This is a genomic window from Paenibacillus sp. sgz302164, assembly GCF_056120505.1.
This window is the reverse complement of sequence record NZ_JBVYOL010000042.1, coordinates 1-45,132: the sequence shown is the minus strand read 5'-3', so window position 1 is coordinate 45,132 and position 45,132 is coordinate 1. Positions and strand designations below refer to the sequence as shown.

Genomic DNA, 45,132 nt, shown 5'->3' with positions numbered 1-45,132 from the left:
TCCGCGCTGAGCGGCGTCTTGCTCGCGCGCGCCTCCGGCGTCAGCCGGCCGACCTCGGCGGCGGCTTCGGCCAGCTCCGGCTGCGCCGCGGGCTCGCTTCCGCCGGCGGCGTCAGCCTTGCGCTCCTCCGCCGCTTCCGGCGCGGGAGCCTGCTCTTCCGGCTTCTTCTCGTCGCTCATCGATGGATCACCTGCTTCCCGGTCTTCGCTTCATAGCGAATCTTCTCCTGAAGCTTGTTGATCCCGTAGATGAGCGCCGCCGGATTAGGCGGGCAGCCGGGAATATAGACATCGACGGGGACGACCTGGTCGACGCCTTTGACAACGGCATACGACTTTACGTAAGGTCCGCCCGCCGTAGCGCAGGAGCCCATGGCGATGACCCATTTCGGCTCCGGCATCTGCTCATAAAGACGGCGCAGCAAAGGAGCCATTTTCTTCGTAACGGTCCCTGCGACAATCATCACATCGGATTGTCGGGGCGACGTACGGAAGATGACTCCGAAACGGTCCAAATCATAGTGCGACCCGCCAGTTCCCATCATTTCAATGGCACAACAGGCGAGGCCAAACGTGAGCGGCCAAAGCGAATTGCTCCGGGCCCAGGCTTTTACTTGCTCCAGCGTGGTCATAAATACGTTGCGGTTTAGCTCTTCCCGTTCCTCGGGCGAGATCGATTCTAGACTGAAGTCCATTGCAGCACCTTCTTTTTCCAAGCGTATAATAATCCTATGGCAAGCAAGGCTACAAAAATGCACATTTCCACCAAAGCAAACAATCCAAGCTGCTTGTAAGCGACAGCCCATGGGTACAAGAACACGGTTTCCACATCAAAAATGACAAACATTAACGCGAACAGATAATAACGAATGTTAAAACGGATTTGCCCTTCTCCGACCGGCTCGTTGCCGCTCTCATACGTCGTGTACTTCTCCTCGACAGGCTTGCTCGGTCTCAGCAGTTTGCCAATCGTTAACGCGGCAATAGGAAGAAAAATCGAAAGTCCCAGGAAAATCGCCACAATCACGTAATTATTTGTGTACATCATCCGTATGTAACCGCCTCCATTCCTATTTGCTTTTCTCATTCAACTTATCAAAAATGGTAATAATCACCTTAACAATTATAACAAAAAGGAATTTGGGCGTCGATGACTATTTCCGCACATTCATAACGTGTACTTTTTCCAATTCACACCTTATTTATTCCTGAGCCATCTTCGCGTCCAATAGGCGGTATGATTTATGCTACAAAATGAACATTCAGACTTATTGATACTTGGTTGAATAAATTCTATAATTAAATAGAATTTTTTAGTATATTCCTTACATTTTCCGAAAAATTTTCAAAGGAGCAGAGACATGCTGAACAAAAAATTAGTAGCTTCCGTAGCCGGAATTTCCTTGCTGGTCGGGGTTAGCTCCGGTGTTTACGCCGGCGCCAACTTGCAAGAAATCCAAGCTTATCTAAATGGAGATTTGAAAGTTCGCGTCAACGGCAAAGTCGCTCAGCTGAACGATGCGCAGGGACTGGCCGTACTGCCCATTACATACAATGGGAACACCTATTTGCCGGTAAGAGGAGTTGCCAACGCTTTAAATGTAGCCGTAGATTACGACGCTGCGAACCAGGAAGTTATTCTGGGGGAAAAAGTGAATGGAACGCCTTTGAATGCGGAGAAGTTTAACGACTACACCTACACAAAAGACCCGGCGCAAACGACATACAAGAATAAAGACTATAAAGAAGCTTACTATTACCATGAAGGGTCCGGCGGACCAACACTCATTATCACCCCGGACAAAAAGTACCAAACCTTGCACCTGAAAATTGCAGCCATCGATAAAGATTTAACCGATTTCGAGATCAAAGACCTTGATGGCAATGCGCTCCTCAAAAAAGTAGAAACCATTTCGCCGAATGACGGACTGAAAGACATCGAAGTCAATATCGGCAACGTGAAAACCGTGACCATCTCCATGCAAGTCAAAGATGGCGGCGGCTACTTCGTCCCATTGATCGATTCTTACTATAAGTAAGAACAAATTCACCATGTAGGGCGGCAAACGGAAAGTCAGGGCTGTTGAGAAACCCACACTCTGGAGCCGGACCGCCCGACTGCCCAGCTATCTTGCCGCATGCAGAAAGCCTGCAAAAGGCTGGAGCTCGCACGCTTGAGGCAGTAACTGCTTGGCATTGCGCAGAAAGCCTGCGAAAAGCAAGAGTTCATATGCTTGAGCCAGCTACGCTCTCGGCATTCGCAGAAAGCCTGCAAAAGGCAGGAACTCGCACGCTTGAGGCAGCAACTGCTTGGCATTGCGCAGAAAGCCTGCAAAAGTGCAGTTTTTTACGCGTTGAGAGGTTGGGAGCGGAAAATTCCTGCATTTGTGCAGGCTTTTCCACCGAGCACGTGGGATCAGGCTCATTTCGTCGGAAATTCCTGCACTTTTGCAGGCTTTTCGCCAAAATGAGCCATTTTCGTAGAGAAAACCTGCACTTTTGCAGGTTTTTCTCCCCGGGCTTGGCAGGCAAAGCCGACTTATGCCCTCCGCCGAGCAGCGCCGCAACCCGTGCAGGGGGATTTCGCACCACGCGCAGCTCCCATCCCAGCCGGTGTAAGCGTCGCATAACGGTGGTCAACCAAGGCGCCCATTAGGAAAACCATTGCGCCCATCTCGGCACCACCGTCTTTGAACGGCCAAAGAACGAGCCGTACAAAACATCCTTGACGGCTGCAGAAGATTTCTCATGACATCGGGACGCCGATGTTCATCACCTATTTATACAAAAAGGCTGTTCCGCAAGCAGATTGCTCTGCACCTGGGACAGCCTTTCCTTCATCAATTACTAAGCCGGGCTACAGGCAAAGCCGGCTGGCATTGCTCAAGAACAAACTGTTGCCATAATTCTATCGTTCGCCCAAAATAAAAATCGCCCTTCACTCTGCCGTTTTGGCCGTGTGGAGGGCGATTTTGCGAATCCAATCTATTTTTTTCCGGATACGTCGATCCGATTCAATGCACGCTGTAAAGCCGCTTCCGCTCTTTTGAAATCAACGTGCGCCTGTTTCGTGTCGGCAAGACGTTGCTGCGCGCGCTCTTTGGCAGCTTTCGCACGATCTACATCGATTTGCTCCGGCAGCTCGGCGCTTTCCGCCAAAATAACCACCTTATCCTTGCGCACTTCCATGAAACCGCCGTTTACTGCGATAAACTGGTCTTTTGCTCCTTGTTTTTTCACAGTAACGTAGGCGATCTTCAACGGAGTTACAAGTGGAATGTGATTAGGCAGAATTCCAAGCTCCCCTTGAACGCCTTTTGCGACAATCATGTTCACTTGTTCAGCATACACTTTGCGCTCGGGCGTTACGATTTCCAGCAGGAATGTGCTCACTTGGACTCCCCCTTCTTCGAGTTTTGCTTCGAAAGCATAAAGCTAGGCGTTACAGCGTTTTCGCTTTCTCGATAGCGTCCTCGATTGTGCCAACGTTGTGGAACGCCGGTTCAGGAAGGTCATCGTGCTTGCCTTCAAGAATTTCTTTGAAGCTGCGGATTGTCTCTTTAAGCGGCACGTAAATGCCCGGGAATCCGTTGAACGGCTCTGCCACGTGAAGCGGTTGGGACAAGAACAGACGGAGACGGCGGGCGCGGAGTACGATCAGCTTGTCTTCGTCGGACAGCTCATCCATACCCAGGATCGCGATGATATCCAAAAGCTCTTTGTAGCGCTGCAAAATTTGCTTAACGCCTTGAGCTACTTTGTAATGTTCTTCGCCGAGAGTTTCCGGCGTCAAAATACGGGAAGAAGAAGCAAGCGGATCCACCGCAGGGAAAATACCCGCTGCCGCGATGCTGCGCTCCAGGTTCGTCGTTGCGTCCAAGTGGGCGAACGCAGTTGCCGGCGCCGGGTCCGTATAGTCATCCGCAGGAACGTAAATCGCTTGAATCGAAGTTACGGAACCTTTTTTCGTGGATGTAATACGCTCTTGCAATTGACCCATCTCAGTTGCCAGCGTAGGCTGGTAACCTACCGCGGACGGCATACGTCCGAGCAAGGCGGAAACCTCGGAACCTGCTTGGGTAAAGCGGAAAATGTTGTCGATGAACAGAAGAACGTCTCTTCCTTCTTCGTCACGGAAATATTCGGCCATGGTCAGACCGGACAATGCTACGCGAAGACGCGCGCCTGGCGGCTCGTTCATTTGACCAAAAACCATCGCCGTTTTGGCGATAACGCCGGAATCGCTCATCTCGTGATACAAGTCGTTACCTTCACGCGTTCTTTCGCCTACACCGGCGAATACGGAAATACCGCCGTGTTCTTGCGCGATATTGTGAATCAGCTCTTGCATCGTTACGGTTTTACCTACGCCCGCACCGCCGAAGAGACCGATTTTACCACCTTTTGCGTAAGGAGCCATCAAGTCGATTACTTTGATCCCTGTTTCCAGGATCTCAGCTTTGGTCGACAAGTTTTCAAATGAAGGTGCTGCTTTATGAATCGGGCTTGTCAATGTACGGTCTACAGTTTCATTACCGTCAATCGGATCGCCCAATACGTTGAATACACGGCCAAGTGTAGCTGCGCCTACCGGTACAGTAATAGCTGCACCTGTATCTGTAGCTTCAGCTCCACGAACAAGACCGTCCGTCGAGGACATCGCTACGCAGCGAACCAGGTTGTCACCAAGGTGAACAGCCGCTTCAACCGTCATGGTCTTTTGTTGTCCGCCTTCGGTTTTACTAATTTTGATAGCATTTAGAATTTCAGGGAGTTGCCCGCGCTCGAACTCGATATCGACGACAGGCCCTGTAATATTCACAACGCGCCCTTTGCTCATGGTTTCCCTCCTAAGAGTCTTCCGTTAGGAAAACTGACTTCGTAAGCATAATCTGAGCTTTGCTTTAGCAAAGCTAACTTCGTAAGCATTTTATCCGAACTCTGCTTGCGCAGAGCTTTATGAACTTTTACGCGTTCGCATTGGCCCCGGCGACAATCTCCGAAATTTCTTGCGTAATCGAAGCTTGACGCGCACGGTTGTAAGCGAGCGTATAGGAACTGATCATTTTCGTTGCATTTTTCGTCGCGCTGTTCATGGCTGTCATTCTCGACCCGAACTCACTCGCTTTTCCTTCCAGGACCGCGCTGTAGATGAGCGTTTCCGCGTATTTGGGAAGCAGAACTTCCAGTACGCCTTCCGGTGATGGCTCATACTCGTAGCTTGCTGCGGACACTCCGGACACATCCTCCATCGGAAGAAGGCGGACCATGGTCGGAATTTGAGTAATCGCGTTTTTAAACTGGTTATACACCAGGAACAGTTGATCGTAAGAGCCGTTCTCAAAGTTGGCTACCGCCGCAGCGGCTACCGATTTGATATCCGAAAAAGTCGGGGAATCGGGAAGACCCGTCACTTCTTGTACAATCGGAATCTGCCGTTTGGAGAAGAAGTTACTGCCTTTACGGCCGATTACAAAAACCGAATATTCGGACGTGGACTTGTGCCGCTCACGAATCTCCGACATAACCTTCCGCAGCACGTTAGCGTTGTAACCGCCTGCCAGACCGCGGTCGGAGGTGATTACCAAATAGCCGGTTTTCTTCACTTCACGCGCTTGAAGCATCGGGTGCTTAACGCCTTTGGTCCCTGCGGCGATGCTCCCGACCACTTCCTTCAGCTTGTCGGAGTAAGGGCGAGCCGCTTCCGCCGCTTGCTGAGCTCTTCTCAAATTCGCTGCAGCCACCATCTCCATCGCTCTGGTGATCTGCTTCGTGTTTTGAGTGGATTTGATCTGGCGCTTAATCTCGCGCATTCCTTTTGCCATACCTGCTCACCTCTCTTTTGAGGCTTTGAAAAGCCTTCATTCGAAAACCCGACTCAGGCGACAAGGCCCGATTTCAGGCTTAACATGGAGTACCTGGGCTTCCCGCGAAAGAAAAGCTCAGGTACGCATGATTTATTCAGAAACCGCGAAGCTCTTTTTGAATTGCTGAATCGCATCTGCCAAAGCTTTGTCGTTATCCGCAGTTAAATCTTTCGTATCGCGGATGCTTTGCAGAATTTCCGGACGGTTGGAATCCAGGTAAGCCAGGAATTGCGCTTCAAAACGGGTCACGTCTTGTACCGGAAGGTCGTCCAGGTGCCCTTTAACGACCGAGTACAGGGAAGCAACTTGCTTCTCGAGCGAAAGCGGCTGGTGCACGCCTTGCTTCAAGATTTCAAGTGTCCGAACACCGCGGTCCAAACGAGCTTTAGTCGCTCTATCCAAATCGGAGCCGAACGCTGCGAATGCAGCAAGCTCGCGATATTGAGCCAAGTCCACACGCAGTGTACCGGCAACTTTTTTCATCGCTTTCGTTTGAGCGGAGCCCCCTACCCGGGATACGGAGTTACCAACGTTAACCGCTGGACGCTGACCGGAGTAGAACAGGTCTGACTCAAGGAAGATTTGTCCGTCCGTAATCGAAATTACGTTCGTAGGAATATAAGCGGAGATATCGCCCGCTTGCGTCTCGATGAATGGCAATGCGGTAATCGAACCGCCGCCCAGTTCATCGTTCAGCTTCGCAGCGCGCTCAAGCAGACGGGAATGCAGGTAGAATACGTCACCTGGGTAAGCTTCCCGGCCCGGAGGACGGCGGAGCAAGAGGGACAACTCGCGGTATGCAGCCGCTTGTTTGGAAAGGTCATCATAAACGATCAGTACGTGATCGCCTTTGTACATGAAGTACTCGCCCATTGCGCAGCCAGAATAAGGTGCCAGCCACAGCATCGGGGACGGCTCGGAAGCCGAAGCGGTAACAACGATCGTATAATCTAATGCGCCGGCAGCGCGAAGGGTTTCAACAACGCCTACGACTGTCGATTGTTTTTGCCCGATTGCAACGTAGATACATTTCACTCCGTTGCCTTTTTGGTTGATGATCGCGTCGATCGCGATTGCCGTTTTACCGGTTTGGCGGTCGCCGATGATCAATTCGCGCTGTCCGCGTCCGACTGGAACCATCGCGTCGATCGCTTTGATACCCGTTTGCATCGGCTCATGAACGGATTTACGCGCCATTACGCCTGGAGCCATATTCTCTACAGGACGGAATTCCGTGGTGTTGACCGGACCTTTGCCGTCCACCGGTTGACCCAACGAGTTCACGACACGGCCAAGAAGCTCTTCGCCTACAGGCACTTCCATGATGCGGCCCGTGCGTTTCACTTGGTCGCCTTCGCGGATGTCCGTGTAAGGTCCGAGAATAACGATACCTACGTTGCTTTCCTCAAGGTTGAACGCGTAGCCCAGAACGCCGTTTGGAAACTCAAGCAGCTCGCCTGCCATTACGTTTTCCAATCCGTGAGCACGAGCGATACCGTCACCTACTTGAATGACTGTACCTACATCAACCACTTGCATATCGGATTTATAATTCTCGATCTGTTGTTTAATCAATGTGCTGATTTCTTCAGGTTTGATACTCAACGAACTTCACCCCTATTCTTACAGTGCTTGTGCTTTAAAGACCTTTATTAAACTAACGATTTGGCCAGACGATCAAGCTTTCCTGCGATGCTTCCATCATATAAACGGTCGCCGATTCTCACTTGGATGCCGCCGACGAGCTTAGGCTCCACGACATTCGCAACGCGAATCGTTTTACCGGTAATCTTGCTGAATTGAGCCGCAATTTCCACTTGTTGGGCGTCCGTCAAGCTTGCTGCCGAGTACACGGTTGCGTTCGCTTGCCCGAGAGCTTCATTAGCAATCTTCACATATTCGACCGCCAAAGCAGACAAAATCGCCGCCCGGCCTTTATCGATCAAGACTTGCAGCGTGTTCCACACCGGTTCGGAAACTTTGCCTTCGAAAATCTGTTTCAGCAAATCCGTTTTCACGGAAGCTCCGATATTCGGATGGCCGAGGAACTTCTGCAGATCCGCATTGTCCTTAACCGCATTGACTACAGATTTCAGCTCTTCTTCCACTTGGGAGATCAGGTTCTTCTCCTTCGCCACTTCGAACAGAGCTTTGGCATAACGCTTCGCTACGACGATGTCACTCATACGTTGCCTCCTACCTCTTTGAGGTAATGCTCAACCAATTCTTCCTGTGACTTTTCGTCGATTTGCTTTTCGATAATTTTGGAAGCGATCAGAACGGACATCGCACCCACTTGGCTGCGAAGAGCCGCAACCGCTTTGTTTTTCTCGTTCTCGATATCTTTCAGCGCTTCGTCTTTCAGACGGCTCGCTTCGGCTTGTGCAGCGTGGATAATCTCATCCGCTTGTTTGGAGCCTGTTTGTTTCGCTTGCTCGATAATGTCGTAGGCTTCCTTGCGGGTTTGCTGAAGGGCTTGTTTTTGCTCCTCTAGCAGTTGCTCGGCTTGCTTGCGGCTGTTTTCGGCCGTTTGAATTTGATCTTTCACCAGTTGTCTGCGTTTTTCCATCATCCCAAACAGAGGACCGAACGCAAATTTGGAGAGCAGCAAATACAAAATCAAAAACGCGATGATCTGTATAAAAAATGTGGACCATTCAATATGCAAGTAACGTCACTCCCTTCTGATAACGTGGGCAAAACGAAGGCGTGGAGGCTAAATGGCCATCCCCGCCAAACGAATTCTTAAGCACGGCCCATGAAGATAAATGCAAGAACCAGCGCAACGACCGGCATTGCCTCTACCAGACCGACCCCGATGAACATTGTAGTTTGAAGCGTACCGCGAAGTTCCGGTTGACGGGAAATACCTTCCAGTGCACGACCTACGATCAAACCGTTACCAATACCTGCACCAAGTGCCCCTAAACCAAATACAATACCTGCTGCGACTAATGCTAAAGCTCCCATTGAGAAAATCCTCCCTTAAATTGAGTAGTTTTTTATATAAAATGACTCGAGACTTCCCGAGGTAAGTCTTGCTGTTAATGCTCTTCTTCGTGAACGAGCGTTTGCGAGATGTAAACCATCGTCAGCATCGTAAATACGAATGCTTGAATCGCGCCTACGAACACACTGAAGCCCTGCCATACAAAGAGCGGCGCAATTCCAAACCAGCCTGCCCCGATGATGACAGATATCATAATTTCACCTGCATAAATGTTACCGTATAGCCGAAATGCAAGCGTAAGCGGCTTGGATACGACTTCAATCAAATGAAGGATCAGCATAGCCCCTTTGTACTCAAAGTAATGCGCGAAATAATGCTTCGTGTTGCGGGTTATCCCTAAGTAATGGCTCAAGAAGATAACGATAACGGTAAGCGCTCCGGTAACCGCGATGTCCGCTGTCGGAGACTTCCACCAGGAGACGTGATCCTCGGTAACAATCGAGAACGGAAGCCCCAGCATGTTGCCGATAAAGATATACATGATCAGCGACAGCCCCAGCGCAATAAACGGCTTGCCGTGCTTGGAACCGATCGTGCTTCCGATGATGCCTTCCACAAACTCGATGGCCCATTCCAAAAAGTTTTGCAATTTCGATGGATTCTGAACCGATGCTTTGCTGGCTCCGGCAATCGCAAGAATTAAGACAATAATGCTCGTAACTCCGATCATCAACAGCGCAGACGCATCGAAATGAATGCCCAACCATTCAAACCCCGGTGCATGATGTTCCATGTTTTCCATTTTCACCCCTTTCAACGATTGAAATTACTTCCCTGACCTCTTAATAGAAATAATACCCAATACGATTGTTGCCAATTGTGCGAAAAAGTATCCGACCACCGTCGTGGGTAATGCGACATGTTCCGGATATCGAATTGCGATAACTCCAGCCAAAGCTGCTATTGCCGCCCTTGTCAAAAAGCCGATAGGCCCTTTGCGCCCCTTCTTTTCAACTACAGTTTCCGTCAGCTTGCGGATTTTCCAGGCCAAGTATCTTGCATTGATCATGCTGGCCAAGGAGCCGAGCATCAATCCCGCAATGTAGGCTCTGTAATCCACGAGAAGGGCCCAAGCAGCCAAGCAAAAGGATAAGAAGAAGAGAAACACATTTTGAACCGTTTTCAGATGGGCTGAAAATTCATCCATCATAGCCCTCCGTACTGCTTTATCATGAAGTAAATGCTGACGACGCCAGCCGCTAGTCCAAGCAAAAATCCGGCAAGCAACCAGAGCTGTCCCCCAAACATGTGACTCAGCCATTCGCCAAACCAATACCCGGCCAATAAACATACGACAAGATCGACACCGATTGCAGTAGTTAAGGCGGCTGCCCGCCACGGATTATCTTTGGGATCTGGCTTATTCATCGCATCCTCCTGGGAGCTTTCCGTTCGGAAAGCTTGCCTCGTAAGCCTAGGCTGAATCCTCATATATTGTATCGAAGCCATGCAAGGTTTGTCAATTGAAGTAACTTCTTGTGTTTCTTTCGCCAGAACGACCCAGAGCCTTGCGGCTCTAGGGTTTGCCGATTTTCAAACCGAACAGTTCAACTGTACGCTGTAACGTTTGTCATCATTTTGTCACGGTTGAAAAGGCGCCGGACGGTCGGAAGCTAGGCCAAAATGGTGCAGAATGGCCTGAACGATGCGCTGGGACGCTTTTCCATCCCCGTAAGGATTGGCCGCCTGGCTCATTTTATTGTACAAAGCGGCGTCTGTGAGCAGGGCTCTGGCACGCTCGTAAACCTGCTCCTCGTCCGTGCCGACAAGCTCCAAAGTGCCTGCGTCAATGCCTTCCGGACGCTCCGTCGTTTCGCGCAGCACCAGGGCCGGCACCCCGAATGACGGCGCTTCTTCCTGAATCCCTCCCGAGTCGGTAAGGATCATGTGCGTATGCGGATAAAAATTGTGCAATTCAAACACGTCAAGAGGCTCGATCAGCTTGATTCTCGGATGGTCGCCCAAAATTTCGTGGGCGGGCTCCTTCACGGCCGGACTCGGATGCACCGGATACACGATGGCGATGTCCGTGAACTCGTCGGCAATCCGCCGCACGGCGCGGAAAATTTGACGATGCGGTTCCCCCTGGGACTCCCTGCGGTGCGCCGTCATCAGAATCAGCTTGCGGCCGGCCGCCCATTCCAGAATCGGATGCTGAAAATCTTTTTGCACCGTGTATTGGAACACATCCGTTACGGTATTCCCCGTTATGTAGATGCGCTCTTCGGGCTTGTTCTCTTTGCGCAGGCTGCTCGCCGACAAATCCGTCGGGGCAAAATGAAGATCGGAGAGAACGCCGGTCAACTGCCGGTTCATTTCTTCCGGATACGGCGACATTTTGTTCCACGTCCGCAGTCCCGCTTCCACATGGCCCACCTGAATTTGTTGGAGGAACGCGGCGTAGCTGCCGAGGAACGTAGTCAGAGTGTCGCCATGGACAAGGATCAGATCCGGCTTCGCCTCCCGGAAAACAGGCTCCAGCCCTTGCAGAACGCGGATCGTAATCTCGTTCAACGTTTGCCGGTCTTTCATTACGTTCAAATCGTAGTCGGGCTTGATTTTGAAAAGATCCAGCACTTGATCCAGAATCTCGCGGTGCTGCGCCGTTACGCACACGAGCGATTCGATATGTTCCGGATGCTTCTGCAGCTCCAGAACGAGCGGAGCCATTTTGATAGCCTCAGGTCTGGTGCCAAAAATCGTAATGACTTTCAAGCGTTTCATCGGTCTCTGTCTCCCTTTTGCTTATTTAGTCCCGAACAACCGGTCGCCTGCGTCTCCCAAGCCAGGCACGATGTAGCCGTGATCGTTCAAATAATCATCGACGGCGGCCACATAAATATCGACGTTCGGATGTTCGTTTTGCACGGCTTTAATCCCTTCCGGCGCCGCAATCAGGCACATCAGCTTGATTTGGGTGCAGCCTCTGCGCTTCAACACGTCGATAGCCGCATTGGCCGACCCGCCAGTAGCCAGCATCGGATCGATCACGATCAGCTCCCGCTCCTGAACGTCCGTCGGAAGCTTCACATAGTATTCGACAGGTTGAAGCGTATCCGGATCACGATAAAGTCCGATATGTCCGACTTTCGCCGCAGGAATCAGCTTGAGAATGCCGTCCACCATCCCGAGACCCGCCCGCAAAATCGGAATAAGACCGAGCATCCTCCCGGAAATGATGCGGCAATCGGCAGTCGTAACAGGCGTCTTCACTTGAATATGTTCAAGCGGAATATCTCTAGTAATCTCATAAGCCATTAAAGTGGCCACTTCATCAACGAGTTCGCGAAAATCTTTTGTTTTCGTATTTTCATCACGAATGTAGGTAAGTTTGTGTTGAATAAGCGGATGATCGCAGATGAATACTTTTCCCATGGGTTTCCTCCTAAGCGTTTTGCACGGCAAAACCTGCTTTGTAAGCGCGTATATCGACAATTACGCAAATCTTGTCTATTATATCATATGTTATCCAACTTATCTTCTGAAAAACCATTGGAACATTTCACAAATTTAATAAAAGAAAACAGGCAATTCGTCCCCCGCCGAGCTTCCGGTTCGGGTTGCGGTGCTGGAGTGGAGGCCGCGTTACTCCTTCCACCGGTTGCGGCACTGGCGTCGAGGCCACAAGGCGGTTTGGCAGAGAAAATGCCTGCAAAAATGCAGGTTTTTTCCGCATAAATGGTTCGTTTTGGCGAAAAGCCTGCGAAAGTGCAGGAATTTTCGATAAAAATGAACCAGAGCCCCTGTTCGCGGCGAAAAGCCTGCACAATTGCAGGAATTTTTCGTCACCGGCGTTTCAACCGGGAAAAAACTGTACTTTTGCAGGTTTTCCTCATACTAACAAGCAGATTGTGCGACCGGCTCTGGCGTGCAGGTTTCCGGGCATCATCAAAGAGCAAGTAGACCCGATTATTTTCATTCTTTAGGGTGACTTCTACGGCGTCCTGAGGGTTTGGGCAGGTTTTGCGGAGCACTCCGCCCCCGTAAACTTAAAAAAACCGACCCCGGCATCATCCGGAGTCGGTCGTTGCAGATCAAAATCAATTAATAGCTCAAACCTGGATAAAGCGGATATTGCGCCGTCAAATCCTTCACGATGCCGCGAGCTTGTTCGAGCGTCGCTTCGTCTTTAGGATTTTTAAGCGTAAGCGCGATGACTTTCGCGATCGTTTTCATCGCTTCTTCGCCCATGCCGCGGGAAGTCGCCGCAGGCGTGCCAACGCGGATGCCGCTTGTGATGAACGGGCTTGTCGGATCGAAAGGAATGGCATTTTTGTTCGCCGTAATGCCGATTTCGTCCAAAACATGCTCCGCGTCTTTACCGGTAATGTTCAGGCTGCGCAGATCGATCAGCATCAAATGGTTGTCGGTGCCGCCGGAAACGAGCTCGATGCCTTCCGCTTGCAGAGCTTCGGCCAGCGTTTTCGCGTTGTTGATGACGTTTTGCGCGTAAGTTTTGAATTCAGGCTGCAGCGCTTCGCCGAAAGATACGGCTTTTGCCGCGATCGTGTGCATCAAAGGTCCGCCCTGGGTGCCCGGGAATACGGCTTTGTCAATGGCGGCCGCCCACGACTTGCGGGTCAATATCATGCCGCCGCGGGGACCGCGAAGCGTTTTGTGCGTCGTAGTCGTTACGAAATGGGCGTGCGGCACCGGATTCGGATGCAAGCCTGCGGCAATCAGACCGGCGATGTGCGCCATGTCTACGAAGAACAATGCGCCTACGTCGTTCGCGATGGAAGCCAGCGCTTCAAAATCGATAATGCGCGAATATGCGCTCGCGCCGGCAACGAGCATGCGTGGCTTATGCTTGAATGCCGCTTTGCGGACTTCGTCGTAATCGATGCGGCCGTCTTTTTCGCTGACGCCGTAAGCGACGAAATTGTACAAAATGCCGGAAGCGTTCACCGGGCTGCCGTGCGTCAAATGACCGCCATGTGCCAGGTTCATGCCGAGAACAGTGTCTCCATGACTCAATGCGGCCAAATAAACGGCCATGTTCGCTTGCGCGCCTGAATGAGGCTGTACGTTCGCATGCTCAGCGCCAAACAGCTCTTTGGCGCGGTCGCGCGCGATATCTTCCACGATATCGACGTATTCACAGCCGCCGTAGTATCTTTTGCCCGGATAGCCTTCCGCGTATTTGTTCGTCAGAACCGTACCCATAGCTTCCATAACGGCTTCGCTGACGATGTTTTCGGATGCGATAAGCTCGATTTTGTCGCGTTGACGGCCCAGTTCCAAGTTCATCGCTTCTGCGATTTTCGGATCTTGCTTGCTTAAAAAGTTAGTAGACATGTTCAGTTCCTCCCTGGTCTTCTTTGTATTTAAACGTACAAACGCAGCGAAACTAACAATCCGCTTTCGGAGACGCGGCAGCGTACTGTTGTTCGGCTGTCTCCTCCGAGTACACAGCCCGCATGCCGCCGATCAACTTCGGCCGCGTGTAAGCCATAGTCACATAGGCGTGGCCGATATTCCGCACCGGCGGACGAACCGGCACCGCGACACGGCGAAGGTGCATGCCGATGAGCGTGCTGCCGATATCGATCCCGGCGTGAGCCTCAATCGTCTCGACGACTACGGGCCGGGCAAAATGGCGGTACGCATAGGACGCCATCGCGCCCCCGGCTTTCGGCACCGGAATGACGGACACCGGCTCCAGACGGGGATACAGCGCGAGCACGTCTTCCTCCAGCACGAGCGCGCGGTTCAGATGCTCGCAGCATTGAAATGCCGCGTGCAGCCCGAATTCCCGGCACACGCGCCCGGCCGCTTGAAAGATCGGCTCCGCCGCGTCCAGCGTCCCGGATGTGCCGATGCGATGCCCGAGTATTTCGCTCGTGCTGGTGCCGATGACAAGCAGCTGTCCGGGCTTCAACCCCCCCGCCTGAACCAGCTCACGCAGATTGGCTTCAACGGCTTCAGCAATCGTAGGCAGAATGGAATCAGTCATCGGATTCCCTCCCGCGGCTTACGGATGAAGCGCGAAGCGCTCTTCGATCTTTTGAACTTTACCGATGCGGTTCTGGTGGCGAACGCCTTGCGAAAATTCCGTTTCCAGCCAAATTTTCACGATTTCTTCGGCAACGCCAGGCCCGATGACGCGCTCGCCCATAGCCAATACGTTCGTATCGTTATGCTCGCGAGTCGCTTTGGCGGAGAACAGATCGTGAACGAGGGCGCAGCGGATTCCGGGAACTTTGTTGGCGGCAATCGACATGCCGATGCCTGTCCCGCAAATCAGGATGCCTTTATCCGCTTCCCCGGCAACTACTTTCTCGCATACTTCCAGCGCATAATCCGGGTAATCGACGGAATCCGCGCAGCTGCAGCCGAGATCCAAAACCTGGTGGCCTAATGATTCGATAAAAGGAATGATGACATCTTTCAAACGATACCCTGCATGATCCGCACCCAATGCAATTTTCATCGGTAAACGCTCCTTTAAAATTCATTTGTCCTTCCTATTATAGCCCATTACCCACCGGAAAACGAAAAAAAGAGCAGGACACGCGAAAGTACGCGCGTTGCTCTTTTGCCCAGGCGACCGGCCGTATAACCCGATGCTCCATTGTGGTTAACCCCACTCGTCGCCAGTTACATCGAGTCTCAATCAATACGTCTATTTTATCGCATTCCGGCGTGCCTGTAAAGGTGATATCCGCGGGGCGGGTTCGCGCAGGCAAGGCAAGCCGATTCCGCCGGATCCGCTCCAAACCCGCTTTTCTAGGAATCAGTCCTAAGGGCCCAGCAAATTCGATCCGTTCTGCCGCTCGCGCAGCTTTTGCACCAGCTTATCCAGACATTGTCCGATTTCAACGGCTGTTGCCCGGTAAATGTCTATGGAACCGCCGAACGGGTCGGAAATATCGTAATCGGGAATGCTTCTTTCCAGCTGCAAATACCGGCTTCTTTCCTCGGAGGAAACCGTCTGAGCCAGCGCTTGTTTGAGCTGAATCTCGGCTGCAAGCCGTTCCCGCTCCTCCATCGCGCGCAGCACGTCCGGATTATCCTCCACGTACTCCTTGAGCGTATAAATTTTATCTACGGCATCCGGAAAACGCTGAACAACCGAACGCTTATGGCCGACCGTCATCGTCAAAATCAAATCCGCCCACTGCACCTCGGCCTGCCCAATAAAAAGAGAGCTGATCTTGTCCCGGAAACCCGCTTCTTTCAAAATCGCGTCGCTGTTGTGAGAAATGGCCCCTCCCGTAACAGCGGATACGCCGGCGGAACGGACCTCGGCCGCTAGCCCTTCTTTTTGCACCTTGACCCGCAGCAAGCCCTCGGCTAGTGGACTGCGGCACGTATTTCCCGTACAGACAAAAAGTATTCGCAACATGATCCCCTCCTCCTCCCCTTTATTGTATCACAGCAAAAATTTGATCCCAAATGCGAGCAAAATCAACCCGCCAAACGCCTCGCCGTACTCGCCGACCCAGTGTCCGACGCGTCTGCCTACGAGCAGGCCGCCAATCGACATCAGCGCTCCGAAGGCGCCGAATACAAGCACCGTCAGCACGATATCCGTAGCGAACATTCCCAGCGATACCCCCACCGAGAAAGAGTCTATACTTACGCTGAGCGCGAAAATAATAAGCCCCCACAAAGTACGGTGGTCGAAAGAGACGGCTTCCCCGCCGCGAAGCGAGCTGTATATCATATGGCACCCCAGCAAAGCCAGCAGGCAGCCTCCCGCAGCAGTAGCGACATGTCCCAGAAGAGAGCTGACGTAGTGCCCCATGAACATCCCCATTAAAGGCATAATAATATGAAAAATGCCGATAACGACGCTGATTTTGAGAATGTCGAGCAAGCGGACGCCCCTCATACCGATCCCTATCCCCAGGGAAAAAGCATCTAGTCCTAATGCAATCGCCATAATGATGATGGTAAGTAGCTGCCCAAGTGCAAAGGATGATGCGAGCATGCTGCAGTCCCCCTGTCCACGGTTTCTTTCCCAAGATATGCGGACAAACCGGGAATCATGCCAGCTATACTCGAACAAGCCGATGACCGGCCGCTTTGCGCAGACGATTCATAATCGCCTGGCCGATGCCGTCCTCCGGACAAGCCTCGGCATTAATATAACCAATGCCCTCTTCGTCAAAACGCCGCAAAGCGGCGTAAAGCTCCCGGGCGACCGTCTCAGGACGGGACAAGCTGCCGCAGGCAATCACGAGATCGGCGCGATACTTTCCCGCATTTTCCTCATAGGTGAGGACGCCTGTCGACTCTCCCCGCTCCCGGGCAGCATCGATATCGCGCTGAATCCAGGCCGCCACATCATCGGGTGCGGCCCCTTGAACAATTTGCATACGGCCCTTCGGGGCGTAATGCGTGTATTTCATCCCCGGCGAACGCGGCGCTTCCGCTTCTTCGCTCCATGCTTCCTTCGCCGGTTCGTGCACTTGCACATCCGGCAGAACCGCCCGCAGCTGTTCCGCCGTCACGCCCCCCGGACGAAGAATGTACAGTTCGTTATCGACGATCTCGATAACCGTCGATTCCACCCCGACTCCCGTAGGCCCGCCATCCAGCAAGCCGCCGATCCGGCCGTCCAGATCCTCCTTGACGTGGGATGCGGCGGTAGGGCTCGGTCTGCCCGAGCTGTTTGCGCTAGGAGCCGCAACAGGGCACCCGGCTTCCCGGAGCAGACGCAGCGCGACGGGATGGTCGGGAATCCGCACGCCCACCGTAGCAAGTCCCGCCGTCACAAGCGGCGAAATGCCGCCCGCTTCCACAGACAGCACGATCGTTAGCGGTCCCGGCCAAAATGCCTCCATCAACAACCGGTGCTCGTAGGTGACGGCTGAATCCGCTACGAGGTTATCCAACTGCCGGATATCTGCGATATGAACGATCAACGGATTATCCGACGGACGGCCTTTGGCTTGAAAAATACGCGCCACCGCTTCCGAGCTCGTAGCATCCGCGCCAAGCCCGTACACCGTTTCCGTCGGAAAAGCTACGGTGTCGCCGTCTCTAAGCAGCCGTGCGGCTTCGGCAATCGCGGCCTGTTCCTCCCGCGGCCCACCGTCCGCATCCAATTTCCAGTATATAGTCACATTAAGTTCCATCCTTACTGCATGTTGTTCCGCCCATTTTCCGGCATCGGCATAAGATTTCGCCGCAACTTCCGATCAGCCGGGATCAGCTTGATCACTTGATCAGCCAAACCAGGATGCCGCTTTTTTGAGCATTTCCCATAAGAAAAATTTAACTTCCGGTTTCTGTTCTCCGGCCGAAGCCGACTTACCGTCAGGTGTATCGCCCGCACCGGCCTTTACCGCCGGTTTGCCGGCGGCCTGGCTTTTATCGGCAGCTTTGGCGGACGGCGCCTCTTTGCCGGAAGCGGCCTTCGCATCCGCGGGCTCCGTCTTGGCCACAACCTCGGCCGTAGTCGCCACCGCTTCTCCCGACACCGAGTCGACGAAGCACAGCGGAGGAAACAGCACGCACCACCAATTCTGCCCCTGTCCGCTGCCGATCGTCACGCGCAGCGCTTCGTAATCGCCGGCCGGATAAACCGTATTGCCGTACAATTTCGTAGGAAAAGGGACGACACCCAGCTCTACCGTATGCGAATAATCGTAGCCGCGCTCCCGGATCATCCGGCCGATCAATGCGTCGAATTCCGGCAAATGCGCCCTCACGACGGCTCTGGCCTCGTCCAGCGTATGCGGACCGACGACCCACTCCTGCATGCGGGCGATGATCGCATCGCGAATCTCGCGTTTGAGCGCCTGATCCGGCGCAGAGTCGGAATTGGCAAGAATGCGCAGCCGGATCGACTCTTTCGGGATTTCCGACGCCACGACCGCGGCATTCGTGCGATTGCCATCCCAGCTTGCAAGCAAAACGATAAGTGCAAAAGCCGTATACCATAAAAATTTATAAGAACGATTCACTCTCTTTACCATCTGGAAAAGCCCCTTTCCCTTCGCTTCTACCAGACAGTATGGGCAAAAATAAAAGGGGCTAAACCTAGCAATCTATTTAAAATTCGATAGAAAAATAGGATGAAAGAGAGAGGAACGGGATAGTCCCTCAATCCCGCTCCGGCGCACGGATCGCCAGAACGTGGCGATCGATGCCCGCGAGATCCGGCACTATGCGGATCTCGTCCCAATCGGCGGCTTCCCGCAGCATAGCCACCACGTCCTGCGCCTGCCGGATGCCGACCTCGAACCCGACCACGGCCGGGATTCGCGGCAGCAGCGGCAGCTGCCCGATCATGCGGCGGTACAGGTCCAGCCCGTCCGGACCGCCGAACAAAGCCGTGTGCGGCTCATACAGCCGCACCTCGGNTGCCGGATGCCGACCTCGAACCCGACCACGGCCGGGATTCGCGGCAGCAGCGGCAGCTGCCCGATCATGCGGCGGTACAGGTCCAGCCCGTCCGGACCGCCGAACAAAGCCGTGTGCGGCTCATACAGCCGCACCTCGGGCATCAGCGCCGGAAGGTCGCTGTCCGGGATATACGGTGGGTTCGACACCAGTATATCCGGCGCCAGACGGCGCTCGATATAAGGCTCGAGGAGATCGCCCTCGAGCCACTCCACACGCGCGGCCACGCCGTGCCGCCGCGCGTTCGCGCGGGCCATCTCCAGCGCCGCCGCGGAGATGTCGCTGGCCGCCACGCACCACGCAGGGCGCGCGTGTGCGACCGTCACCGGGATCGCGCCGCTCCCGGTGCCTACGTCCGCAAGGAGCGGCGCGCCTTGCGGGAACAGCCGCGAGCCCTCGTGCAGCACGGCTTCCACGAGGAGCTCGGTCTCCGGCCGCGGAATCAGCACCGCGCCGCTAACGGCAAAAGGAAGGCCGAAAAACTCCTGCTCGCCGGTGATATACTGCACCGGCTCGCCCGTGGCCTTCCTGGCAACGAGCTGGCTCCAGCGGTCCGCCAGCTCCGGCGGCAGCTGCTCCTGCCAGCCCAGGAGCAGTTCGGTCCGGCTCCAGCCCAGCAGGTGCTGGAGCAGCAGCTCGGCGCAGGCGGCGGCTTCCGCCACGCCCTGCGCCGCCAAAAAAGAAGAAGCCTCTGCATAGGCTTCTCTAATCGTCTTCGCAGTCGGCATCACATCGCCTGCTCCCCTTTTTCCAGCAGCTCGGACTGGGATGCGATCGTGAGCGCCGACACGATTTCGTCCATGTCGCCGCCGAGCACGGAATCCAGCCGGTGCAGCGTCAAGCCGATCCGGTGATCCGTAATCCGGCTTTGCGGGAAGTTGTAAGTCCGGATGCGCTCGCTGCGGTCCCCGGTGCCGACTTTGCTTTTTCGCTCGCCGGCGTATTTTGCTTCCTCTTCCTCGCGCATCTTGTCGTAAATCCGGGTGCGCAGCACTTGCAGCGCCTTTTCCTTGTTCGAGTTCTGCGATTTGCCGTCCTGGCAAGTCGCCACAATCCCCGTCGGGATGTGCGTCACGCGCACCGCCGACTTGGTCGTGTTGACCGACTGCCCGCCCGCTCCGCTGGAGCAGAACGTATCGACGCGGATATCGTTGTCGCTGATGTCGATCTCCACTTCTTCCGCCTCCGGCATCACGACCACCGTCGAAGTCGACGTGTGAATCCGCCCGCCGGACTCCGTTGTAGGAATGCGCTGCACACGGTGCGCGCCGCTCTCGAACTTCAGCTTGCTGTAGGCGCCTTTGCCGGTGATCATGAAGATGATCTCCTTAAAGCCGCCCAAATCGTTCAAGCTGGCGTCGAGCACTTCGGTCTTCCATCCTTGCCCATCGGCGTAGCGCGTGTACATGCGGTACAAATCCGAAGCGAACAAAGCCGCTTCGTCGCCGCCTGCGGCGCCGCGGATTTCCACGATCACGTTCTTATCGTCGTTGGGGTCCTTCGGCATCATGAGAATTTTGAGCTGTTCCTCCAACTGCGCGGATTGCTCCGTAAGTTCATCGATCTCCATTTTGACCATTTCACGCATCTCGTCGTCCAGTTTCTCGTTCTGCATGATTTTGGCTTCTTCGAGCTGTTCCGTCACACTTTTGTATTGAATATAAGCGTCGTACGCTTCCTGCAGATCGGATTGCTCCTTGGAGTACTCTCTGAGCTTCTTCGTATCGCTGGTAACATCAGGATCGCACAGCAGCTCGCTTAATTTCTCATAGCGATCCGCCAGTGCCTGAAGTCGATCTAACATTTCGGATCACTCCTTTTTATCGATTTTCTTTTATTTTAAACGTTAAAGCGGAAATGCATAACATCTCCATCCTGCACGACGTACTCTTTGCCTTCCAGACGAAGCTGGCCTTTTTCCTTCGCTCCGTTCATCGAACCCGCCGCGGTAAGATCATCGTAGGAGACTACTTCCGCGCGGATAAAGCCGCGTTCGAAATCCGAGTGAATCACGCCGGCCGCCTGCGGGGCTTTCATCCCCTTGCGGATCGTCCATGCCCGTACTTCCTGCACGCCGGCCGTAAAATACGTATATAAACCGAGCAGCTTGTAAGCCGCTTTAATCAATCTATTCAAGCCGGACTCCTTAAGTCCCAGCTCTTCGAGGAACATCGCCTTCTCCTCGTCCTCCAGCTCGGCGATTTCCGATTCCACCTTCGCGCTGATCGGCACAACCTCGGCATTTTCCTGAGCGGCAAATTCCTTCACCTTTTGCACGTACGGGTTGTCGTCGGCGGAAGCCACATCTTCCTCGCTCACGTTAGCCGCGTACAGAACCGGCTTCATCGTCAGCAAATGAAGATCGCGCACAATCAGCTTCTCCTCATCGCTCAGATCCAGGCTGCGCGCCGGCTTATCGACATACAGCGCTTCTTTGATGCGCTCCAGGCATTCCACTTCCGCGACATATTTCTTGTCGCCGCCCTTCAGGTTTTTGCGGGAGCGCTCGATGCGTTTTTCCACCGAATCCAGATCGGCCAAAATCAGTTCGAGGTTAATCGTCTCGATATCGCCGATAGGATCGACTTTTCCGGATACGTGCGTAATATTTTCGTCCACAAAGCAGCGCACGACATGCACGATCGCGTCGACTTCGCGGATATGCGCCAAAAATTTATTTCCCAGACCCTCGCCTTTGCTCGCGCCCTTGACCAGACCCGCAATGTCGACGAATTCGAAGGCGGTCGGGACGATGTTCTTCGGCTCTACGATCTCGACCAGCCGCTGCATTCTTTCGTCCGGCACTTCCACGACTCCGACATTCGGATCGATCGTGCAGAACGGATAATTCGCAGATTCCGCACCCGCCTGTGTAATTGCGTTAAACAAAGTCGATTTGCCCACGTTCGGCAGACCGACCACTCCGCAAGAGAGACCCATTTATATTCACTACTCCTTGATAGTCATTTTGTCAAATTCTTAAATCATTATATATTAGTCCACGCCTAATGTCACTTATCTGAAGAGACTTCCGCAAGCGAGAAAACCGCTTAATTACTCTCAAACTGCCCAAAAACCCCCGCGTCAGAGGCGATAGCCACAATCTGCCTGTCTGTACGATAAAAAAACTGCAAAAATACATGAATTTGCGTCCTTGATAGCTGGCTATGAAGAATTCCTGCAAAAGTGCAGGCTTTTCACCTAACATATGGACTCAGATTTACTTTCAGCGGAAATTCCTGCGCTTTTGCAGGTTTTTCGCCAAAATAGGCCAATTTCTCAAAAAAACCTGCACTTTCGCAGGTTTTCTCCCAGCCAAACTGTCTCCTGTCCAGTTGTATAGTTCCACGACCGACACTGGGAGAGACGGCGCCCATGCCAATTATTTGTCCGATTCTTGCGGTCCAAGAGCTCCGGCCGGATCGCCGCCGCGGTGCAAACGGTCGTAGAACCAAAGGTAACCAAGCAGGCAAACAGGCAGCGCATATTCGACGCCAAGTATAGCCCAAGTGAGAAATTGATCCATCTTGTGGCTCTGATTGAAGGTCGGCATAAAAAAACACGTCCCGACGGCAACAAGCAGCCAGAGCAGGCGAAAATGACTGCGGTGATCCTGCTTCCCAAACAGCCAGCTTGTACAAAATACGCTTAAGTAAAAAGTAGGTATCCATGATAATGAAAACATGAATAAATAAAACGAGATAAACAACACTTCGATTCGTTCGATAAACTTAAACTCGATGGCTTTCAGGATGTTGACCACCGGTTCATTGTACTCTTTCATTTCGTAAGGACTGTAGTACACGAAACAGATGATCGTGACGGACAAAAATATGAGCATCGTCAATGTGTTGGATGCAAGAACACCGACATAAGCCCTTTGCTTGTTCGTCAAAAACGGGTACATCATCATCGTTATGCCAAATCCCCCGAAGGAAATGAATGTTGCTCGAAACGCCGAGAAAACGGGTTTCCAGCCTTCCTTAAGAACCGGCAGAAGATAGATCCAGTGGGCGTCCTTGAGCGGAGGCAGGTAGGCAAACGGAATCCACAAGGAAATAAAAAAAACAAGCTCCGCATATCTCCCCGTAATCCGCAGTCCGCTGCGCGCAACAACATAAGTGGGGATGAGCAGCAAAAGCATGACGAGAAAGGGCGGAGTTTGCGGCAAAAGCCACTGGTTCGTATAAAGAACGAGCCTTGTAATCCCTACATATCCATAAAAAAAGAAATAGAAGGCAAACAAGATGCTCCCCGCGTTGCCCGCCCATTTGCCCATGTATCGCGTCAACAGATCGAGCAAGGTCCCGTCAGGGTATTTCTTCATGATCCGGACCATAACCAGGCTCGCCGACGTCGAGAATATCCAGCCGATAATAAGGCCGATCCAGCCGTCCGTACCTGCCCGCTGAGCCAGCAATTGCGGCAAATTCAACAAACCCACGCCCACTTGAACGCCGGAACTGATGCAAATAAACTGCATGAGCGTGATTTCATTAAACGCATATTTTTTCAATGTCCATCACCCTCCGGACGGTTTTGAGCGCTGATTGGGGTTCGCCAAACGTTTATTTCACAGGTCCCATAGCTCTTAACGTTACTTTTACCGAAACATGAATGTCCGCCTGGGCCAGCGCTTCGCCCCAATGATCCTGAACCTTCTTATACTGCTGATACTCATACGCACGGGCATAGAGTCCAAGTCCGATCGGATCGATTGCATACTTTTGGAATTTCTTTACAACGGTTTCAAGCTGCTTTTGTATCTGTTTGGAAACAATTTGTTCCAGCTCTTTTCCTTTCTCCTGAATATCGTAAGGAAATAATTTCTCCGTTACTCCGATTAACATGTTGACGTTCAAATTGAATTGAAATTTGTCCTGACGGTAGGCAACCTTTGTTTTCGTCTTTACTTTATCGGCGGAAAAACTTAACTTGTCGGTCGCGAACGCATCCGTTGACGTTTCTCCGGGAATCGCCAGCGTCAAGCTGACGGCCTTTTTCGCCCGGTTTTGCAATATTCGCAGCAAGACGGTTTCCGAAGCGTCCAGTGAAGCGACATATTTGCCCTTATGATTCAGAAGCGCCGTTCCGCGAAGCGCAACTTCATTCTTATTCAATTCGATTTTGGCAATGCTAGGAGTTATCCCTTTTTCAAACATTTGCCGGTGCAGCTCTTGCACTGTCGTCTTCACTGTTTCCGAACGGGCGTCCTTCGTGTCGACCATCCCCCGCAGCAGTAAAGGCAGCATCGGCTGATCCTTCGGATTCAAATAAATGATCTCGGAAAGAGGTCCGTCGAAATAAAGGACCCTGTCGGCTACCGTATTTTTCGAATCGCGAAAAAGGACGTCCGTCATCGTGAACCAGTCCTCATGCTTCAGAAGGCGTTTGCCGACAACGAACACCTGGTAGTTCTTGCCTGTGAAAACGCCTGACGAATGGGCGTCCTGCCCGGCTCTCGACTCGCGAAACGTTGGCGCTTTAGCTTTGGTTTCCCGGCTCTTCTTCTTGACATTTTTGCTGAACACCGGAAAAGTCGAGTACATGACAGGATTATTGTCCGGATCGAGGTCCAAGCCGAGCGCAAGGGGGAGATTGGCGTCTTCCATATCCAGACGGTCGGAGCATCCCGGCATCATGACGAAGGCTATGGCAATAGCGATAAGCCTGATATACAGTGAACGCTTGATCATAAGCATCTCCTCCACTCAATCGTTCTTGCGCCCTGTCAATCTCCCTATGCCGTCGCAAACTTCACTTCACGGGCCCCATACTTTCCAAAGTGACTTTCACGGATACATGTACGTCCGCTTGGGCGAACGTTTCTCCCCAATAATCTTCCACTTTCTTGTACTGCTTATATTCAAAAGCTTGTGCGTAGACCCCGAGGCCGAACGGATCGATTTTATACTTTTGTATTTTCCTGATGAGGTTCTCGAATTTCTTTTGCAATTGTTCGGCGATCAACTGCTCCAGTTCGGTTCCCTTTCCTCGCATATCGTAAGGAAATAACCGTTCCGTCAGCGCAATAGGCATTTTAATGCTCAAATCGAAACGAAATTTGTCGTCGCGATAGGAGGTCTTGACCTTCGTTTTTATTCTTTCGGAGCTAAAGCTTAACTTGTCCGAATTAAGCGGACCACGCTTCGGATAGCCGGGAATGGAAAGCGTCAAGCTGACCGTTTTTTTCGCTTCACTTTGTAATATTTGCATGTAAATGGTTTCTTCCGCATCCAGAGAAGCGACATATTTGCCCGTATGATCAAGGAGGGCCGTTCCGCTCAACTTAATCTCATTATCCATCTGAACTTCAGCAATATAGGGAGTCATCCCCTTCTCATATATTTGCCGGTGCAGCCCCTGCATCGTTGTTTTCACCGTCTCCGATCTCGAACTCTTCGTATCGACCATCCCTTTCACTAATACGGGGAGGAACGGCTGGTCTTTCGGACTCATGAAGATGACTTCAGAGAGAGGACCGTCGTACATAACGACTCTGGAGGTTAACGTATTTTTTGCATCGCGAAAGAAGACATCCATAATCTTGAACCAGCCGGGATGCTGCAAGAGGCGTTTGCCGACAAGGATGACAATAAGCTTTCTGCCCTGAAAAATGCCCGGCGTATAGGCATCCAATTCTCCCCTCCCCTGTCTGACCGTCTGCACAGGTACGCCGAGTTCCTTGCTTTTCTTCTTGGCGCTTCTGCTGAACACAGGCATAACCACAAAGTTAACCTCTTTATTATTCTCATCGAGATCATAGCCCCCCAAAAGCGGGATTGCGGCGTCTTCAAGATCCAGTCGGTCGCTACAGCCCGAGACGATGATAGCCATGACGATAGCCAGCATAAAAATCCGCCGTTTGTTCATAAGTTCTTCCTCCACCGGAACCGGTCATGCATCCACATCAAAATGATTAAACAAACGGGAAATATGTATTCCACGACGATCCCGATGTAAAGGAGAAATTGTCCCATCCGGTCGTTTTGATTGAATGTGGGCATGTAGAAAAATGTGCCGACAGCAAGCAGCAAACAAATCACACGCAACTGTCCCCGATGATCCTGCTTGCCGAGCAGCCAGCTCGTGCACACTACGCCCAAGTAAATGGTCGGAATCCATGCCAAGGAAAACACTAACAAATAAAACGCTATAAACAGCACTTCGATCCGTTCTACAAACTTGAATTCAATTATTTTCAATACATTGACCCCAGGCTCGTTGTATCCGGAAATTTCGTCCGGGCTGAAATAAACAAAACAAATGATTGTGACGAACAAATGTATGAACATTGTCATCGTATTTGAGACGACAATGCTCGCGGAAGCCTTTTGCTTATTTTGCAAAAACGGATACAACATAAACGTCGTTGAAAATCCTATGTAAAAATAGAGCGCTTCCGGCACGCCCTTCATAATAGGCATCCACCCTTCCTTCAGCACGGGAAGCAAATGAAGCCAGTGAGCTTCTTTTAGCGGAAACAAATAAATAACCGGTATCCATAGTGAAAGGAGAAATACAATTTCCGCATATCTTCCCACAACCCGAAGTCCCCCACGAACAATCACATACGTAGGGATAACCAGCAGCAGCATAAGGAGAAAGGGCGAAGTTTGCTGCAGCAGCCAGGCCTTCGTCATCAATATCGTGTATATGAGCCCTGTGTATCCGTAGAAAAAGAGATAGATAGCAAACAGGATGGCTCCCGCTCTGCCCGCCCATTTGCCCCAGTATCTGGTCAGCAAATCCAGCAAGGTATCATCGGGATTTTTTTGCATGATCCGGATCATGATCAGACTTGCCGCTATCGTTAAAACCCAACCGAGAATGAGCGAGATCCAGCCGTCCGTACCCGCCTGTTCGGCCATTATTCTGGGCAGCGCTACAAAAAAAACGCTCACTTGCAAACCCGAATTGATAAAAATATACTGCAGGGAGGTAATCGTATGACCCGCATTTTTGTTCATTTATCGTCACCCTTGGGACGGCTGGGGCCTTGCCGCATCGGTTGAACCGGTCTCGCGCTGACAGGACGCCTGTCCATTTTCCATAACGGCAGGCGAACGAACGCGTCCTTCCAATCGACCAGCCGGATTGGCGCGAGCGGAGTGCTGTAAGGAGTTCCGAGCGATTCCAGGGAAATGAGATGCCCTATCATCGTCATCATTCCGATAATTATTCCGACAAAGCCGAACATCGAAGCGGCCACCATCATCGCGAAGCGAATCAGCCGAATGGCGGCGACCATATCGTAGTTGGGCAGGATGAAAGAAGCGATGGCGGTAAAAGAGACGACAATAACCATAATATTGTTGATGAGCCCCGCCTGTACGATTGCCTGGCCGATGACGATGCCTCCGACAATGCCGACCGTTTGCCCGACCGGAGCGGGCAGCCGAATTCCCGCTTCCCGCATCATTTCAAGCGTGAGCTCCATAATGACCGCTTCCACAAAAGGAGGGAACGGTACGCGCCCTCTGAATTCCCCGATCGTGAGCAGCAATTTGATGGGAATGATCTCAAAGTGGTAAGAAATTACAGCTATGTAGAACGCCGGCAAAAAGACGGCGACAAAGAACGCAAAAAGTCTCAGCAGCCGGATAAAAGTAGCGATCGACCATCGTGTGCTGTAATCGTCGACGCTCTGAAAAAACGATGTGAACGAGGCCGGACCGACGAGCACGCTCGGAGAACGGTCTACGACAACGACGAATCTTCCCTGCAAAACTTGCGATGCCGCAGCATCCGGCCGTTCCGTCAAAATAAATTGCGGAAACGGAGAATACGGATTATCCTCGATCAGCTCCGCCAACTCGCCGGTATTGATGATCGTGTCGATATTCAGCATCTGAATCCGGTCTTCCAGCTCCTGCAGCACCTCGGGATGCGCGACATCCTCCAGGTATAGAACGGATACGATAGTATGCCCGCGTTGCCCTACTCTTAATTCCTTTATTTTCAATTCGCGGTTGGGAATGTAGCGCCGGATAAGCGCAACGTTCTGAGTGCTCGTTTCAACAAAGCCTTGATGCGCTCCTTTCAGGGACGCCTCAAGCTGCGGATCTGCAATCGCCCGCTGCGGCCAGCCCTGCGTATCGAGAGAATACGACTCCGCCCGTCCGTCGACAAAAAGTATGCTGCGGCCATGCAGAACTGCGACCTCGATTTGCGCCCACGCCTGCAGCGTAATAACCTGACCGATTGTCAAAATAAAATCGCCGTCCGCATCGTCGCTCCCATCCTCGAATTGAAGCGGGCGGAGCACGTTGTTGTTGATCGAGTTTTTATCCACGAGCCCGCTCAAATAAACAAGCGCGGCTTGCTCTCCCGTGCGCTTGATTGTAAATTGCCGTACGATCAGATCGGGAGTTTGCGTAAACAGGTTATGTAAATCGGCGATATTTTGCGATAGGGACGTACCGATGGAGTCGTTATTTTGCTGACGATTGGACCTCTGCGGGGCTGAATGATACTTTCTCCTGCCGAACAAGTTCGAAAAGCGCATCGCTCATCACCTCATTTTTGATGTCTGCTTCTGCTGTTCCATTGAACGATGGTATCAATTATAACCTTGCGAATTGTCCCTAATCTTATGCATAGCTTGCGCAAATAGATTGACACTAACTTGCTGCGACGAATCGCCAGCGCCGTGTTTGAATAAAAAAAGCCCGCGGTTATTGATGCACCGCAGACCGGATATCCATGACTTTTTTCAATTTGATGTCTTGTTTTTGTACGAAGTAGGCCTCGACCTGATTTTTCAAAATAAAGGCCCGCAGCGCATTCGTTTTATTTTCCGGAATTTCAACGTATCGGACTCCGTAATAAAAAAAGCCTGCACCCAAAGCCTCTCTTCGGACGATTTCGGTTACGCAAGATATGGAAAAACCGAGCAGAAGTTCGATTTCGAGCTGCGCGTTATTTTCCAGACTCATATTTTTATCCGCGTTCATATTGTTTTCAATCACAAATCCTACGCCGCTCAAGCTGATATTTTTGACGCTAAGGCTGATCGGATGCTCGAAACTTTGCTTGTTTCTCTTATTCTTGTCATGCAAACTGTGCAGCAAACCGCCCTGAACGACATCGATTCGCGGGTGCTCCCTCTTCTCCGTAAACTTCTTCCGGTTATCGGGCGGATTAATCACGATGATCGAACCCTCGTCTTTGGCCACGACCGACGTCTCAAAAACGAATAGCCCCGATTTGGAATAAACCGTAATCTTGACCTTGTCCCCAAGTCGGAAAACATCATATTGAGGTAGCTCGATTTCAATAATGTCGCCAAGCACGTACGTTACTATTCCCGTCGCTACAAAATCGCTTTTATCCAGCACCGCTTTGCTGTCAATCAAAATTTCCGCGTCGTTGCCTTCCTTGCTTCCGTAGATTTTGACCAAATCCATCTTTCTCTCCCTATCCGACAGCTTCATGGCATATCCTCCTGTTCTCTACAAACAGATTAGGCTATAAATAAAAAAATAGACTGTCCCTTCCTGTCGGGGCAACCTATTTACCTAAATCAAACAAGCTTGATTTCCGGTAACCAGGCTGTCATGGTTCTTGTAGAACTTTAGACCCTCGGCTTTGCGTCCTTGTCTTTCGGCAAGTTTGCCCTTATCAAATCTGATCTCGTTATGTATGCGATTATACCTATCAGTAGGTTAAAAGACCTAAAATTTTAATTCTAGTATACCTAGTTTAGCCGTCGGATTCAACCGTTTTCGCAGGCAGCTTGATTTCAGAGCGGCGAGTCCCTACAATGAAACTCATATATCCACAAATTTTCAACTTATCCACACACTTGTCCACAGAATGTTAACAACGAATGCTTGTTCGACTTCTATTCACATGTGGATAACATTTTTTAAGCGAGGTGTCCCCTGTGGATGAACATATATATTGGATGCGGGAAGCGATCCATGAAGCTTTGAAAGCCGAAACGATCCGTGAAGTTCCAATCGGCGCTATTGTCGTGCGTGACGGTGAAATTATAGGCCGCGGCTACAACCTGCGCGAAACGTCCCTGGATCCGACCGCTCATGCCGAGATGATCGCGATCCGCCAGGCCAGCGAGCATTTGCAGGCGTGGCGTCTGCTGGACTGCAAGCTCTACGTCACGCTGGAGCCGTGTCCGATGTGCGCGGGAGCCATCGTTCAATCGCGCATTCCGCAAGTGATCTATGGTACCGCAGATCCCAAAGCAGGGTGCGCCGGCACGCTGATGAACCTGCTGCAGGAAGAACGTTTCAATCACCGCGTCGACGTAATCAGCGGCGTGCTGCAGGAAGAATGCGCAGCGCTGCTGACCCAGTTCTTCCGCAAGCTTCGGAACAAGGTTTAGAAGTCTGTTCGATCCGAACCTAGATTCCTAGACCGGCAAGCTGGCAAGGCAAGAGCACGGTTGCATGACGAAAAACTCCGTGTTAAAATAGTCTTTGCTATGCGCCCGTAGCTCAGCAGGATAGAGCGACAGTTTCCTAAACTGTGCGTCGCGGGTTCGAATCCCGCCGTGGCGCGTATAACCCTGCTTTAATCGGGTAGAATCAAACGCAATTTATGCGAACTTCTTACGGTAATAAACGTAGGAAGTTTTTTTATTTATGGACTTATGAGCTGGCTTATTTCGAAGCACAGGTTAACAACGCGCTGGCGCGCATACTCCTCAGTCAGAAAACAGCCACCTTCATACGGCAAAAGCCGCGATTAGTGCATGCAGTTCCGTTGGCGCAGACTGAATGCGGACATACGTTTTCAAATCGATCGGAATCTCAAAGCCGCCTGAGGACGTACGCACGTATGTCCCATCTTCGCGCAACTTTACGCGTGATATCGTAACGATTTCGTCTTCCGGTTCGAGAATCAACGCTACATTCTCTATTAGTAGATACGCATTCCAATCAAAAACTAACATTTCATTAGCAACGTCATCCCGATGTTTCATTCGTACCGTTATCTTGCGAATAGCCATCACCTCCTTTCCGGTCAGGACGCTCGCGTGTAAACTGAGGTTCCGTATGTGAAATGAAATTTATAATATCATTTTGAGTTATTATCTTAAATTGATATTAACCCAATTTGTTAATAACGTCAAGCGTTGTTATTGTGGTAGAATGGAAATTAATAGGAGCGTGGTTTTCGTTGATTCGTTTTAAGCTTTCGGAGATGTTAGATAAACGTGGGATGACCATGTACCAAATAAGCAAACAGACTGGCATTCGACCGAATACTTTGAGCCAGTGGGTTAACAATGAAAAATTACGTGAGGAAGACAAACACGTTAAAGCAGTTAGTGTTGAGGTTCTTAATCTATTATGTAAAACATTAGACTGCACTCCTGCTGAGCTGTTCGAGTACATAGCAGACAACGATCAAAAGACCAAGAAACCATAATAGGGGCAGTGGTAGCCGTTTACGTGCAGACTGAATCGGAATAATCCAATGCGCCTCTGACTTGCAACCCCCTTTACATGCGTTATCGCATATGATATAATGAAACCGTTAGGAGGTGATGTAAATGCTTACCCTTCTGACGGCGATAATCCAGCTATTGGTTGCTCTCGTCAATCTCTACATAGTGCTGGAAAATCACCGAAAAGAAAAAGACTCCAAGCGTCGGAAGCGCTCGAAGTCTCGTAAGTAAATCACCGGAGAGGTTTAAAACCTCTCCCCCTAACAATCATTATACGCGAAAGGAGCCGTGTACTCAATGGCTTACGTCACTTTCGTAATTTCAATTATCACGCTCGCTATATCGCTATATACGTTAATAATCGTACGGAAACAGAGGTAACCGTCATGAACCCCCTTGATCATATTATGGGTGTCCAGGAGGCCGCGGAAATATGGGGATTATCGCCGGGTACCATCAAAAACTATTGCGCAGAAGGGCGCGTTAAAGCGGTTCAAATCGGTAAAACGTGGATACTTGATAAGAACCAACCGAATCCTGCCCAACCGAACCATCCGAAAAATTGGCGTAAAAAAGACAGCGGCCGACCGGAATAAATAACGCAAAGAACTTCTTACCGTTTAGCCGTGGTAGGTTTTCTGTTTTATTTGAGCGAATCTAGCTGTTAAGTTAGCGTGTTTGTTACTTGAGCAAAGGAACGAATAGGCGTGGTATTGATAAGCCGCAAACAATTCTGCTGCATCTGACTAGGAACACGAAAAAAACCTGCAAAAGTACATCCTTTTGCTCGTAGATACGCTGGCTTTGAAACATTCCTGCAAAAGTGCAGGTTTTTCATCGAATACATCAGCTCAGACCCATTTTCACCGGAAATTCCTGCACTTTCGCAGGCTTTTCCCGAAAACGAGCCATATTCGCAAAAAAAGCCTGCACTTTTGCAGGTTTTGCGCGCTACCACCCCCGCTTCACGAACGACTGGGCCTTTTGCATACGCAAGCTTTTCGTCGTATAAGCATTGCTTTTATCGACCGGGCTGCGTTATGATAATAGGCATGTGAGCATCGCCGCACGTTCAAGTTTAACCGCTTCCATTTAACAAAGGGATGACGACCTCGGGTTGGTTTTCCCTTTGTTTGTTTTGTGAAGCAGCGCTTTTGCAACCAAGAAAGGAGATGCATCCTTTTATGTCTGTCCCGAGTACCCGAACTTCTTATCGCATTCCTTTATTCTGCGCAGTCACGCTCCTGTTCTGGATGTCCATGTATACGAGCGTGCCGATTATTGCGCCGTATGTTGAATATTTAGGCGGCTCGCATCAGCTTGCAGGCTGGATCGTCGGGATGTACGGCATTTCCCAAATGCTGCTGCGCATCCCGGTAGGCGTCATGTCGGACCGGTTTCACAAGCGGAAACTGTTCATTACGTTCGGGCTGCTTTTTACCGCGTTAAGCGGGCTCGGTCTTTGGATCACCCGCGATTTCACCTGGATGATTGTGCTCCGCGCTCTGGCCGGCGCCGCTGCGGCGACGTGGGTTGATTTTACGGTCCTGTTTACCAGCTACTATAAACATGAAGAATCCACCAAAGCGATCGGGACGATCAGCTTTTACAACTCGCTAGGCCAAATGCTGGGCATTCTGATGGCCGGCTGGGCGACGGATTCGCTCGGCTGGGAATCGGCCTTTATGATGGGAACCGTGCTCGGCGCCGTCGGATTGCTCGGCTCTTTCTTTCTCGTAGAACGCATCGAGGAAGATGCGCCGAAGATTACGATGCGCGGCATTGCCGGCGTCGCGGCGGACCGCACGCTGCTCTTTGTTTCGCTGCTGGCCATTTTATCCCAAGTGCTGACGTTTGCGACTGTGTTCGGCTTTACTCCCGTCTATGCGACCAGCCTGGGAGCGGGGAAATTCGAAATGGCGCTGCTCACTTTCTTTTCGACACTGCCTGTAGCCATTGCCTCATTGTTCGGAGGGCGGCGCTGGGCGGCCAAATTCGGGGAGAAACGGGTCGTAGTCTGGGGCTTTGTGCTGATGGGGCTGTTTACGCTCACCATCCCGTTCTCCCAGCAGCTGTGGGTGCTCATCGTGACGCAAGCTTTGGCCGGCTTCGGCAGAGGGCTTTCTTTTACCGTGTTGATGGCGCTTAGCATTAAGCATATGCCGTCCGACAAGCGGGCGACAGCGATGGGCTTTTTCCAGGCGATCTACGGGCTGGGCATGTTCGTAGGCCCCGTGCTGATGGGGATCATCGGCGATTGGTTCCACTTGGGCCAGGGGTTCCTCTTTCTGGGTGTGCTCGGCATTATAAGCGCCTGCCTGTCGCAGCTATTCATTCGAGCGGGTCAACAGGACCGCCCCTCTATATCCGGCGGCAAAAGCACCGCTAACTCTTGAAAGAGCGAGTCATTCGGATTCGCTCTTTTTTTATTTGGGAGTGCAGGGTTCCGGAGCGCCATCTTCGTCTATGTAAGCGGAGAGGAGGAGGAGAATATTCAGGATGACACATTAGTTAAGCGTACATTGGACGGCGATGAGTCCGCTTTTCGCGAGCTTGTGACGACTTACCGCCGCTATCTGTTTCAAACGATCTATGCGATCGTCCGCCATCCGAAGGACACCGAGGATTTGACGCAAGATGTGTGGACCCGGATTTATTTCTCCCTCCCCACTTACCAAATGAAGGGCTTTAAAACCTGGATCACGCGCATCGCCGTCAATCGGGCCATAGATTTCAAGCGCTCCGCCCAGCGCAAAAGAGAAGAAATGACGGCGGAGATCGAAGAAGCGGCGCCGCTTTCGCCATACGACCCGAACCGTTCCTTGGAGCAGGAAGTCATGACGAAAGAAACCGTTCAACTGATCCGGTCCAAAATGGATCAAATCCCGGTCAATTATCAGGATGTGCTTATGGCCTATTATTTGCACAATCAATCTTATCAGGATATTGCCGCCGCACAGGGTGTAACGATTAAAACGGTAGAATCCAAGCTGTATCGGGCTAAGCAGTGGCTCCGCAAAAACTGGAAGGAGGAGGATTTCAGTTGAAGCATTACGATAAGCAGGAATGGGAACTGTATGTGGCGCAGCGCACGTCTCCGTCCGAAACTTCCACGATGGAGCTTCATTTGTATCAATGCGACCAATGTTTGTCCGTTTATGTGAAGTGCTTGGAGGATGACCCGCAAAGCCTGCCCTTGCCGCAAACGAATACGGAAGATTACGTTGACGCCGTTCTTAACCGTACAGTGCGCCTCATGCGCTCTCAACGCTCCTGGTACCGCTCCACATGGTTTCACTACGGCCTTGCCGCGGCGGCTACGCTCATCCTGGTCGCTACAGGATTTTTCCAGGGATTGTTTCAAGAGGTGGGTTCCCTTAGCAAAAATGACTACAAGACGCAGAAATCCTCTTTTCAAAAGGATGCGCCTATCTCCGACCGGCTTGTCCATCGGACGCTTACCTGGCTGGATCATATTCAAACCCCTCAAGACAAAGGAGGTCGATGACCGATGAACACGAATCCCCGAAGCGGCGTTTTGGCTTTCATCCTGTCATTTTGTTTGCCTGGCGTCGGTCACTTGTATATGCAGCGCCCTATCCGCGGATCGCTTTACACAGGCGGCTTTTTCGGACTGGCCTTGCTGATCTTTATCCTCGCTGTCGGTCATGGCGGAAGAGACGCAGAATCATTCGCCCTGCTCCTCACTTTCATCGCCGCATTGATCTGGATCGCCAATGTAATCGATATGGTCGTGTTCCTGGTTGGAAAACCGGCTCCCCCTTATCCGTACCACCCGGGTATGATGCCCGGACAAGAGCAAACTTACTGGAACGATGATCCTTATGTAAGGGCCTGGCAGCAGCGTGAAAAAAGCAAAATCATTATGATGTCCTTCATCCCCGGGCTGGGCCACTATCAGTTGGGGCTGATGCAGCGGGGTTTGACCGCGATGCTTTCCTTTTTCGGAGGCGCGATGCTTGTCGTTTTTCTCGCAGTCATTACGAATAACCCCGGGTTTATGGCGTTCATTTTCATTCTGCCGGTTATTTTCTTCTACTCCATGTTCGATGCTTTAAAACAGCTGGAACGCAAGCACGCGGGGTTGGATCCGATCGATCAAAGCCTGTTTGAGGACATGTACCATAACGACGTCTACAGCCGTAAAAACAGAACGCTTGCCTCGATTATCGCGGTCTTTCCGGGTGCCGCGCATTTATATTTAGCGATGCCCAAAAGAGGCTTGCAGCTCATGGCCATCTTCCTGTTCTCGATCTATGTGTTCGATGTTTTGAGGTTGTCTTTGTTCTTCTTTTTGATCCCGCTTCTGTGGTTCTATAGCTTCTTTGACGCTTTGCAGCAGATGACCAGATACGAGAACGGCACGCTAACCGATAAGCCGATTATCGAAAACTGGACTTTGTATCAGCGTCCAATCGGGGTCGTCCTTTTGCTGATCGGCTGCTATTACATGATCAACGAAGGCGCCGCTCCGTTCTTCGACCGCTTATTCCCTAATTCCGATTACAATTACTGGTTCACCCAGTTCGCGCAAACCGCAATCGTAGCCGTTATTCTGATAGGAGCCGGAGTTCGCTTGCTGATGAATCAAAAATCAAAAAATAACGAAGACAAAAAGAACCCCTAGGGGTTCTTTTCTGTCGGTGTTAGTTGATTTCTTTCTAAACCGTGTTACTTGTAAAACCTTTGGAAAATCTGCTTATAAAACACCTCAAGTGTCTTTGGCACATCCCCTCCAGCCTGCTTATAACAGGTATGAAAGTCCTCCAGGCAACGGTCGTTCGCTGAAATCCTCCAACGGAACCACACCTCTCTGTTCACCGACATTTATAGTTTGTCCGCCTTCCGCTTTTTTAAACATTTTGTAAAGAAAAAAAATTAACCGCGGTGCCCCGAGCCCTCAGAATGCTGTTTAGCCCCGGAATGATTGCGGTTTTTCACCTTTTTGGAGCCCGAAAGCGGCTCAGGAGCATCGTTATTGTCATTTCTGGCTTGTGGGCTTCCGTCGGTGTAGCTTTCTCCCGCAGGATAGTTTCTAGGTATGGACATCGCCTGGCACCCCTCTATTCATCATGATTTAAAGCATCTTGGTGTCGATGATCGTTAGTTTGCTGCTGCACCTGCTGCGCTTGATGGCTATTCACGGTAGTATGGTTAAAATCCTTAACTACGTTTTGCAAATTTTTATCACGGCTCTTTTGCTTGGTCATGTATGCTCCCTCCGCTGTTCAGGCATGTGTGACTTGCTGTAACGCCTGTGCACATTCATGTATGTGACGCATGTAATCGTCAATCAGCGTCTGTACGACGCCATGGCGTTCATCGATATGCTTTTGATCCTGCTCCACATCGACAAGCTCTGCCTTAATCTCTCTGGAATCAACGTAAGTCACCTTAAAATCAAACGTGTACATGGAATGGCCTGCGGATGTAATATGCACCCATAAGGCGTTGGAATCGGCCTCGTCGGCCCATACGCGCACCTGATCCGAGTTGTTCAGCACCTCGGGCAGCCGGGTTGTCCATTCCTCGACCAACCTCTTCTGATCGACGGCCGGCTTATCTGCTTTGCTCATCGGTAACACCTCCACATGTTTAAAATATGAAGGCGCAAGCTCTTTTATCCAAGCCCCCGGATAGCAAAATATACCCCTGCAACCCACGCAGGAGAATGAAAAAAAGCCACACGATTCTTCAGAATCGCATGACTTTTTGTAAAGGTATACGGAGAGGGTGGGATTCGAACCCACGGAGACCTCACGACCTCGGCGGTTTTCAAGACCGCTGCCTTAAACCACTCGACCACCTCTCCACGAAGTTGCCTCCTCGTAAGGAAACAACCTTATGCAGTGACAAAAAGCATTGTAGCACATTTAATAGCCGGTTATCAAGCTCTAATTTTTGCTGATCGCCTTGACGTTATTCATGTACGGCACGAGTACGTCCGGGATGACAACCGATCCGTCCGCCTGCTGATAGTTCTCCAAAATAGCGGCTACTGTTCGTCCGAGCGCCAAGCCGGAGCCGTTCAGCGTATGTACAAACTCAGGCTTGGCTTTAGCATCCCTGCGGAAGCGGATATTCGCCCGGCGCGCCTGGAAATCCTCGAAATTGCTGCAGGAGGAAATTTCGCGGTAAACGCCGCTGTTAGGCAGCCACACTTCGAGATCGTACGTTTTGGCCGACGAGAAGCCGATATCGCCCGTGCAAAGCGTCAGCACCCGGTAAGGCAGCTTCAGCAGCTGAAGAACGCGCTCAGCGTGTCCTGTGAGCTTCTCAAGCTCGTCGTAAGAGTCCTCCGGCTTCACGATCTTCACCAGCTCAACTTTGTTGAATTGATGCTGACGGATCAAGCCGCGGGTATCTCTGCCGGCCGAGCCCGCTTCGGAGCGGAAACATGCGCTGAAGGCCACGAAATTGGCCGGCACCTGCTCGGCGGTCAAAAGATCATCGCGGTGATAGTTCGTAACCGGCACTTCGGCCGTCGGAATGAGGAAATACTCCGAATTCTCGATTTTGAATACATCTTCCTCGAATTTGGGCAATTGACCGGTTCCCATCAAGCTGTCCCGATTGACGATATAAGGCGGCAGCATCTCCTGATAACCATGCTCATCGCTGTGCAGGTCCATCATGAAGTTGATCAGCGCGCGCTCCAGCCGGGCGCCGAGCCCTTTGTAAAATACAAAGCGCGAACCCGTCACCTTGGCCGCAGCCTCAAAATCGAGAATGCCCAGCTCTTGGGCGATTTCCCAATGCGGCTTGGCTTCAAATTCAAACTGTGGAATTTCGCCGACGCGGCGAGTCTCTACGTTATCTTCTTCCGAAGAGCCTACCGGCACACTTTCGTGCGGCATATTCGGGATCGACAGCAGCACCTGCTGCAAGGACTCATCCAGCACGCGGATTTCGTCATCCAACTCTTTAATCCGGTCGCCGACGACCTTCATTTCCTGGATCAATTCGTCCGCATTTTCGCTGGACCTTTTGCGGGCAGCCACTTCTTGAGAAACGGTGTTGCGGCGGTTTTTGAGCTGCTCCGTTTCCTGCAGAAGCTCTCTGCGCTTCACATCCAATGCCGTGAAACCATTCAGCTCCTCGATCTGCTTGCCCCGGTTGTGCATGGCAGTTTGTACGGCTGCCAAATCGTTACGAAGTAATTTTACATCAAACAAGGAGGTTCCTCCGTTAGCGCAAAATGGTTGAATATATGGAAGCAAGCACCCTTTCCGGAGATCCGGTCATTTCAGAGGTGCTTGGTTCCCTTTATTTAGCTTGGCTTTGCTTGACCATGTCGACAAAATAGCTGTGCAGACGATAGTCGTCGGTCAGCTCGGGATGGAAAGATGCTGCGAGCAGATGCCCTTGCCGCGCCGCTACGATCTGCTCCTGATACGTCGCGAGCACATCCACACCCGGACCCACTTTCTCGATGAGCGGGGCGCGAATGAAAACAGCGCGGACATTTTCGTCGATCCCTTTGATCGGCAAGTCCGTTTCAAAGCTTTCCCGCTGGCGTCCGAACGCATTGCGGGCTACGGTAATATCCATCAGTTCCAGGTGAGCTTCCGGCTGACCGGTTATTTCCCTGGCAATAACGATGAGGCCTGCGCATGTCCCGAAGACCGGCTTGCCCTCGGCGGAAAATTGACGCAGCGCTTCTATAAAACCGAACGTGCGCATCAATTTGCCGATCGTCGTACTTTCGCCGCCCGGAATAATAATACCTTGAATATCCTGGAGCTGTTCCGTTCTTTTTATAACGACGCCTTCCGCACCGGCCTGTTCGATCGCCCGGATGTGCTCGGCTACCGCTCCTTGCAAAGCAAGAACACCGATATTCAACATTACCAGCCGCGCTCCTGCATGCGCTGGGAAGCTTCCAGCTTGGAAATTTCGATTCCCTTCATAGGGGTTCCGAGGTTTTTGGAAATTTCTGCGATCATTTTGTAATCCGTATAGTGGGTTACAGCTTCAACAATCGCTTTCGCGAATTTCTCAGGGCTGTCGGATTTGAAAATACCGGAGCCGACGAACACGCCGTCAGAGCCCAGGTGCATCATCAAAGCGGCGTCAGCCGGCGTAGCTACGCCCCCTGCAGCAAAGTTAACGACAGGCAGCTTGCCTGTTTCATGAACTTGCAGCAGCAGCTCGAAAGGAGCTCCGAGGTTCTTCGCTTCAGCCATCAGCTCGTCTGTGGACATAGCTTGTACTTTGCGAATTTGGCCGACCATCATCCGCATATGGCGTACGGCTTCTACGATATTGCCCGTTCCAGGCTCGCCTTTGGTACGAATCATGGAAGCACCCTCGCCGATACGGCGCAGCGCTTCGCCCAGATCCCGCGCTCCGCATACGAAAGGCACTGTGAACTCGCGTTTGTTGATATGATAAACTTCATCCGCCGGAGTTAAAACTTCGCTCTCATCAATGTAGTCAACACCCAGGGATTCAAGAACTTTTGCTTCGACATAGTGGCCGATTCTTGCTTTCGCCATAACCGGGATGGAAACGACCTTCATAACTTCTTCGACAATAGTCGGATCGGCCATGCGGGCAACGCCGCCTGCTGCGCGGATATCCGCCGGCACTCGCTCCAAAGCCATAACGGCAGAGGCGCCCGCAGCTTCAGCGATTTTTGCTTGTTCAGCGTTCATAACGTCCATAATGACGCCGCCTTTTTGCATTTCGGCCATACCTTTTTTAACGCGGGATGTTCCAGTTTCCATACTTCCATTCCTCCTATGCCTTTATGACAGATTCATGCAGGTCATTGCACGATTCGATAGTAAACTTCTAAACAATCATTTTACATGATGGTGACCCATTATACAACCCATTTTCTGGCCTAGACAATGTTCTTCATCCCTTTAAACATGTCGCCGAAGAAGTTTTTTATCGACCGGAACAGCAGGCGGATCCAGCTTCCTTTTTCGACATCGTCATTGGCGACCAAATCGACCGTTTTTTCCTGGCCGTTATAGCTGACTTTCACTTTTCCCAGCACGTCGCCTTTTTTAATGGGAGCAACCAGCTTGCTTTCTTCGAGCGGCTCGGCCGCCAGTTTGAACTCTTCGTCTTTAGCGCCTTTTTTGATTACAAAAGACATGCCGGTCTTCGTAACTACCGGAACTTCCGTTTGAACGCCTTTCTTAATGTTTACGGTTTTCAGCGAATCTATTTCAGCTCTTGCGTTCAAATACGGCTTAATTTCAAAATTTTGAAATCCGTAGTCCATGAGCTTCCGGGTTTCATTAAAACGCTCCGGCTCCGTTTTGGCACCCATAACAACAGTGATCAGCCGCATGCCGTTGCGCTCGGCCGTTCCCGTAAAGCAATAGCCCGCGTCGCTCGTAGAACCTGTTTTCAAGCCATCCAGCCCCGTATACGCAAACTTTTTAAAATTCGGATTGCTTTGGTTCCCTTCCAGCATCCAGTTCCAGTTAATCATGGGCGTTTTGTCTTTGGGCCGCAATTTCAGAGAAGGAATTTTCGTGAATTCGAGAACTTCCTTATGGTCTTTCAAAATATTGTAGGCAAGAGTAGCTGCATCCCGCGCCGACATTAAAGTCTCACCCTCGATAGACGCCGGAGGATTTTTAAGGTCGGACCGGGAAAGCCCTGTCGCGCTAATAAAATGTGCCTTGTCCGACATACCGAGCTGCTTCGCCTTTTCGTTCATCATTTTGGCGAAATTCTCTTCCGACCCTCCGCCGAGCTTCTCGGCCAGGGCCACGGAAGCATCGTTGGCCGAATAAATGGACATCGCGTTGAACATATCTTTGACGGTCAGCTTTTCGCCATCGGCGATCAATTGTCCGGAGCCGATGACAGAGGCGGCATTTTTGGAAGCGACAACTTCGTCTTCCCATTTGATTTTCCCGTCCTTGATGGCTTCCATCACGAGATATTCCGTCATCATCTTGGTCATACTCGCCGGAGGAAGTGGTTCGTCGGCATTCATTTCATACAGCACCGTTCCTGTGCTCGCCTCCATAATGATCGCCGATTTCGCGGCCGGCTTTGGCTCGCCGGTCGCTGCCGATCCTGCGGGGGCCGATGTGGCTGCCGGTGTCTCCGCAGCTAGCGCACTAGAAGGTTGTATATGTAAAAGAACGGATTGAATCAATAAACAGACACCTAGCACCAAAGCTATCTTTTTCTTCTTAAAAGCAAATAAATTCACAATTTCACTCTCCCCGGGAAATATAAGACACAATATATTGTAACACACCCCATTAGACAAAAAAAAGAAGACGAAAGTTCAATCCCTTCGCCTCCATTTTTATACATTTTGCAGTTACTATAAGGAATAGTTTGGTGCTTCTTTCGTAATTTGAATATCATGCGGATGACTTTCGCGAAGACCTGCGCCAGTAATTCGAATGAACTGGGTGTCATGGATCAATTCGTGAATGTTGCGCGCCCCGCAATATCCCATTCCTGAGCGCAGGCCGCCGACCAACTGATAAACGGTATCCGCCAAAGGCCCTTTGTAAGGAACGCGGCCCTCAATTCCTTCCGGAACGAGCTTGCTCTCGTTTTCCTGGAAGTAACGGTCCTTGCTTCCCTCTTTCATTGCCCCCAGAGAACCCATGCCGCGGTAAACTTTAAATCTGCGGCCTTGGAAAATCTCGGACTCACCCGGACTCTCTTCGGTGCCGGCAAACAAGCTGCCGATCATAACGGCGCTGGCGCCTGCGGCTATCGCTTTAACTACATCGCCGGAATATTTGATCCCGCCGTCGGCAATGACCGGCACATTAAACTCAGCCGCCGCTTGAGCGCAATCGAAAATCGCAGTAACTTGCGGCACGCCGATTCCGGCAATGACCCTGGTCGTACAAATGGAACCCGGTCCGATCCCGACTTTTACCATCGAGGCGCCGGCTTTGATTAAATCGCGGGTACCGTCTCCCGTCGCTACGTTTCCTGCGATAATAGGCAGATCCGGATATTGATTTCGTATCTTCTTAACCGTCTCGGCAATATTGATGTGATGGCCGTGCGCAGAATCGACGACAATTACATCGATGCCCGCTTTTACGAGCGCCGCGGTTCTTTCCATAACATCTTTCGAAACGCCGACCGCTGCGCCTACCAATAGGCGTCCCAGCTGATCCTTGGCGGCATTCGGGAACTGGATCGCTTTTTCAATATCTTTTATCGTAATTAAGCCCTTAAGCTCGTTATTCTCATCGACCAGAGGCAGCTTTTCAATTTTGTGCTGTTGAAGGATGACTTCCGCTTGCTGCAGAGTAGTTCCGACAGGTGCGGTAACCAGGTTCTCTTTCGTCATTACTTCCTTAATTTTGATGGAATAATCATGAACGAAGCGCAGGTCGCGATTCGTTAAAATACCGACCAGTTTATTGCCCTCGTTCACAATCGGAACACCGGAGATCCGATACTTGGCCATCAGCGCTTCAGCGTCATAAACATGATGCTCGGGCGTAAGCGAAAAAGGATTCGTTATAACTCCGCTCTCCGATCTTTTTACCCGATCCACTTCTTCCGCTTGCTGGTCAATCGTCATATTTTTATGAATAATACCGATGCCGCCCTCTCTTGCCATAGAAATAGCGAGCTTAGATTCCGTTACAGTATCCATCGCCGAGCTAATGAATGGAATGTTTAACTTCACATGAGGCGCCAAAACAGTCGTGATGTTAATTTCCTTTCCGAACACTTCGGATTTACGCGGCACCAACAGCACATCGTCAAAAGTTAAACCTTCCTTGCCAAACTTATCTTCCCTCACAACACAAATTCCTCCTCTTTCAGGTCTATAATATTGCAATATTAACAAATGCCTATTTTTCGTGTCAAGGAAAAGGAGGCGCCAAACGCACCGGAACAGCCGAATGTGGAGATTGCGTTAACGATACGTATAGGTGCCGGTCGAATTCCATAGCAAAAATTGGTCGATTCCCTGCTCCGTCGCCGCTTTTATTTGTTCTTTGACATCTACGGCATTGTAAGTTTTATGCTGCTTGACCCATGTTGCGGTAAAATCCTGATACCACGGCCTGATCTCAGCGGCCTCAGCATAGTTTTGCTTCAACTGCCCGTTCTTCGCCTGCGCATCGCCAATTGCTTTGCGAATGATCGCATAAGGCTGCAAATCGGGCTCCTTGACCCCATATACGCCGCTGGCATAATGAGATGGATACAGCATGGGAGAAATATAGTCCACTTGACTGCTAATAAGGGCCCACTCCTGACCTATGCCCATGTCGTCATTGGAAGAAGTCGTTAGGCCGAAAACATCAGCGGAAAGGTATGCGGAATTGCCGATCTGTTCTTTTGCCTTTTTCAAAAAAGCTTCTATCGCTTGTGCTTTCGTCCAACCTTTGGGATTATTGAAGCTTATCTCCAGATCCGATTTTTTTCTGATGTCGGGGAACCGCACGTAGTCAAATTGTATCTCGTCAAAACCCAAACTCGCCGCTTCTTTGGCAATTTGAATATTGTAATCCCATACCCCTTCTTGAAAAGGATCCGTCCATGCCGTTCCTTTACTATCTCTCCACACTTCTCCGGACGGACTCTTCAGTGCATACGCATTTATTTTGTCGCTTAAATACGGATCTTTAAAAACAGCAACCCTTGCGATCGAATAAATGTTCTTATCCTTCAACTGCTGCAGTTTCGCTTTCATATCCTTAATAATCGTGCTGCTGTTTGCCCCTATTTCTGTAGCCAAAGGAACCTTTGAAGGATATACGACTTGTCCCGAGTCATTTTTTATGTCAATGACCATTGCATTCAAATCGGTTCGCTCCACCAAGTCGAGAAGCCGGTCAAATCTGCTCCCTACCGCCGACCATGCGGATACATAGATTCCTTTTACTTTTTGGCGTTTGGGCCGTTTGGACAGCGTTGTCTCAGTTCTCAGCCCAACATCCGCCGCTGCCATTGAAGCGTTTGAAGGGGTCATTGCAGACGCAAGTGACCGTGCGGTTATAGGGGCTGGCGATGCTGCATGCCGGGCCTTGTCCGGCTGCGCGGAACAGCCTGATAAACTGAATAAGGCCGGCTGACAAAATAAAATGAAACAAATCCATCTCATCAATTTCACAAAACCCATACGTATCCCTCCTCTTAGGGCTAGTATGGGTTAATGCTTCATTTTGTAATGATATAAAAAAATGAGTCTTTCTGGAAAAATTCCCAAAAAGACTCATTTTTATAGTGCTTGGCAACGTTCTACTCTCCCAGAACCCTTCGGTTCAAGTACCATCGACGCTGGAGGGCTTAACGGTCGTGTTCGAGATGGGAACGCGTGGATCCCCTCCGCCATCATCACCAAACAGTCAAAGTGCTCATTTGCACCCTGAAAACTAGATACGAAATTTACGTAAAGTGTGAGTTAAATTGTATAGGTTAAGCCCTCGACCGATTAGTATTCGTCAGCTCCACACGTTGCCGCGCTTCCACCTCGAACCTATCTACCTCGTCGTC

General features: G+C 51.2%; 49 protein-coding genes, 2 tRNA genes, 2 rRNA genes and 2 riboswitches. Of the genes, 9 read left to right on the top strand and 44 right to left on the bottom strand.

The genetic code is table 11. The features are described from left to right. Positions 1–175 precede the first annotated feature (175 nt). Together AC0LWT_RS36720 and AC0LWT_RS36715 are read right to left on the bottom strand one after the other, a co-directional pair. Complete coding sequence (locus AC0LWT_RS36720; RefSeq protein ID WP_474686769.1) at positions 176–694, bottom strand: NuoB/complex I 20 kDa subunit family protein; 519 nt, start codon at positions 692–694, stop codon at positions 176–178. Beyond that, complete coding sequence (locus AC0LWT_RS36715; RefSeq protein ID WP_474686771.1) at positions 679–1,044, bottom strand: NADH-quinone oxidoreductase subunit A; 366 nt, start codon at positions 1,042–1,044, stop codon at positions 679–681. Before AC0LWT_RS36715 ends, AC0LWT_RS36720 begins: the two co-directional genes overlap by 16 nt. A gap of 316 nt (positions 1,045–1,360) precedes the next feature. Here AC0LWT_RS36715 and AC0LWT_RS36710 point away from each other — a divergent pair, with 316 nt between their 5' ends. Then, positions 1,361–2,038, top strand: a complete 678-nt coding sequence (locus AC0LWT_RS36710) for a stalk domain-containing protein (RefSeq protein WP_474686768.1) — start codon at positions 1,361–1,363, stop codon at positions 2,036–2,038. A gap of 946 nt (positions 2,039–2,984) precedes the next feature. Here the strand turns inward: AC0LWT_RS36710 and AC0LWT_RS36705 are convergent. From AC0LWT_RS36705 to AC0LWT_RS36565, 29 genes are all read right to left on the bottom strand, one after another. Next, positions 2,985–3,392 carry a F0F1 ATP synthase subunit epsilon gene (locus tag AC0LWT_RS36705; RefSeq protein WP_474686767.1) on the bottom strand — a complete coding sequence of 136 codons (408 nt, stop codon included), beginning with the start codon at positions 3,390–3,392 and terminating at the stop codon, positions 2,985–2,987. A gap of 49 nt (positions 3,393–3,441) precedes the next feature. Beyond that, positions 3,442–4,839 carry a F0F1 ATP synthase subunit beta gene (gene atpD / locus AC0LWT_RS36700; protein ID WP_474686766.1) on the bottom strand — a complete coding sequence of 466 codons (1,398 nt, stop codon included), beginning with the start codon at positions 4,837–4,839 and terminating at the stop codon, positions 3,442–3,444. Between the two features lie 127 nt (positions 4,840–4,966). After that, the gene (gene atpG / locus AC0LWT_RS36695) at positions 4,967–5,824 is read right to left on the bottom strand and encodes an ATP synthase F1 subunit gamma (protein WP_474686765.1); all 858 of its coding nucleotides are present in this window, start codon (positions 5,822–5,824) and stop codon (positions 4,967–4,969) included. A 132-nt stretch (positions 5,825–5,956) separates the two neighbouring features. Beyond that, on the bottom strand, positions 5,957–7,471 hold the full coding sequence (atpA, locus tag AC0LWT_RS36690; protein WP_474686764.1) for a F0F1 ATP synthase subunit alpha: 1,515 nt from the start codon (positions 7,469–7,471) through the stop codon (positions 5,957–5,959). A 47-nt stretch (positions 7,472–7,518) separates the two neighbouring features. Beyond that, positions 7,519–8,052 (bottom strand): F0F1 ATP synthase subunit delta, encoded by a 534-nt coding sequence (locus AC0LWT_RS36685; RefSeq protein WP_474686763.1) that lies wholly within the window; start codon positions 8,050–8,052, stop codon positions 7,519–7,521. Continuing rightward, positions 8,049–8,534 (bottom strand): F0F1 ATP synthase subunit B, encoded by a 486-nt coding sequence (gene atpF, locus AC0LWT_RS36680; protein ID WP_474686762.1) that lies wholly within the window; start codon positions 8,532–8,534, stop codon positions 8,049–8,051. Before atpF ends, AC0LWT_RS36685 begins: the two co-directional genes overlap by 4 nt. A gap of 77 nt (positions 8,535–8,611) precedes the next feature. Next, positions 8,612–8,836, bottom strand: coding sequence for a F0F1 ATP synthase subunit C (gene atpE, locus AC0LWT_RS36675; protein WP_474686761.1), 225 nt, complete (start codon positions 8,834–8,836; stop codon positions 8,612–8,614). Positions 8,837–8,910: 74 nt separating this feature from the next. Next, positions 8,911–9,609, bottom strand: coding sequence for a F0F1 ATP synthase subunit A (gene atpB / locus AC0LWT_RS36670; protein WP_474686760.1), 699 nt, complete (start codon positions 9,607–9,609; stop codon positions 8,911–8,913). A 33-nt stretch (positions 9,610–9,642) separates the two neighbouring features. After that, positions 9,643–10,026: an ATP synthase subunit I gene (locus AC0LWT_RS36665; RefSeq protein WP_474686759.1), complete on the bottom strand. Its 384-nt coding sequence runs from the start codon at positions 10,024–10,026 to the stop codon at positions 9,643–9,645. Then, positions 10,023–10,244 carry an AtpZ/AtpI family protein gene (locus tag AC0LWT_RS36660; RefSeq protein WP_474686758.1) on the bottom strand — a complete coding sequence of 74 codons (222 nt, stop codon included), beginning with the start codon at positions 10,242–10,244 and terminating at the stop codon, positions 10,023–10,025. Before AC0LWT_RS36660 ends, AC0LWT_RS36665 begins: the two co-directional genes overlap by 4 nt. Positions 10,245–10,457: 213 nt before the next feature. After that, the gene (wecB, locus tag AC0LWT_RS36655) at positions 10,458–11,600 is read right to left on the bottom strand and encodes a non-hydrolyzing UDP-N-acetylglucosamine 2-epimerase (protein WP_474686757.1); all 1,143 of its coding nucleotides are present in this window, start codon (positions 11,598–11,600) and stop codon (positions 10,458–10,460) included. 21 nt (positions 11,601–11,621) lie between these two features. Next, entirely contained in the window at positions 11,622–12,251 is a 630-nt protein-coding gene (gene upp, locus AC0LWT_RS36650) for a uracil phosphoribosyltransferase (protein ID WP_474686756.1), read from the bottom strand. 669 nt (positions 12,252–12,920) lie between these two features. Then, complete coding sequence (gene glyA / locus AC0LWT_RS36645) at positions 12,921–14,174, bottom strand: serine hydroxymethyltransferase (protein WP_474686755.1); 1,254 nt, start codon at positions 14,172–14,174, stop codon at positions 12,921–12,923. Positions 14,175–14,226: 52 nt separating this feature from the next. Beyond that, positions 14,227–14,832 (bottom strand): TIGR01440 family protein, encoded by a 606-nt coding sequence (locus tag AC0LWT_RS36640; protein WP_474686754.1) that lies wholly within the window; start codon positions 14,830–14,832, stop codon positions 14,227–14,229. Positions 14,833–14,850: 18 nt separating this feature from the next. Further along, on the bottom strand, positions 14,851–15,309 hold the full coding sequence (rpiB, locus tag AC0LWT_RS36635; RefSeq protein ID WP_474686753.1) for a ribose 5-phosphate isomerase B: 459 nt from the start codon (positions 15,307–15,309) through the stop codon (positions 14,851–14,853). Between the two features lie 100 nt (positions 15,310–15,409). Beyond that, positions 15,410–15,490, bottom strand: a riboswitch (ZMP/ZTP riboswitch). Between the two features lie 128 nt (positions 15,491–15,618). Continuing rightward, positions 15,619–16,224: a low molecular weight protein arginine phosphatase gene (locus tag AC0LWT_RS36630; protein ID WP_474686752.1), complete on the bottom strand. Its 606-nt coding sequence runs from the start codon at positions 16,222–16,224 to the stop codon at positions 15,619–15,621. Between the two features lie 27 nt (positions 16,225–16,251). Then, positions 16,252–16,812 (bottom strand): manganese efflux pump MntP, encoded by a 561-nt coding sequence (locus tag AC0LWT_RS36625; protein WP_474686751.1) that lies wholly within the window; start codon positions 16,810–16,812, stop codon positions 16,252–16,254. 64 nt (positions 16,813–16,876) lie between these two features. After that, positions 16,877–17,962, bottom strand: coding sequence for an L-threonylcarbamoyladenylate synthase (locus AC0LWT_RS36620; RefSeq protein WP_474686750.1), 1,086 nt, complete (start codon positions 17,960–17,962; stop codon positions 16,877–16,879). Positions 17,963–18,052: 90 nt separating this feature from the next. Further along, complete coding sequence (gene spoIIR, locus AC0LWT_RS36615; protein WP_474686749.1) at positions 18,053–18,805, bottom strand: stage II sporulation protein R; 753 nt, start codon at positions 18,803–18,805, stop codon at positions 18,053–18,055. 127 nt (positions 18,806–18,932) lie between these two features. Beyond that, positions 18,933–19,121 (bottom strand): hypothetical protein, encoded by a 189-nt coding sequence (locus AC0LWT_RS36610; RefSeq protein WP_474686748.1) that lies wholly within the window; start codon positions 19,119–19,121, stop codon positions 18,933–18,935. Beyond that, entirely contained in the window at positions 19,118–19,960 is an 843-nt protein-coding gene (gene prmC / locus AC0LWT_RS36605) for a peptide chain release factor N(5)-glutamine methyltransferase (protein ID WP_474686747.1), read from the bottom strand. The genes AC0LWT_RS36610 and prmC overlap by 4 nt, the downstream gene beginning before the upstream one ends. Then, entirely contained in the window at positions 19,960–21,036 is a 1,077-nt protein-coding gene (prfA, locus tag AC0LWT_RS36600) for a peptide chain release factor 1 (protein ID WP_474686746.1), read from the bottom strand. The genes prmC and prfA overlap by 1 nt, the downstream gene beginning before the upstream one ends. A gap of 35 nt (positions 21,037–21,071) precedes the next feature. Then, positions 21,072–22,172 carry a redox-regulated ATPase YchF gene (ychF, locus tag AC0LWT_RS36595; protein ID WP_474686745.1) on the bottom strand — a complete coding sequence of 367 codons (1,101 nt, stop codon included), beginning with the start codon at positions 22,170–22,172 and terminating at the stop codon, positions 21,072–21,074. A gap of 442 nt (positions 22,173–22,614) precedes the next feature. Continuing rightward, on the bottom strand, positions 22,615–23,748 hold the full coding sequence (locus AC0LWT_RS36590) for a GerAB/ArcD/ProY family transporter (protein WP_474686744.1): 1,134 nt from the start codon (positions 23,746–23,748) through the stop codon (positions 22,615–22,617). A gap of 52 nt (positions 23,749–23,800) precedes the next feature. Continuing rightward, positions 23,801–24,928, bottom strand: a complete 1,128-nt coding sequence (locus tag AC0LWT_RS36585) for a Ger(x)C family spore germination protein (protein WP_474686743.1) — start codon at positions 24,926–24,928, stop codon at positions 23,801–23,803. 61 nt (positions 24,929–24,989) lie between these two features. Then, positions 24,990–26,105, bottom strand: coding sequence for a Ger(x)C family spore germination protein (locus AC0LWT_RS36580; protein ID WP_474686742.1), 1,116 nt, complete (start codon positions 26,103–26,105; stop codon positions 24,990–24,992). Continuing rightward, positions 26,102–27,202: a GerAB/ArcD/ProY family transporter gene (locus AC0LWT_RS36575; RefSeq protein ID WP_474686741.1), complete on the bottom strand. Its 1,101-nt coding sequence runs from the start codon at positions 27,200–27,202 to the stop codon at positions 26,102–26,104. The genes AC0LWT_RS36580 and AC0LWT_RS36575 overlap by 4 nt, the downstream gene beginning before the upstream one ends. Continuing rightward, positions 27,199–28,740: a spore germination protein gene (locus tag AC0LWT_RS36570; RefSeq protein ID WP_474686740.1), complete on the bottom strand. Its 1,542-nt coding sequence runs from the start codon at positions 28,738–28,740 to the stop codon at positions 27,199–27,201. Before AC0LWT_RS36570 ends, AC0LWT_RS36575 begins: the two co-directional genes overlap by 4 nt. A gap of 169 nt (positions 28,741–28,909) precedes the next feature. Next, on the bottom strand, positions 28,910–29,668 hold the full coding sequence (locus tag AC0LWT_RS36565) for a PilZ domain-containing protein (protein ID WP_474686739.1): 759 nt from the start codon (positions 29,666–29,668) through the stop codon (positions 28,910–28,912). A 105-nt stretch (positions 29,669–29,773) separates the two neighbouring features. Further along, a riboswitch (cyclic di-GMP riboswitch) is annotated at positions 29,774–29,861 on the bottom strand. A 259-nt stretch (positions 29,862–30,120) separates the two neighbouring features. Between AC0LWT_RS36565 and tadA the strand changes: the two genes are divergently transcribed. Next, positions 30,121–30,579 (top strand): tRNA adenosine(34) deaminase TadA, encoded by a 459-nt coding sequence (gene tadA, locus AC0LWT_RS36560; protein ID WP_474686738.1) that lies wholly within the window; start codon positions 30,121–30,123, stop codon positions 30,577–30,579. A gap of 101 nt (positions 30,580–30,680) precedes the next feature. Continuing rightward, positions 30,681–30,755 (top strand) — tRNA-Arg (locus AC0LWT_RS36555). A gap of 166 nt (positions 30,756–30,921) precedes the next feature. Here the strand turns inward: AC0LWT_RS36555 and AC0LWT_RS36550 are convergent. Continuing rightward, positions 30,922–31,206: a hypothetical protein gene (locus AC0LWT_RS36550; protein ID WP_474686737.1), complete on the bottom strand. Its 285-nt coding sequence runs from the start codon at positions 31,204–31,206 to the stop codon at positions 30,922–30,924. A gap of 170 nt (positions 31,207–31,376) precedes the next feature. On the opposite strand from AC0LWT_RS36550, the gene AC0LWT_RS36545 reads away from it, so the two are divergent. The 6 genes from AC0LWT_RS36545 to AC0LWT_RS36520 all read left to right on the top strand — a co-directional run bounded on the left by AC0LWT_RS36545 (position 31,377) and on the right by AC0LWT_RS36520 (position 36,295). Further along, positions 31,377–31,628 (top strand): helix-turn-helix domain-containing protein, encoded by a 252-nt coding sequence (locus AC0LWT_RS36545; protein ID WP_474686736.1) that lies wholly within the window; start codon positions 31,377–31,379, stop codon positions 31,626–31,628. Between the two features lie 405 nt (positions 31,629–32,033). Then, on the top strand, positions 32,034–32,243 hold the full coding sequence (locus AC0LWT_RS36540) for a helix-turn-helix domain-containing protein (RefSeq protein WP_474686735.1): 210 nt from the start codon (positions 32,034–32,036) through the stop codon (positions 32,241–32,243). 588 nt (positions 32,244–32,831) lie between these two features. Then, complete coding sequence (locus AC0LWT_RS36535; RefSeq protein ID WP_474686734.1) at positions 32,832–34,043, top strand: MFS transporter; 1,212 nt, start codon at positions 32,832–32,834, stop codon at positions 34,041–34,043. Positions 34,044–34,169: 126 nt separating this feature from the next. Then, complete coding sequence (locus AC0LWT_RS36530) at positions 34,170–34,694, top strand: RNA polymerase sigma factor (RefSeq protein WP_474686733.1); 525 nt, start codon at positions 34,170–34,172, stop codon at positions 34,692–34,694. Next, positions 34,691–35,155, top strand: a complete 465-nt coding sequence (locus AC0LWT_RS36525; protein ID WP_474686732.1) for a hypothetical protein — start codon at positions 34,691–34,693, stop codon at positions 35,153–35,155. The genes AC0LWT_RS36530 and AC0LWT_RS36525 overlap by 4 nt, the downstream gene beginning before the upstream one ends. Positions 35,156–35,158: 3 nt before the next feature. After that, on the top strand, positions 35,159–36,295 hold the full coding sequence (locus AC0LWT_RS36520) for a hypothetical protein (protein WP_474686731.1): 1,137 nt from the start codon (positions 35,159–35,161) through the stop codon (positions 36,293–36,295). 251 nt (positions 36,296–36,546) lie between these two features. On the opposite strand, the gene AC0LWT_RS36515 is transcribed toward AC0LWT_RS36520, so the two are convergent. The 12 genes from AC0LWT_RS36515 to AC0LWT_RS36460 form a co-directional block, all read right to left on the bottom strand. After that, positions 36,547–36,717 carry a small acid-soluble spore protein P gene (locus tag AC0LWT_RS36515; RefSeq protein WP_474686730.1) on the bottom strand — a complete coding sequence of 57 codons (171 nt, stop codon included), beginning with the start codon at positions 36,715–36,717 and terminating at the stop codon, positions 36,547–36,549. Between the two features lie 14 nt (positions 36,718–36,731). Continuing rightward, positions 36,732–36,878: a hypothetical protein gene (locus tag AC0LWT_RS36510; RefSeq protein ID WP_474686729.1), complete on the bottom strand. Its 147-nt coding sequence runs from the start codon at positions 36,876–36,878 to the stop codon at positions 36,732–36,734. An 18-nt stretch (positions 36,879–36,896) separates the two neighbouring features. Beyond that, positions 36,897–37,244, bottom strand: a complete 348-nt coding sequence (locus AC0LWT_RS36505) for a hypothetical protein (RefSeq protein WP_474686728.1) — start codon at positions 37,242–37,244, stop codon at positions 36,897–36,899. 149 nt (positions 37,245–37,393) lie between these two features. After that, positions 37,394–37,480, bottom strand: a tRNA-Ser gene (locus AC0LWT_RS36500). A gap of 82 nt (positions 37,481–37,562) precedes the next feature. Further along, the gene (serS, locus tag AC0LWT_RS36495) at positions 37,563–38,843 is read right to left on the bottom strand and encodes a serine--tRNA ligase (RefSeq protein WP_474686727.1); all 1,281 of its coding nucleotides are present in this window, start codon (positions 38,841–38,843) and stop codon (positions 37,563–37,565) included. A gap of 91 nt (positions 38,844–38,934) precedes the next feature. Beyond that, the gene (pdxT, locus tag AC0LWT_RS36490; RefSeq protein ID WP_474686770.1) at positions 38,935–39,513 is read right to left on the bottom strand and encodes a pyridoxal 5'-phosphate synthase glutaminase subunit PdxT; all 579 of its coding nucleotides are present in this window, start codon (positions 39,511–39,513) and stop codon (positions 38,935–38,937) included. A 2-nt stretch (positions 39,514–39,515) separates the two neighbouring features. Then, positions 39,516–40,397: a pyridoxal 5'-phosphate synthase lyase subunit PdxS gene (gene pdxS, locus AC0LWT_RS36485; RefSeq protein ID WP_474686726.1), complete on the bottom strand. Its 882-nt coding sequence runs from the start codon at positions 40,395–40,397 to the stop codon at positions 39,516–39,518. 119 nt (positions 40,398–40,516) lie between these two features. Further along, positions 40,517–41,854: a D-alanyl-D-alanine carboxypeptidase family protein gene (locus AC0LWT_RS36480; RefSeq protein WP_474686725.1), complete on the bottom strand. Its 1,338-nt coding sequence runs from the start codon at positions 41,852–41,854 to the stop codon at positions 40,517–40,519. Between the two features lie 117 nt (positions 41,855–41,971). Next, positions 41,972–43,429: an IMP dehydrogenase gene (guaB, locus tag AC0LWT_RS36475; RefSeq protein ID WP_474686724.1), complete on the bottom strand. Its 1,458-nt coding sequence runs from the start codon at positions 43,427–43,429 to the stop codon at positions 41,972–41,974. Between the two features lie 117 nt (positions 43,430–43,546). After that, positions 43,547–44,758, bottom strand: a complete 1,212-nt coding sequence (locus AC0LWT_RS36470; RefSeq protein WP_474686723.1) for a putative glycoside hydrolase — start codon at positions 44,756–44,758, stop codon at positions 43,547–43,549. Between the two features lie 106 nt (positions 44,759–44,864). Further along, a 5S ribosomal RNA gene (rrf, locus tag AC0LWT_RS36465) occupies positions 44,865–44,981 on the bottom strand. A gap of 69 nt (positions 44,982–45,050) precedes the next feature. Then, positions 45,051–45,132 (bottom strand): 23S ribosomal RNA (locus tag AC0LWT_RS36460); the annotation flags it as partial.

Coding starts and splice junctions, on each gene's coding strand:
- glyA (WP_474686755.1), bottom strand. CDS start 14,174: ATGTCTACTAACTTTTTAAGCAAGCAAGATCCGAAAATCGCAGAAGCG.
- AC0LWT_RS36470 (WP_474686723.1), bottom strand. CDS start 44,758: ATGGGTTTTGTGAAATTGATGAGATGGATTTGTTTCATTTTATTTTGT.
- AC0LWT_RS36580 (WP_474686742.1), bottom strand. CDS start 26,105: ATGAACAAACGGCGGATTTTTATGCTGGCTATCGTCATGGCTATCATC.
- AC0LWT_RS36575 (WP_474686741.1), bottom strand. CDS start 27,202: ATGAACAAAAATGCGGGTCATACGATTACCTCCCTGCAGTATATTTTT.
- atpB (WP_474686760.1), bottom strand. CDS start 9,609: ATGGAACATCATGCACCGGGGTTTGAATGGTTGGGCATTCATTTCGAT.
- prfA (WP_474686746.1), bottom strand. CDS start 21,036: ATGTTAGATCGACTTCAGGCACTGGCGGATCGCTATGAGAAATTAAGC.
- AC0LWT_RS36550 (WP_474686737.1), bottom strand. CDS start 31,206: ATGGCTATTCGCAAGATAACGGTACGAATGAAACATCGGGATGACGTT.
- AC0LWT_RS36630 (WP_474686752.1), bottom strand. CDS start 16,224: ATGTTGCGAATACTTTTTGTCTGTACGGGAAATACGTGCCGCAGTCCA.
- atpG (WP_474686765.1), bottom strand. CDS start 5,824: ATGGCAAAAGGAATGCGCGAGATTAAGCGCCAGATCAAATCCACTCAA.
- AC0LWT_RS36505 (WP_474686728.1), bottom strand. CDS start 37,244: ATGAGCAAAGCAGATAAGCCGGCCGTCGATCAGAAGAGGTTGGTCGAG.
- AC0LWT_RS36610 (WP_474686748.1), bottom strand. CDS start 19,121: ATGATCGGGCAGCTGCCGCTGCTGCCGCGAATCCCGGCCGTGGTCGGG.
- AC0LWT_RS36660 (WP_474686758.1), bottom strand. CDS start 10,244: ATGAATAAGCCAGATCCCAAAGATAATCCGTGGCGGGCAGCCGCCTTA.
- AC0LWT_RS36565 (WP_474686739.1), bottom strand. CDS start 29,668: ATGAAGCTGTCGGATAGGGAGAGAAAGATGGATTTGGTCAAAATCTAC.
- pdxS (WP_474686726.1), bottom strand. CDS start 40,397: ATGGAAACTGGAACATCCCGCGTTAAAAAAGGTATGGCCGAAATGCAA.
- atpE (WP_474686761.1), bottom strand. CDS start 8,836: ATGGGAGCTTTAGCATTAGTCGCAGCAGGTATTGTATTTGGTTTAGGG.
- AC0LWT_RS36510 (WP_474686729.1), bottom strand. CDS start 36,878: ATGACCAAGCAAAAGAGCCGTGATAAAAATTTGCAAAACGTAGTTAAG.
- AC0LWT_RS36585 (WP_474686743.1), bottom strand. CDS start 24,928: ATGATCAAGCGTTCACTGTATATCAGGCTTATCGCTATTGCCATAGCC.
- AC0LWT_RS36720 (WP_474686769.1), bottom strand. CDS start 694: ATGGACTTCAGTCTAGAATCGATCTCGCCCGAGGAACGGGAAGAGCTA.
- AC0LWT_RS36685 (WP_474686763.1), bottom strand. CDS start 8,052: ATGAGTGACATCGTCGTAGCGAAGCGTTATGCCAAAGCTCTGTTCGAA.
- wecB (WP_474686757.1), bottom strand. CDS start 11,600: ATGAAACGCTTGAAAGTCATTACGATTTTTGGCACCAGACCTGAGGCT.
- AC0LWT_RS36620 (WP_474686750.1), bottom strand. CDS start 17,962: ATGGAACTTAATGTGACTATATACTGGAAATTGGATGCGGACGGTGGG.
- AC0LWT_RS36570 (WP_474686740.1), bottom strand. CDS start 28,740: ATGCGCTTTTCGAACTTGTTCGGCAGGAGAAAGTATCATTCAGCCCCG.
- rpiB (WP_474686753.1), bottom strand. CDS start 15,309: ATGAAAATTGCATTGGGTGCGGATCATGCAGGGTATCGTTTGAAAGAT.
- AC0LWT_RS36625 (WP_474686751.1), bottom strand. CDS start 16,812: ATGCTCGCATCATCCTTTGCACTTGGGCAGCTACTTACCATCATCATT.
- AC0LWT_RS36535 (WP_474686734.1), top strand. CDS start 32,832: ATGTCTGTCCCGAGTACCCGAACTTCTTATCGCATTCCTTTATTCTGC.
- AC0LWT_RS36540 (WP_474686735.1), top strand. CDS start 32,034: ATGAACCCCCTTGATCATATTATGGGTGTCCAGGAGGCCGCGGAAATA.
- atpD (WP_474686766.1), bottom strand. CDS start 4,839: ATGAGCAAAGGGCGCGTTGTGAATATTACAGGGCCTGTCGTCGATATC.
- ychF (WP_474686745.1), bottom strand. CDS start 22,172: ATGGGTCTCTCTTGCGGAGTGGTCGGTCTGCCGAACGTGGGCAAATCG.
- AC0LWT_RS36515 (WP_474686730.1), bottom strand. CDS start 36,717: ATGTCCATACCTAGAAACTATCCTGCGGGAGAAAGCTACACCGACGGA.
- AC0LWT_RS36710 (WP_474686768.1), top strand. CDS start 1,361: ATGCTGAACAAAAAATTAGTAGCTTCCGTAGCCGGAATTTCCTTGCTG.
- AC0LWT_RS36520 (WP_474686731.1), top strand. CDS start 35,159: ATGAACACGAATCCCCGAAGCGGCGTTTTGGCTTTCATCCTGTCATTT.
- AC0LWT_RS36640 (WP_474686754.1), bottom strand. CDS start 14,832: ATGACTGATTCCATTCTGCCTACGATTGCTGAAGCCGTTGAAGCCAAT.
- AC0LWT_RS36665 (WP_474686759.1), bottom strand. CDS start 10,026: ATGATGGATGAATTTTCAGCCCATCTGAAAACGGTTCAAAATGTGTTT.
- AC0LWT_RS36715 (WP_474686771.1), bottom strand. CDS start 1,044: ATGTACACAAATAATTACGTGATTGTGGCGATTTTCCTGGGACTTTCG.
- spoIIR (WP_474686749.1), bottom strand. CDS start 18,805: ATGGTAAAGAGAGTGAATCGTTCTTATAAATTTTTATGGTATACGGCT.
- upp (WP_474686756.1), bottom strand. CDS start 12,251: ATGGGAAAAGTATTCATCTGCGATCATCCGCTTATTCAACACAAACTT.